This window comes from Amycolatopsis granulosa (genome assembly GCF_011758745.1).
In the GTDB taxonomy this organism is placed as follows: Bacteria; Actinomycetota; Actinomycetes; order Mycobacteriales; family Pseudonocardiaceae; genus Amycolatopsis_E; species Amycolatopsis_E granulosa.
Window position 1 is genome coordinate 5001130 of sequence record NZ_JAANOV010000001.1, and the last position, 55397, is coordinate 5056526.

56 protein-coding genes (2 of these 56 only partly in view) are annotated in these 55397 nt (G+C 72.9%); 44 read left to right on the forward strand and 12 right to left on the reverse strand.

The features are described from left to right. Together FHX45_RS24535 and FHX45_RS24540 are read right to left on the reverse strand one after the other, a co-directional pair. On the reverse strand, positions 1-408 hold the start of the coding sequence (locus FHX45_RS24535) for a prolyl oligopeptidase family serine peptidase (protein WP_167106504.1). The gene continues 1602 nt to the left of window position 1, outside the view; only the first 408 of its 2010 coding nucleotides appear in the window; the start codon lies at positions 406-408; the stop codon falls past the left edge of the window. Positions 409-437: 29 nt separating this feature from the next. Continuing rightward, positions 438-998, reverse strand: coding sequence for a TIGR03086 family metal-binding protein (locus tag FHX45_RS24540; RefSeq protein ID WP_167106507.1), 561 nt, complete (start codon positions 996-998; stop codon positions 438-440). Positions 999-1078: 80 nt separating this feature from the next. On the opposite strand from FHX45_RS24540, the gene pdxR reads away from it, so the two are divergent. Both pdxR and FHX45_RS24550 read left to right on the forward strand, forming a co-directional pair. Next, entirely contained in the window at positions 1079-2494 is a 1416-nt protein-coding gene (gene pdxR / locus FHX45_RS24545; protein ID WP_167106510.1) for a MocR-like pyridoxine biosynthesis transcription factor PdxR, read from the forward strand. Between the two features lie 35 nt (positions 2495-2529). Then, on the forward strand, positions 2530-2958 hold the full coding sequence (locus FHX45_RS24550; RefSeq protein ID WP_167106512.1) for a CBS domain-containing protein: 429 nt from the start codon (positions 2530-2532) through the stop codon (positions 2956-2958). On the opposite strand, the gene FHX45_RS24555 is transcribed toward FHX45_RS24550, so the two are convergent. Next, on the reverse strand, positions 2940-4001 hold the full coding sequence (locus tag FHX45_RS24555; protein ID WP_167106515.1) for a DUF2293 domain-containing protein: 1062 nt from the start codon (positions 3999-4001) through the stop codon (positions 2940-2942). The two genes, FHX45_RS24550 and FHX45_RS24555, sit on opposite strands and share 19 nt — an antisense overlap. A gap of 203 nt (positions 4002-4204) precedes the next feature. Here FHX45_RS24555 and FHX45_RS24560 point away from each other — a divergent pair, with 203 nt between their 5' ends. After that, the gene (locus FHX45_RS24560) at positions 4205-5284 is read left to right on the forward strand and encodes a DUF4192 domain-containing protein (protein ID WP_167106518.1); all 1080 of its coding nucleotides are present in this window, start codon (positions 4205-4207) and stop codon (positions 5282-5284) included. A gap of 459 nt (positions 5285-5743) precedes the next feature. Here the strand turns inward: FHX45_RS24560 and galE are convergent, their stop codons facing one another. From galE to FHX45_RS24575, 3 genes are all read right to left on the reverse strand, one after another. Continuing rightward, positions 5744-6733 carry a UDP-glucose 4-epimerase GalE gene (gene galE / locus FHX45_RS24565; RefSeq protein WP_167106521.1) on the reverse strand — a complete coding sequence of 330 codons (990 nt, stop codon included), beginning with the start codon at positions 6731-6733 and terminating at the stop codon, positions 5744-5746. 94 nt (positions 6734-6827) lie between these two features. Beyond that, positions 6828-8000: a galactokinase gene (gene galK / locus FHX45_RS24570; protein ID WP_167106524.1), complete on the reverse strand. Its 1173-nt coding sequence runs from the start codon at positions 7998-8000 to the stop codon at positions 6828-6830. Next, complete coding sequence (locus tag FHX45_RS24575) at positions 7997-8692, reverse strand: iron-dependent transcriptional repressor DtxR (protein ID WP_167106527.1); 696 nt, start codon at positions 8690-8692, stop codon at positions 7997-7999. Before FHX45_RS24575 ends, galK begins: the two co-directional genes overlap by 4 nt. A gap of 104 nt (positions 8693-8796) precedes the next feature. Between FHX45_RS24575 and FHX45_RS24580 the strand changes: the two genes are divergently transcribed. Both FHX45_RS24580 and FHX45_RS24585 read left to right on the forward strand, forming a co-directional pair. Next, positions 8797-9966: an acetoin utilization protein AcuC gene (locus FHX45_RS24580; protein WP_167106530.1), complete on the forward strand. Its 1170-nt coding sequence runs from the start codon at positions 8797-8799 to the stop codon at positions 9964-9966. Between the two features lie 28 nt (positions 9967-9994). Further along, positions 9995-13024, forward strand: a complete 3030-nt coding sequence (locus FHX45_RS24585; RefSeq protein ID WP_243869215.1) for a bifunctional acetate--CoA ligase family protein/GNAT family N-acetyltransferase — start codon at positions 9995-9997, stop codon at positions 13022-13024. A 9-nt stretch (positions 13025-13033) separates the two neighbouring features. On the opposite strand, the gene FHX45_RS24590 is transcribed toward FHX45_RS24585, so the two are convergent. Genes FHX45_RS24590 through FHX45_RS24600 form a run of 3 tightly spaced genes read right to left on the reverse strand, consistent with a single transcriptional unit; the run spans position 13034 to position 16803 of the window. Beyond that, the gene (locus tag FHX45_RS24590) at positions 13034-14563 is read right to left on the reverse strand and encodes a long-chain-fatty-acid--CoA ligase (RefSeq protein WP_167106533.1); all 1530 of its coding nucleotides are present in this window, start codon (positions 14561-14563) and stop codon (positions 13034-13036) included. Next, complete coding sequence (locus FHX45_RS24595) at positions 14560-15612, reverse strand: acyl-CoA dehydrogenase family protein (protein WP_167106536.1); 1053 nt, start codon at positions 15610-15612, stop codon at positions 14560-14562. Before FHX45_RS24595 ends, FHX45_RS24590 begins: the two co-directional genes overlap by 4 nt. Before the next feature lie 9 nt (positions 15613-15621). Next, a complete protein-coding gene (locus tag FHX45_RS24600) occupies positions 15622-16803 on the reverse strand; it encodes an acyl-CoA dehydrogenase family protein (RefSeq protein ID WP_167106539.1) in 1182 nt (393 codons plus the stop codon). Positions 16804-16909: 106 nt separating this feature from the next. Between FHX45_RS24600 and FHX45_RS24605 the strand changes: the two genes are divergently transcribed. From FHX45_RS24605 to FHX45_RS24670, 14 genes are all read left to right on the forward strand, one after another. Further along, positions 16910-17101, forward strand: coding sequence for a ferredoxin (locus FHX45_RS24605; RefSeq protein WP_167106542.1), 192 nt, complete (start codon positions 16910-16912; stop codon positions 17099-17101). Between the two features lie 53 nt (positions 17102-17154). Beyond that, positions 17155-18045: a 3-oxoacyl-ACP reductase gene (locus FHX45_RS24610; protein ID WP_167106545.1), complete on the forward strand. Its 891-nt coding sequence runs from the start codon at positions 17155-17157 to the stop codon at positions 18043-18045. Further along, positions 18042-19556, forward strand: a complete 1515-nt coding sequence (locus FHX45_RS24615; RefSeq protein WP_167106548.1) for an aldehyde dehydrogenase family protein — start codon at positions 18042-18044, stop codon at positions 19554-19556. The genes FHX45_RS24610 and FHX45_RS24615 overlap by 4 nt, the downstream gene beginning before the upstream one ends. Further along, positions 19556-20317, forward strand: a complete 762-nt coding sequence (locus tag FHX45_RS24620) for a glucose 1-dehydrogenase (RefSeq protein ID WP_167106551.1) — start codon at positions 19556-19558, stop codon at positions 20315-20317. The genes FHX45_RS24615 and FHX45_RS24620 overlap by 1 nt, the downstream gene beginning before the upstream one ends. A gap of 100 nt (positions 20318-20417) precedes the next feature. Further along, positions 20418-21212, forward strand: a complete 795-nt coding sequence (locus tag FHX45_RS24625; protein ID WP_167106554.1) for an MlaE family ABC transporter permease — start codon at positions 20418-20420, stop codon at positions 21210-21212. After that, the gene (locus FHX45_RS24630) at positions 21212-22075 is read left to right on the forward strand and encodes an MlaE family ABC transporter permease (RefSeq protein ID WP_167106558.1); all 864 of its coding nucleotides are present in this window, start codon (positions 21212-21214) and stop codon (positions 22073-22075) included. Before FHX45_RS24625 ends, FHX45_RS24630 begins: the two co-directional genes overlap by 1 nt. Continuing rightward, positions 22072-23394 carry an MCE family protein gene (locus FHX45_RS24635; RefSeq protein WP_167106561.1) on the forward strand — a complete coding sequence of 441 codons (1323 nt, stop codon included), beginning with the start codon at positions 22072-22074 and terminating at the stop codon, positions 23392-23394. The genes FHX45_RS24630 and FHX45_RS24635 overlap by 4 nt, the downstream gene beginning before the upstream one ends. Continuing rightward, the gene (locus FHX45_RS24640) at positions 23391-24428 is read left to right on the forward strand and encodes an MCE family protein (RefSeq protein ID WP_167106565.1); all 1038 of its coding nucleotides are present in this window, start codon (positions 23391-23393) and stop codon (positions 24426-24428) included. Before FHX45_RS24635 ends, FHX45_RS24640 begins: the two co-directional genes overlap by 4 nt. After that, the gene (locus FHX45_RS24645; RefSeq protein ID WP_167106568.1) at positions 24428-25459 is read left to right on the forward strand and encodes an MCE family protein; all 1032 of its coding nucleotides are present in this window, start codon (positions 24428-24430) and stop codon (positions 25457-25459) included. Before FHX45_RS24640 ends, FHX45_RS24645 begins: the two co-directional genes overlap by 1 nt. After that, complete coding sequence (locus FHX45_RS24650) at positions 25456-26643, forward strand: MCE family protein (protein WP_167106571.1); 1188 nt, start codon at positions 25456-25458, stop codon at positions 26641-26643. Before FHX45_RS24645 ends, FHX45_RS24650 begins: the two co-directional genes overlap by 4 nt. Then, on the forward strand, positions 26640-27827 hold the full coding sequence (locus FHX45_RS24655; RefSeq protein ID WP_167106574.1) for an MCE family protein: 1188 nt from the start codon (positions 26640-26642) through the stop codon (positions 27825-27827). Before FHX45_RS24650 ends, FHX45_RS24655 begins: the two co-directional genes overlap by 4 nt. Further along, a complete protein-coding gene (locus tag FHX45_RS24660) occupies positions 27824-29059 on the forward strand; it encodes an MCE family protein (RefSeq protein WP_167106577.1) in 1236 nt (411 codons plus the stop codon). Before FHX45_RS24655 ends, FHX45_RS24660 begins: the two co-directional genes overlap by 4 nt. Continuing rightward, the gene (locus tag FHX45_RS24665) at positions 29056-29550 is read left to right on the forward strand and encodes a hypothetical protein (RefSeq protein ID WP_167106580.1); all 495 of its coding nucleotides are present in this window, start codon (positions 29056-29058) and stop codon (positions 29548-29550) included. The genes FHX45_RS24660 and FHX45_RS24665 overlap by 4 nt, the downstream gene beginning before the upstream one ends. Further along, a complete protein-coding gene (locus tag FHX45_RS24670; protein WP_167106583.1) occupies positions 29547-30047 on the forward strand; it encodes a nuclear transport factor 2 family protein in 501 nt (166 codons plus the stop codon). The genes FHX45_RS24665 and FHX45_RS24670 overlap by 4 nt, the downstream gene beginning before the upstream one ends. Positions 30048-30055: 8 nt before the next feature. Here the strand turns inward: FHX45_RS24670 and FHX45_RS24675 are convergent, their stop codons facing one another. After that, a complete protein-coding gene (locus FHX45_RS24675; RefSeq protein ID WP_167106586.1) occupies positions 30056-31852 on the reverse strand; it encodes an AMP-binding protein in 1797 nt (598 codons plus the stop codon). 114 nt (positions 31853-31966) lie between these two features. Here FHX45_RS24675 and FHX45_RS24680 point away from each other — a divergent pair, with 114 nt between their 5' ends. From FHX45_RS24680 to FHX45_RS24720, 9 genes are all read left to right on the forward strand, one after another. Next, positions 31967-32377, forward strand: coding sequence for a polyketide cyclase / dehydrase and lipid transport (locus FHX45_RS24680; protein WP_167106589.1), 411 nt, complete (start codon positions 31967-31969; stop codon positions 32375-32377). An 11-nt stretch (positions 32378-32388) separates the two neighbouring features. Beyond that, a complete protein-coding gene (locus FHX45_RS24685) occupies positions 32389-33180 on the forward strand; it encodes a metallophosphoesterase family protein (protein WP_167106592.1) in 792 nt (263 codons plus the stop codon). Between the two features lie 39 nt (positions 33181-33219). Continuing rightward, the gene (locus FHX45_RS24690; RefSeq protein WP_167106595.1) at positions 33220-33663 is read left to right on the forward strand and encodes an SRPBCC family protein; all 444 of its coding nucleotides are present in this window, start codon (positions 33220-33222) and stop codon (positions 33661-33663) included. A 14-nt stretch (positions 33664-33677) separates the two neighbouring features. Then, complete coding sequence (locus FHX45_RS24695) at positions 33678-34820, forward strand: ArsA family ATPase (protein WP_167106597.1); 1143 nt, start codon at positions 33678-33680, stop codon at positions 34818-34820. Continuing rightward, positions 34817-35200 carry a hypothetical protein gene (locus FHX45_RS24700; RefSeq protein ID WP_167106600.1) on the forward strand — a complete coding sequence of 128 codons (384 nt, stop codon included), beginning with the start codon at positions 34817-34819 and terminating at the stop codon, positions 35198-35200. The genes FHX45_RS24695 and FHX45_RS24700 overlap by 4 nt, the downstream gene beginning before the upstream one ends. 14 nt (positions 35201-35214) lie before the next feature. Beyond that, positions 35215-36168 carry an ROK family protein gene (locus FHX45_RS24705; RefSeq protein WP_167109413.1) on the forward strand — a complete coding sequence of 318 codons (954 nt, stop codon included), beginning with the start codon at positions 35215-35217 and terminating at the stop codon, positions 36166-36168. A 22-nt stretch (positions 36169-36190) separates the two neighbouring features. Beyond that, on the forward strand, positions 36191-37060 hold the full coding sequence (locus FHX45_RS24710) for an NUDIX domain-containing protein (RefSeq protein WP_167106602.1): 870 nt from the start codon (positions 36191-36193) through the stop codon (positions 37058-37060). A gap of 82 nt (positions 37061-37142) precedes the next feature. Beyond that, on the forward strand, positions 37143-37784 hold the full coding sequence (locus tag FHX45_RS24715; RefSeq protein WP_208406090.1) for a TetR family transcriptional regulator C-terminal domain-containing protein: 642 nt from the start codon (positions 37143-37145) through the stop codon (positions 37782-37784). A gap of 3 nt (positions 37785-37787) precedes the next feature. Then, positions 37788-38171, forward strand: coding sequence for a hypothetical protein (locus FHX45_RS24720; protein WP_167106608.1), 384 nt, complete (start codon positions 37788-37790; stop codon positions 38169-38171). 13 nt (positions 38172-38184) lie between these two features. Here the strand turns inward: FHX45_RS24720 and mftR are convergent, their stop codons facing one another. Beyond that, complete coding sequence (gene mftR, locus FHX45_RS24725; RefSeq protein WP_167106610.1) at positions 38185-38781, reverse strand: mycofactocin system transcriptional regulator; 597 nt, start codon at positions 38779-38781, stop codon at positions 38185-38187. An 85-nt stretch (positions 38782-38866) separates the two neighbouring features. On the opposite strand from mftR, the gene mftA reads away from it, so the two are divergent. The 12 genes from mftA to FHX45_RS24785 all read left to right on the forward strand — a co-directional run bounded on the left by mftA (position 38867) and on the right by FHX45_RS24785 (position 52650). Then, a complete protein-coding gene (gene mftA, locus FHX45_RS24730; RefSeq protein ID WP_167106612.1) occupies positions 38867-38971 on the forward strand; it encodes a mycofactocin precursor MftA in 105 nt (34 codons plus the stop codon). Further along, the gene (gene mftB / locus FHX45_RS24735; RefSeq protein WP_167106614.1) at positions 38956-39240 is read left to right on the forward strand and encodes a mycofactocin biosynthesis chaperone MftB; all 285 of its coding nucleotides are present in this window, start codon (positions 38956-38958) and stop codon (positions 39238-39240) included. The genes mftA and mftB overlap by 16 nt, the downstream gene beginning before the upstream one ends. A 21-nt stretch (positions 39241-39261) precedes the next feature. After that, a complete protein-coding gene (mftC, locus tag FHX45_RS24740; RefSeq protein ID WP_167106616.1) occupies positions 39262-40473 on the forward strand; it encodes a mycofactocin radical SAM maturase in 1212 nt (403 codons plus the stop codon). Next, on the forward strand, positions 40470-42293 hold the full coding sequence (locus FHX45_RS24745; protein WP_167106618.1) for a mycofactocin system FadH/OYE family oxidoreductase 1: 1824 nt from the start codon (positions 40470-40472) through the stop codon (positions 42291-42293). The genes mftC and FHX45_RS24745 overlap by 4 nt, the downstream gene beginning before the upstream one ends. Further along, complete coding sequence (locus FHX45_RS24750; protein WP_167106620.1) at positions 42290-44221, forward strand: mycofactocin system FadH/OYE family oxidoreductase 2; 1932 nt, start codon at positions 42290-42292, stop codon at positions 44219-44221. Before FHX45_RS24745 ends, FHX45_RS24750 begins: the two co-directional genes overlap by 4 nt. After that, the gene (locus FHX45_RS24755; RefSeq protein ID WP_167106622.1) at positions 44218-45015 is read left to right on the forward strand and encodes a mycofactocin-coupled SDR family oxidoreductase; all 798 of its coding nucleotides are present in this window, start codon (positions 44218-44220) and stop codon (positions 45013-45015) included. The genes FHX45_RS24750 and FHX45_RS24755 overlap by 4 nt, the downstream gene beginning before the upstream one ends. Continuing rightward, positions 45012-46424, forward strand: a complete 1413-nt coding sequence (gene mftF / locus FHX45_RS24760) for a mycofactocin biosynthesis glycosyltransferase MftF (protein WP_167106625.1) — start codon at positions 45012-45014, stop codon at positions 46422-46424. Before FHX45_RS24755 ends, mftF begins: the two co-directional genes overlap by 4 nt. Further along, on the forward strand, positions 46421-47134 hold the full coding sequence (mftE, locus tag FHX45_RS24765) for a mycofactocin biosynthesis peptidyl-dipeptidase MftE (protein ID WP_167106627.1): 714 nt from the start codon (positions 46421-46423) through the stop codon (positions 47132-47134). The genes mftF and mftE overlap by 4 nt, the downstream gene beginning before the upstream one ends. A 5-nt stretch (positions 47135-47139) precedes the next feature. Next, a complete protein-coding gene (locus FHX45_RS24770; protein WP_167106629.1) occupies positions 47140-48255 on the forward strand; it encodes an NDMA-dependent alcohol dehydrogenase in 1116 nt (371 codons plus the stop codon). Between the two features lie 235 nt (positions 48256-48490). Beyond that, the gene (locus tag FHX45_RS24775) at positions 48491-50815 is read left to right on the forward strand and encodes a molybdopterin cofactor-binding domain-containing protein (protein ID WP_167106631.1); all 2325 of its coding nucleotides are present in this window, start codon (positions 48491-48493) and stop codon (positions 50813-50815) included. A 10-nt stretch (positions 50816-50825) separates the two neighbouring features. Further along, positions 50826-51305, forward strand: a complete 480-nt coding sequence (locus tag FHX45_RS24780) for a (2Fe-2S)-binding protein (protein ID WP_167106633.1) — start codon at positions 50826-50828, stop codon at positions 51303-51305. 133 nt (positions 51306-51438) lie between these two features. Beyond that, complete coding sequence (locus FHX45_RS24785) at positions 51439-52650, forward strand: PucR family transcriptional regulator (RefSeq protein WP_167106635.1); 1212 nt, start codon at positions 51439-51441, stop codon at positions 52648-52650. Here the strand turns inward: FHX45_RS24785 and FHX45_RS24790 are convergent. Further along, positions 52647-52904, reverse strand: a complete 258-nt coding sequence (locus tag FHX45_RS24790) for a DUF4235 domain-containing protein (protein ID WP_167106637.1) — start codon at positions 52902-52904, stop codon at positions 52647-52649. The genes FHX45_RS24785 and FHX45_RS24790 overlap by 4 nt on opposite strands. Before the next feature lie 138 nt (positions 52905-53042). Here FHX45_RS24790 and FHX45_RS24795 point away from each other — a divergent pair, with 138 nt between their 5' ends. The 4 genes from FHX45_RS24795 to FHX45_RS24810 form a co-directional block, all read left to right on the forward strand. Further along, entirely contained in the window at positions 53043-53405 is a 363-nt protein-coding gene (locus FHX45_RS24795) for a cold shock domain-containing protein (RefSeq protein ID WP_167106639.1), read from the forward strand. A 37-nt stretch (positions 53406-53442) separates the two neighbouring features. Continuing rightward, positions 53443-54633 (forward strand): zinc-dependent alcohol dehydrogenase, encoded by a 1191-nt coding sequence (locus FHX45_RS24800; protein ID WP_167106641.1) that lies wholly within the window; start codon positions 53443-53445, stop codon positions 54631-54633. Between the two features lie 126 nt (positions 54634-54759). Continuing rightward, on the forward strand, positions 54760-55224 hold the full coding sequence (locus tag FHX45_RS24805) for an SRPBCC family protein (RefSeq protein WP_167106644.1): 465 nt from the start codon (positions 54760-54762) through the stop codon (positions 55222-55224). Beyond that, positions 55224-55397: the beginning of a UdgX family uracil-DNA binding protein gene (locus tag FHX45_RS24810; protein WP_167106647.1), read on the forward strand. It continues 468 nt past the right edge of the window; only the first 174 of its 642 coding nucleotides appear in the window; its start codon is at positions 55224-55226; its stop codon lies beyond the right edge, outside the window. Before FHX45_RS24805 ends, FHX45_RS24810 begins: the two co-directional genes overlap by 1 nt.

Consider the following 55397-nt stretch of genomic DNA (forward strand, 5'->3'; position numbering starts at 1 on the left):
CGCGCCACCGCGGGACAGCTCGGCCAGACCGCGGCGGTACGACGGCCGCAGCACCGCCGCGCCCTGCCACACCCAGTTCTCGCCCTCGGCCTCGGCGAGCGCGTCCACGTCGAGCAGGACCTCCCACTCGGGACGATCGCTGCGGTAGGAGCCGAGCGTGGTCCGCCGCCACAAACCGCGCGGGTGCGCCGCGTCCTGCCAGAAGTTGTAGAAGTACTCACCGCGCCGGCGGATGTAGGGGATCCGGTCGTCGGCGTCGAGCACCTCGCGGGCCTCGGCGCGCAGCTGCCCGAACCGCGTGCCCGGCGTGAGCTCGGCGACCGATTCGGCGTTGCGCTGCCGAACCCAGTCGAGCGCCTGCTCCCCGGTCACGTCCTCGAGCCAGAGGTACGGGTCTTCGTCAGCCATGTCCCCATCCTGCCAGGTGGGGACGGTTTTCAACGCCAGGCGGGGTCCCGGCCGGTCAGCGCGAGGAAGCGGTCGAGCTCGCCCGCGCCGGGGCCGACCTCCACCACGGGCGCGAAGACGTCGTCGTCCGGGCGCGGCCGGGCGCGCATCCGCTCGGCGAACAGCAGCGCGACGTGCACGGCCTCGGCGTCCGGCTCATAGGGGACGTCGAAGGTCCGGGCGAGGTCCCAGCCGTGGGCGACGGAGTCGACCAGGTGCATGGTGAGCGCCACGGAGCCGGGGAAGGTGCCGAACTCGCGCACGGTCACCTCGCGGGTGAGCACGGCGTCGTCCGCCGCGGCGTCGAGGAAGGCGTCCACGGACTCGCGGTAGTCGTGGTAGGGGTCGGTGCCGAGCGAACCGATGTGCCAGTCCGGTGCCGCGCCCTCGCGCAGCGCCACGGCGAAACCCCGGTTCTCCTGGATCTGGTGGGTGAGCAGGTCGCCCAGCGTCCAGCCGGCACACGGGGTGCGCAGGCCGAGATCGCGGACGCCGGAGACGATCTTGTCCATCGTCGCGAGAACCCGGCGGTCGAGGTCACGGATGTCCATGCACCGAACCTACGAGCATCAGTGGCCCCGCCGAAGGGCCAAAACCAGGTGTTTCGAAGTGGGCCAATTAGGCTCGGGGGATGGACATCCAGATCGAGCTCGGGCCCGGCCGGGGCCGGCGGGATGCCATCTACCGCCAGATCCGCGACGCGATCCTCGACGGGCGGCTGCGTGCCGGGGACACGCTCCCGCCGACCCGTGAGCTGGCTCAGCGCCTCGCGGTCTCGCGCACCACGGTCAGCGCCGCCTACGACCGGCTGATCGCGGAAGGGTTCCTGGAGTCCCGGGCGGGATCGGGCACCTTCGTCGGCGCGGGCGCGCGGCGGGACGTGCGCCCGACCGGTGGTGCCCCGGCGTCCCTGACCCCGGTCGCGGTGTGGGACGACGTGCCCGGGCCGCCGCACCGGTTCCGCGAACAGCCGGAGTTCGACTTCCGCACCGGCGCCCCCGACGTGGCCTTGTTCCCGTTCGACACCTGGCGCCGGCTGGTGAGCCAGCAGTTGCGCCGGTCGCGCCGCGACGTGCTGACCTACGGTGATCCGGAGGGGCATCCCGGGCTGCGGGAGGCGATCGCCCGGCACATCGGCGTGTCCAGGGCGGTGCGGGTCACCCCCGACGACGTCCTGGTCACCAACGGCTCGCAGCAGGCGGTGGACCTCGCGGCGCGCGTGCTGATCGAGCCCGGCGCGCGGGTCGCGGTCGAGGACCCCGGCTACCCGCCGCCGCGGCAGCTGTTCACCACCCTCGGTGCCCGGCCGGTCGGCGTGCCGGTCGACGAGGAGGGCATCGTGGTCGACGACATCCCGGCCGACTGCCGGCTGGTGTACGTGACGCCGTCGCACCAGTACCCGCTCGGCGTGCCGATGTCGATGGCGCGGCGCGTGGCGCTGATCGAGTGGGCGCGCCGGCACGACGCCGCGATCCTGGAGGACGATTACGACACCGAGTTCCGCTACACCGGCCGGCCGCTGGAGCCGTTGCGCAACCTCGATCCCAGTGGCCGCGTGCTCTACATCGGATCGTTTTCGAAGGTCCTGCTGCCCGGTCTGCGCCTGGGTTTTCTCGTCGCCCCGCCGGGGCTGCGTCCCGCGCTGGGGAAGGCGAAGTACCTGACCGACTGGCATTCCGCGAGCGTCACGCAGGCGGCGCTGGCGGAGTTCATGGACAGCGGTGAGTTCGCGCGGCACCTCCGCCGCACCCGGCGCGAGTACGCCGCCCGGCGGGAGGTGGTGTGCCGGGTCGTCGAGCGGGACTTTCCGTGGCTGCGGCTGATCCCGTCGTCGGCCGGCTTGCACGTGAGTGCGGTCAGCTCCAAGCCCGTACGTCCGGTGGTGCGAGCCGCACGGCAAGCCGGGGTGCGGATCTCCACGCTGGGCGACTTCACGACGGTGCCGGATGCCCTGGACGGGCTGGTGTTCGGCTTCGGCGCCATTCCGCGGGAGCGGATCGAGCCCGGATTGCGGGCTTTCGCGGAGAGCGACCGGGCTCTAACCTGATGTGAGCCGGGTCACGTCCAGCTGGGAGGCTGCCGATGCGGATCGCCGACGTACTGCGGAGCAAGGGGGACTGGGTGGCCACGGTACGGCCCGAGTCGTCCATCACCGATCTGCTCGCCGGGCTGTCCGAGCACAACGTGGGCGCGATGGTCGTGGTGGGCGACGACGGCATCGCCGGCATCGTGTCGGAACGGGACGTGGTGCGCAAGCTGCACGAACGCGGCCCGGCCCTGCTGGAGCGGCCGGTGTCGGAGATCATGACGACGCTCGTCGCCACCTGCACCCCGCGCGATTCGGTGGACGACCTCAGCGTGCTGATGACCACGCGGCGAGTGCGCCACGTGCCGGTCATCGAGGACGGCAGGCTCGCCGGCATCGTCAGCATCGGCGATGTGGTCAAAACGCGGATGGAACAGCTGGAGGCGACGCAGCAGCAGCTCGCCGCCTACATCGCGCAAGGCTGAGCGCGCTCCTCCCAGCTCCGGAGGACCCGGTCGAGGGCGGGACGGATGCGTTCGCGGGCTTCCGCGCGGGGCACGCCGTCCATGAGCAACCGGTCGTAGTCGGTGTTCAGGTGCCGGATCGAGGCGATCACCGCGAGCCGCACCGCCTCCTCGCCGAGCGCCCGCCCGGCGGCCGACCGTCCCACCCGTCCGCTGCCGCGGGTTCCGGCGTGCCCGGCGATCGCCTGTGCCCGGTCCGGCGGGCAGCCCGGGTAGAGCCGGCGGATGGTGTCCGCGAACGCCGCCTGGAAGTCCACGTCCTGGGCGGCGCGCCGCTGCGCGTCGCGGTCCCGCCTTCGGGCGCGGGCGTCCTCGTCGGCGAGACACCGCTGTTCGGCCCGGTCGAGGGCGGCTTCCTCGACGAGGATCCCCTGGCGCTCGTAGCGTTTGCGCCGCCGGTTGAAGTGCTGGACCAGCACGCAGAGAGTGCTTTCCTGCCTGGCGCGGCGCGACAGGGCGGCGTTCCCGGCGGGCAGCAGGACCAGGTGGTCGAAGTCGGCGCAGGTGAGGCAGAGCGGGCCCTCGGCGAGCAGGAGGTCGCCCGCCCGGCCCGCCGCACCGCACCCGGCGCACGTCCACGCCTTGTCGGCGGGGTTCACCGCCAGGTCGGGCGCCTTGTTCTGCCGCTCGGTCAGGCGGGCCCGCTGCTTCTCGGAGAGGTCCGGCGCCAGCCAGTGCGTGCGGCAGAGCCGGTCCAGCGCGTCGTCACCGGTGAAACGCAGGTCGCCCCGCTCCCGGGTGGCCGCGGTGTACGCGGTGTCGGCCGGGGTCAGCCCGTTCTCGCGCGCCCACGCACGGAGGCAGCGGAGAGCCTCGCCGATGCGCGCCGCGTCGCCGGGGAGCGCCTCGGTGAGCGGGCTGAACCGGCCCCGGCGCCACTCCTCGATCCGTGCCGCGCGCACCCAGCCGAGCCCGGCGAACACGTCGACCGGAGCAACGTACTTGCGCTGTGCGAGCACCGAAGCCGCCACCGCGGCGACGCGGCTGTTCAGTTTCCCGGCCATCAGGCGCAGAGTCTAACCGCCCCTCCGCACACCGCGACGAGCATCCACTGTGGACGCCCGGGCGGGGCGGGACCCTACCGCGCACCACCGACAGAAAGGCGTAGTCCGTCGGCCGAGGCATCGAGTTGTCCACATCGTCCTCAGGCATCCACAGAATTTCGTTCTGTTCTTCGGCTGCTTGTTTCCTGCCGCATAGTGGCTTCATGACTTCCACGACAACCACCACCGGCACGGACGGCCGCATCGTCGTCCGCATCTCTGACCCGGGTGAGCTCGTCGCGGCGGTGCCGCACCTGCTGTCGTTCCGGCCCGGTCCCTCCGTGATCCTCCTCAACCACAGCCGCGGCCGGGAACGCAGGATCATCCCGGTGATCCGCGCCGACCTGCCCGACGAACCCCACGAGCGCGACGTGGTTCGCGGGCTCGTGGACAGGCTGCTGCGACATCCCGGGGCGGGGGTGACCGTCGTCATCGTCGGCTCGCGCCCGGGGCACCGGGCACCGCCCGGCCAGTTGCCGCACCAGAGCCTGACCCAGCGGCTGATCAGTGCGCTGGACGAGGCCGGCCGGCCGGTCGACCACGCGTTGTGGGTGCCGGAGATCCGCGGCGGGGTGCCCTGGACGTGTTACCACGAAGGCTGCGGTGCGGGTGTGCTGCCGGACGACCGCGAGACCGTCATGGCGGCGACGATGGCGACGCGCGGCTGGGTGACCCACGACAGCCGGGAGCAGCTGGTGCGGCAGCTCGATCCGGACGACCCGGCCGCGATCGACCGGAGACAACGGCTGCTGGACGAGGCGGTGGAGGCACTGGCCGGTACGGGCCGGTCCGCCGAGGAGGAGCGTGCCGGGCACCTCGCCGTGGTGCGCGCTGCCCTGGGGCGGGCCGTCCGGGGAGACTTCGACCTGAGCGACGAGGACGTGGTGTCGCTGGCGATGGCCCTGTCGGACCTGAAGGTGCGTGACCGGTGCCTCACCACGGCCGAGCCGCCGGGCGAGGCACCGGCGATCGCCGCCGAGCGCCTGTGGCTGGAACTGGTGCGCCGCACGCCGCCCCCGGAACGCGCGGAGGCGGCCCTCCTGCTCGGCTACGCCGCCTACCGCCGCGGCGACTGCGTCCTGGCGGGCCTGGCGTTCGGCAACGCCCTCGCCGCCCACCCGGGTCACCGGCTCGCGGAGCTGCTCCAGATCTGCCTGAACCGCCAGCTCCCACCGGACGCGCTCGGCAGACTGAGCCGAGCCCAGGAAGGCAACCTCATGCCGACGGACCCCCGGTGCGGGTGACCGGCCCGCCTCGTACCACGGCTCGCCGCCCCGGTACAGCGGCCGCGGCACCACCGTTGGGGCGTCGTCCGACTGCCCCTGCCCGGCCCGCCCGCCGGGACTGGGCACCTCCGGCACCAGCGGCCACCTCGGCCGTGGCTTCCCGCACCGGGCACCGGCGTCGATCGCCTCGGCCGCGCCGGGTCGATGGTCGTCCGGGCTGCCGGGGCCGTGCGGCGGCCGCTGGGGGTTTGCCCGGGGTACTCGGGTCCTGCGCCGGTTGCCGGTGGCCCCGACGCCGTGGACGAGCGAGGCGGGCCGCCGGCCCGCACTGGTCACCGCCGGTCACGACGGCTACCGGGTCACCACGGCTACCGCCGGTCATCTGGCGGCCGTCCACCAACCTCGTGCCCAAGCCCGGGCTACCGCCCCAGGCACGAGTCACCGGCGGGCGGTCAGCCGGGTACGGCGCCGGAGGGGTCAGCCCTCGAGGCCCCGCCGTTCCTGGGTGAAGCGCCACGCGTCGCTGACGATGGCGTGCAGGTCGGCGCGTTCGGGCTTCCACCCGAGCTCCTCGCGGGCCCGGTCGCTGGCGGCCACGAGGATCGCGGGGTCGCCGGCGCGGCGGGGGGCCACCTCGGCGGGGATGGGGTGACCGGTGACGGCGCGGCACGCGTCGATGACTTGACGGACCGAGAACCCGGTGCCGTTGCCCAGGTTGTAGATGCGGTGCTCGCCCGCCCGCGCGTGGGTCAGGGCGAGCAGGTGGGCGTCGGCGAGGTCGGCGACGTGGATGTAGTCCCGGACGGCCGTACCGTCCTCGGTGGGGTAGTCCTCGCCGAAGATGCCGACCTGCTCGCGCTGCCCGGTCGCGACCTGCAACACCAGCGGGATGAGGTGCGTTTCGGTGGTGTGCCGCTCCCCGTAGCGGCCGTAGGCGCCGGCCACGTTGAAGTACCGCAGGCTCACGGCCGCCAGCCCGTGCGCCCGCGCGTAGCTGGTGATCGCATGGTCGATCGCGAGCTTGGACGCACCGTAGGTGTTGGTCGGCATCGTCGGCGCGGTCTCCGGGATCGGGCTGCGCTCCGGCTCGCCGTAGGTCGCCGCGGTCGAGGAGAACACCAGCCGGGGCGTGCCGTGCGCGCGCATCGCATCGAGCAGCCGGATGGAGGTGATCACGTTCCCGTGCCAGTACTTGGCCGGGTCCTGCATCGACTCGCCGACGAGGGATTTCGCCGCGAAGTGCAGCACGCCGTCGAAGCCCTCGCCCAGCAGGGACGCGGTCGCGTCGGCCGCGTCGCCCTCGACGAAGCGTGCCCCGTCGGGGACGGCGTCGGCGTGGCCGGTGGACAGGTCGTCCACCACCACGACCTCGTGCCCCGCTTCCAGCAGACGGGCGGTGCAGACACTGCCGACGTAACCGGCACCGCCCGTGACGATCAGCTTGAGGCGCGAGGAGTCGGAAGCCATGGTCTCGTCGAAAACCTTTCTCGAGGACGAAAAGGAGGTGTCACCAGTGTGGACCAGCCACCGGTGAACCACGCACCGGTCCCGCCCCACCGGATCACAGCTCGTCGCGCCGGGCGCCGGCGGAGGGGACCGCCACGAACGCACGCGGTCCGCGGTAGCCCGCACGGTCGAACGCCGCCATGACCGCCGCCTCGACCGTGTCCACAAGGGACTCCGGCACGAGCGCGATCGCGGTGCCCCCGAACCCGCCGCCGGTCATCCGCGCGCCGAGGGCGCCGGACTCGACGGCCACGTCCACCGCGAGATCCAGCTCGGGGCAGGAGATGCGGTAGTCGTCGCGCATGCTCGCGTGCGAGGCGGACAGCAGGGGGCCGATGTCGCCGATCCGGCCGTCGCGGAGCAGGGCGACGACGTCGAGCACGCGCTGGTTCTCGGTGACGACGTGGCGGACGAGGGGGGCCAGGTCACCGGGCAACCGGGCGAGCGCGCCGGCCAGGTCGTCCGGTCCGACGTCCCGCAGCGCCTTCACGCCGAGCAGGTCCGCGGCGCGCTCGGTGCCCTTGCGGCGCTCGCCGTAGCCGCCTTCGCTGTGGGCGTGTTTGACGCGCGTGTCGATGGCCAGGATGCGCAGGCCCGCGGCGGCGGCGTCGAAGGGGACCTGCTCCATCTCACCGGACCGGACGTCGAGGAACAGGACGTGACCGTCGATGCAGCACAGCGAGGCCGTCTGGTCGAGCACACCGGTGGGGGCACCGACGAAGTCGTTCTCGGCGCGCTGAGCCCAGCGGGCGATCTGGGAGCGGCGGTCCAGGTCAGGGTCCTCCTCGCCGGCCAGCCCCAGCAGGGCCAGCGCCACGGCGCACTCCAGCGCGGCGGACGAGGACAGCCCGGCGCCGGTGGGGACGTCACCGGCCAGCACCAGGTCGGCGCCGCGATCGGCACCGTGCTCGCGGAGCACCCAGGCGACGCCGGCCGGATAGGCGCCCCAGCCCGGCACGCCGCCGGGACGCAGCTCGGGGATCATCACCGGCTCGGTGTGCTGGATCAGGCCGTCGGAGCCCAGGGAGGCGACGGTGAGCACCTGGTCGGACCGCGGGGACGCGGCGGCTGCCAGGCGGTGCGGCAGGGCGAACGGCAGCACGAAGCCGTCGTTGTAGTCGGTGTGCTCGCCGATCAGGTTGACCCGGCCCGGCGCCGACCACACCCCGGCCGGGGACCGGCCGTGCACGGACTCGAACGCCGCCGCGGCCGCGCGCGCGGAGCTCACTTGGCCTGGGCCAGGACGGCGTGGAGCACCGACATCGGCACCTGGACCGCGCCGAGCTCACCGGTGACCTCGGCGGTGCCGCCGCCGTCCGCGCGGCGGACCGACACGACGCTGCCCGGGGCGATGCCCGCGTTCTTCAGGTCGACCATCAGCTTCTCGTCGAGCTGGATGTGCTCGGCAAGCCGGCGGATCTCCGCCTTGCCGCCGCCGGAGCGCGCGAAGTCGTCCAGCCGCACGAGGTCCGCCTCGGCGGGCGGCGCGGGCAGCCCGCCCTCGCCGAGCTTGTCGAGCCCGGGGATGGGGTTGCCGTAGGGCGAGGTGGTCGGGTGGTCCAGCAGCCGGACGAGCTTGCGCTCCACCGCCTCGCTCATCACGTGCTCCCAGTGGCACGCCTCGGTGTGCACGTGCTCCCACTCCAGGCCGATCACGTCCAGCAGCAGCCGCTCCGCGAGGCGGTGCTTGCGCATGACGGCGGTCGCGGGCTCCCGCCCGTGTTCGGTGAGCTGCAGGTGACGGTCGTCGGCGACGCGCACCAGCCCGTCGCGTTCCATGCGGGCCACGGTCTGGCTGACCGTCGGACCGCTCTGCTGCAGCCGCTCGGCGATGCGGGCGCGCAGCGGTACGACACCTTCCTCTTCGAGCTCGAAGATGGTCTTCAAGTACATCTCTGTGGTGTCGATGAGATCGTTCACGATGTCCCCTTCGTCCGCGACAATCCATGGTAGTCGCTCCGGGCGACCGTCACCCCAGGTGACCAGGAGGATAATCACGCTCCGCGCGGCTACCATCGGACGTCATGCAGCCCGCCGTTGTCTGGGATCCCGCACTGCTCGGTTACGACCTCGGCGGTGAGCACCCGTTCAACCCGGTCCGGCTCGACCTGACCGTGCGGCTCGCCACCGAACTGGGTGTCCTCGACGGGGTGGAGCTGCTCGTGCCCGAGCCCGCCGACGACACCGAGTTGCACCGCATCCACTCCGCGGAATACCTGGCGGCGGTCAAGCTCGCCCCGGCCGTGGGCTGGGAGGTCGGCCACGGCCTCGGCACCGCCGACAACCCGGTGTTCAGCGACATGCACGACGCCTCCGCGCTGGTGGTGGGCTCCACACTGCTGGGCGCCCGCAAGATCGCCGACGGCGACGCGCGCCGCGCCGTGAACATCGCGGGCGGGCTCCACCACGCGATGCGCGACCACGCCGCCGGGTTCTGCGTCTACAACGACTGCGCGGTCGCCATCTCCTGGCTGCTCGACCACGGCTTCGACCGCATCGCCTACATCGACACCGACGTCCATCACGGCGACGGTGTGCAGGCCGCGTTCTACGACGACCCCCGCGTGCTGACCGTCTCGCTGCACCAGCACCCGTTCACCCTGTGGCCCGGTACCGGGTACAGCGGCGAGACCGGTTCCGGCGAGGCCGAGGGGACGGCGGTGAACGTCCCGCTGCCGCCCGGCACCCGTGACGCGGGCTGGCTGCGGGCCTTCCACGCGGTCGTGCCGTCGCTGCTGGCCGTGTTCCGCCCGCAGATCCTGGTCACGCAGTGCGGCGTCGATTCGCACGAGGAGGACCCGCTGGCCGACCTGGCGTTGTCGGTCGACGGGCACCGCACGATTTACGCCACTCTGCGTGACCTCGCCGAGCGGCACGCGGACGGCCGCTGGCTCGCCGTGGGCGGCGGCGGATACCAGTTGATCCGGGTCGTGCCGCGGTCGTGGACCCACCTGATGGCCACGGTGCTCGACCGCGACGTCAAGCCCGAGACGCCACTGCCGCCGAACTGGGTCAGCACGGTCCTGCGGGCCGCGCCGAGCGCCGAGCTGCCGCCGGAGATGACCGACGGCCGCGACACGACGTTCCGGTCCTGGGGCGACGGGGTGGACGACCCCGTGGACGTGGCGATCCGGGACACCCGGCGCGCACTGTTCCCGCTGCACGGCCTGGACCCGGACGATCCGAGGGACTGACCGCGATGATCCGAGGAATCGACGCGAGATGAGCACCAGCGACACGCCCGGTGGCGCCCAGCAGGACGAGCCCGCCGGCCAGGGCCGGGCCCGGCGTGCCACCCCGGCCGACGGTGCCGGACCGGGGATCCGCGCGGGGAGTGGTGCCGGCGCGGGCGTCACTGCGGGTCCGGACAGCGGCGCGGGCCGGGTGAGCGGCGCGGGCCAGAACCCCGCTGCCGGCTCCGGCAGTGGTGCCGGCACACGACCCGGCGCCGACGCGAACGACGATGCGGCTCCGGCGGGTGGTGCCGGTGCTGGTCCGGAGCGCGGTGCGGGCCCGGAGGGCAGCGCGGGCCCGGGGGGCGGTGCTGAGGAGGCGCCGGGGCAGGGCGACCAGCACGGCCCCCGCGGTCCGTACGACTACCCGCGCCACTGGGAGGCCGACGTGCTGCTCAGTGACGGCGGCACCGTCCACCTGCGCCCCATCGTGCCGAGCGACGCGGACGCCCTGGTTGCCTTCCACTCCAGGCTGTCCGAGCGCACCCGGTACCTGCGGTACTTCGGCGCCTACCCGCGCATCCCGCAGCGGGATCTGGAGCGGTTCTCCGTGGTCGACCACCACGACCGCGTGGCGTTCGTCGTCCTGCTCGGGGACGACATCATCGCCGTGGGGCGGTACGAGCGGCTCGGTGACCGGCCCTCGGCCGAGGTGGCGTTCGTCGTCGACGACGCGCACCAGGGGCGTGGCATCGGGTCGATCCTGCTGGAGCACCTCGCCGCCGCGGCGTCGGAGAGCGGTCTGCGGCGGTTCGTCGCCGAGGTGCTCGCCGAGAACGCTTCGATGGTGCGGGTGTTCCGCGACGCCGGTTACCAGGTCAGCCGCGCCATCGAGGAGGGCGTGCTGCACCTGGAGTTCGACATCGACCCCACCGAGGAATCCCTCGCCGTCGCCCGTGCGCGCGAGCAGGCCGCCGAGGCCCGCAGCGTCTACAACCTCCTCCACCCGGGCTCGGTCGCGGTGATCGGCGCCTCCGCCGATCCCACCAAGGTCGGCTACTCGGTCCTGTCCAACCTGCTCGCCGCCGACTTCGCCGGCACCGTCTACCCGGTCAACCCCGAGCACCGCTCGGTGCGCGGGGTGCGCGCGTATCCGTCCGTGGTGGACATCCCGGATCCGGTGGACCTGGCGGTGGTCGCGGTCCCGGCCGACCAGGTCGAGTCGGTTTTGGACGGTGCGCTGGCCAAGGGGGTCAAGACCCTGCTCATCGTCACCGCCGGGTTCGCCGAGGCCGGTCCGCACGGCCTGCACGCCGAGCTGCGGCTGGTCGGCGAGGCGCGGGCGCACGGCATGCGGGTGGTCGGCCCGAACGCGCTCGGCGTGCTCAACACCGACCCGGCGGTGCGGCTCAACGCGACGCTCGCGCCCCGGCTGCCCCAACGCGGCCGGGCGGGCTTCTTCTGCCAGTCCGGCGCCCTGGGTACCGCGATCCTCGCCGACGCCGAGGCGCGCGGGCTCGGCCTGTCCACGTTCGTCTCGGCCGGCAACCGCGCTGACGTCTCCGGCAACGACCTGCTCCAGTACTGGGAGACCGACCCGAACACCGATCTCGTGCTGCTCTACCTCGAGTCGTTCGGCAACCCGCGCAAGTTCGCCCGTCTCGCACGGCGGCTGGGCCGCAGCAAACCGATCGTCGCGGTGAAGTCCGGGCGGCACGCCGTCCGGCCGCAACTGGCCGCGACCTCCGCGGAGGTCGACGAGTCGAGCGTGCAGGCGCTGTTCGAGCAGGCCGGCGTGGTGCGGGTGGAGACGCTGGCGCAGCTGTTCGACACCGCGCTGGTGTTCGCGCACCAGCCGTTGCCCGCCGGTCCGCGGATCGGGATCGTGGGCAACTCCAGCGCGATCGGGCTGCTCGCCGCCGACACGGCCCGCGCGCAGGGGCTGCGGCTCGCCTTCGACCCGGTCGACGTCGGACCGCAGGCCGGCCCGGAGGACTTCGCCGCCGCGGTGCGCGAGGCGCTGAACAACCCGGAGACCGACGCGCTGGTGGCGGTGTTCGTGCCGCCGGTGTCGATCCCGGGCAGCACCTACGCGCGCGCCTTGCGCGAGGCGGCGCAGGAGCTGGACCAGGGCAAACCGATCGTTTCGACGTTCCTGGCCGCGGAGGGCGTGCCCGCCGAGCTGGCCGTCCCCGGTCCCGACGGCGCCCCCGGTCCCGGGTCGATCCCGTCGTTCCCCAGCCCGGAACGGGCGGTGAACGCGCTGGCGAAGGTCGTGCGGTACGCGGCGTGGCGGCAGCGGCCGCAGGGCACCCTCATCCGCCCGGACGGGATCCACCTGGAGCAGGCCGAGCAGGTGGTGCGGGAGATCCTGGCCGGCGGGGACAAGAACGTCGTGCTCGAGGACCACGACGTCGTGCGGCTGCTCGGGTGCTACGGCATCGACGTGGTGCCCTTCCGGATGGTGTCCAGCGCGGACGCCGCCGTCGAGGCGGCCGGGGAGCTCGGCTACCCGGTGACGGTCAAGGCCGTGGACGAGCGGTTGCGCGGCAGGCCGGATCTCGCGGGCGTGCGACTGGATCTGGCGTCGCCGGACGCGGTGCGGCGCGGGTACGCGGACCTGAGCGAGGTGTCCGGGGAGCGGGACGTCTACGTGCAGAAGATGGCGCCGAAGGGCATCTCCTGCCTCATCGGGCTGCAGGACGACCCGTCGTTCGGCAGTCTGGTGTCCTTCGGGTTGTCGGGGCTGGTGAGCACGCTGCTGGGGGACCGGGCCTACCGGGCGGTGCCGCTGACCGACGTGGACGCCGCGACACTCGTCCGCGAGCCGAAGAGCGCGCCGCTGCTGACCGGTTACCGCGGTGACGAACCGGCGGACCTGGCGGCGCTGCAGGACATGGTGCTGCGGGTGGCGGCGCTGGCGGAGGACCACCCGGAGGTGCGGGCGCTGACGCTGGACCCGGTGGTCGCCTCCCCGGAGGGTGCGTTCGTGGCCAACGCGCGCATCGTGCTCGGCCCGCCGCCCGCTCGCCCGGACACCGGTCCGCGGCGGCTGCGACCGATCGACGCACGGTTCTGACACCCGGCGCTATGCGGTGCCGGGCTGGTGGACCTGGTAGGCACAGTCCTGGTGCGGGCGGAACCAGATCGGGCCGGTGCAGCGCACCCCCTCCGCCGCCAGGCGCCGTTTCACCACCTTGTACGTCGAGGTGCGGGGGAGTTCCGGGACGATCCGCACGAACCGCGGCAGCTGCTTGGGGCCCAGGTCCGGTTGCGCCGCGAGGAACGCGCCGAACGCGGCGGGGTCCAGCGGATCCGACAGCACCAGCGCGGCCATCACCTGATCGCCCACCGCGGAATCGGGGACGGCGTACACCGCGGCCTCCGCTATCGCCGTGTGGCGGAGCAGGATCCGCTCGATCGGCGCGGTGCCCAGGTTCTCGCCGTCCACACGCAACCAGTCGCCCAGCCGGCCCGCGAAGTAGCAGAACCCGTTCTCGTCGAGGTAGGCGAGGTCGCCGGTGTGGTAGCGGCCGTCGCGCATCCGCTCGGCGTCGGCGCCTGGGTTGCGGTAGTACCCGGCGAACGCGCCGGGCCCGCTGGTGTTCACCAGCTCGCCCACCACCCCCGGCGGGCACACCGCGCCCGTGTCCGGGTGCAGGATCGCGACCCCCTCCGGCAGCCGTCCCAGCGAGCCGGCTGGCGTGTCCGCGGTGCGGGCGAAACCGATGCCGCCCTCGGTCGATCCGAACGCGTCCACCACCTGGCAGCCGAACCGGCGCGCGAACGCGGCCAGATCCGCCTCCGCACCCTCGTTGCCGTACACGATCCGCAGCGGGTTGTCCGCGTCGCCGGGCAGCGGGGGTGTCGCCAGCACGTACGACAACGGCTTGCCCACGTAGTTCGCGTAGGTGGCGCCGAACCGCCGCACGTCGGGCAGGAACCCGGACGCCGAGAACCGGCGCCGCAGGGCCGGCGCCGCCCCGGCGGCCAGGGCCACCGACCAGCCGGCCATGATCGCGTTCGAGTGGAACATCGGCATCGAGACGTACACGCGGTCCGATGAGGACAGTCCGAACCGGGCGGCGAGCATCCGCCCGGGGACGGCGATCTTGTCGTGCGTGCACCGCACGGCCTTCGGATCACCGCTCGTGCCGGACGTGAAGATCAGCATCAGCAGGTCGTCGCCGGAGGCGGGCGCCGGGTTGCTGGCCGCGCCCGCGTGTGCGGCCAGCAACCCGGCCCATTCCGGACCGTCGAGGTCCAGCACCGGCACGTCCAGCCCGTCCAGCAGCCGGGCGTGCCGTCCCTCGGTGAGCACCAGCTCGCAGTCCGCGAGCCGGATGTCCCGCTCCAGGGCCGCGCCCCGGCGCCCCGGGTTCAGCCCCACCAGCACCGCACCCGCGAACGCGCAGCCGCCGAGCAGGAACGAGAACGACGGCACGTTGTCCGCCAGGATTCCCACGTGCTTCCGCGGCCCGGTGAGCAGCGCACGCAACACCGCGGCGTGCTCCGCGCACTGCTGCACGTGCTCGCGCCAGGTCCACGACGAGCCCTCGAACAGCAGGCCGGGCCGGTCGTCGGCGGCGCGCGCCAGCAGCAGTTCGGTGACGGTCATGACGGTGACGCCGCGAGCGCGTCGCCCAGCGCACGCAGCTGCGCCGTGGCCCCACCGAGCGTGAACTCCAGCCGTTTGGCCGCCACGAAGTACCGGTGCAGGGCGTGGCCGGTGTCGATGCCGACCCCGCCGTGCACGTGGACCGCGGTGTGCGCGACGCGGTGGCCGGCCTCGGCGGCCCAGTACTTCGCGGTCGCGACCGCCGCGGCGGCCGGCAGCTCCTCGGACAGGCGCCAGGCGGCCTGCCACAACGTCAGCCGTACCGCCTCCACGTCGATGTAGGCGTCCGCGAGGCGTTGCCGCACCGCCTGGAACGCCCCGATGGCGTGCCCGAATTGCTCACGCGTACGTGCGTACTCCGCGGTGCGGTGCAACGCGCTGTCCAGCACCCCGAGCTGCTGCGCGCACAGGCCGACCGTCGCGTGCTCGCGCAGCCGGACCGCGGAGACGGGCAGCCGTGCGTCGGCCCGGACGCCGCTGAGCGAAACCAGCCCGGCGTCGGCGTGGTCCACCACGCTCTGCGGCTCGGCCCGCGCGGGCACCACGAACACCGCCGTGCCGTCCGGGGTGCGCGCGGGCACGACCAGCGCGTCGGCGACCGCGGCGAACGGCACCGCGGTCTGCGTGCCGGACAGGCGCCAGCCGGAGCCGTCCGGTTCCGCCATGAACCCGCACGGCGCCGCGGCGTCGGGCAGCGCGAGCGCCAGGACCGCCTGCCCGCGCACGGCCGGCACCACCCACCGCTCGATCAGCCGCCCGTCCCCCGACCCGGCGATGGCGGTCGCGGCGACCACGGTCGGCAGGTAGGGCACCTCCGCGACCGCCCGGCCGATCTCGGTCAGCACCGCGCACTGCCCGAGCAGCCCCAGGCCACCGCCACCGGCCGCGGCGGGAAGTGCCGCGTCGATCGCGCCCACGCGGGCCAGCTCGGCCCAGGCGGCCCGGTCGAAGCCGCCCTCGCCGTGCGGGCTGGGTGCGGCCTTGTCCGCCAGCACCCGCGCGGCCAGCGCGGCCAGCTCGGTGACGTCCTCGCTCAGCGCGAAGTCCACGGTTCCTCCTCAGCGGGTGACGGGCAGGGACAGGGCGGACGCGGCGATCAGGTCACGCTGGATCTCGTTCGTGCCGCCGCCGAAGGTGAGGATCAGCGCGGACCGGTGGGCTCGTTCCAGCCGGCCGCGCAGCACCGCGCCGGGGGAACCGGCGCGCACCACCGCGCCGGGGCCGACCACCTCCATCAGCAGCCGGTAGGCCTCGATCGCCAGCTCGGTGCCGAACACCTTCGTCGCCGACGCCTCCGCCGGGCCCAGCTCGCCGGCGCCGGCCGCCCAGGCGATCCGCCAGTTGCGCAGCTTCAGGTACTCCGCGTGCGCGTGCACGCGAGCCAGGTGCATCCGGACCCATTCGGCGTCGATGACCCGGCTGCCGTCCGGCTGCCCGGTCTCCCGCGCCCAGCGGCGCACCTCGTCCAGCGCGGAGAGGATCGGCGCGGCCGAGGTCAGCGCGACGCGCTCGTGGTTGAGCTGGTTGGTGATCAGCGGCCAGCCGGCGTTCTCCTCGGCGATCCGGGCGGTCACCGGGACCCGCACGTCGTCGTAGTAGGTCGCGCTCGTGCCCGGCCCGGCGACGGTGTGCACCTTCGTCCAGGAGAACCCGGACGCGCCGGTCGGCACGACGAGGATGCTCAGGCCCCGGTGCCGGTCCGCGTCCGGGTCGGTGCGCGCGGCCAGCCACACGTAGTCGGCGTACTCGATCAGGCTGGTCCACATCTTCTGGCCGTTGATCACGTAGGAGTCGCCGTCGCGGACCGCCCGGGTCCGCAGCGACGCCAGGTCGGTCCCGGCGTCCGGCTCGGAGTAGCCGATCGAGAAGTGCAGCTCGCCGGCTGCGATGCGCGGCAGGTAGAACGCCTTCTGCTCGGGTGTGCCGAACCGCATGATCGTCGGGCCGATCGTGTTGACGGTCAGGAACGGCACCGGCACGCCGGCCACCGCCGCCTCGTCGGTGAAGATGAGCTGGTCGAGCATCGGCCGGGCCTGCCCGCCGTGCTCGGCCGGCCAGCCGATCGCGAGCCAGCCGTCCCGGCCCAGCTCGCGCACGATCTCCCGGTATGCCTTGCCATCCCCGTACTCACCGCCGTCACCGGCCAGCGCCTCGCGGCGCTCCGGGGTCATCAGCCGGGCGAAGTAGTCGCGCAGTTCCGCGCGCAGCCGTTCCTGCCCGGGCGTGTCGCTGATCCGCATGCCGTCACCTCCGGCCCGCCCGGTCGTTGCTGGAAGCAGACCGGTCCGTGGCGCTAGTCTAGAACACGTTCTATTTCTATCAGCTGTGCCGCCGAGGAGGAAAGCCATGCAGGTCGCGGTCGACCGGACGCTGTGCGAGGCGAACGAGGTGTGCATCGGGTTCGCGCCCGCTGTGTTCGAGCTGGACGAGGGCGAGGAGTTGCGGATCATCACCCCGTCGGTGCCCGAATCGGAAGTAGAACGTGTTACGCGTGCTGTGGCCGCGTGTCCGAAGAATGCGCTGTTCATCCCGGAGTAATCGAGGCAAACGAGGGCTTGTCTCGAACGAGAACAGATTCTAGTCTGACCCTCGTGGAAGGTGCTGTGGAACCGCGGGTGGCCGTCGTGACGGGCGCCGGGGCGGGACTGGGCCGGGCGGAGGCGCTCGCCCTGGCCCGCACGGGCGCGTCGGTGGTGGTGAACGACGTCTCCGACACCGCACGGGGCGTCGTGGACGAGATCGAGTCCGCGGGGGGCAAGGCGCTCCTCGTCACCGGCGACGTGGGCGAGCGCGCCACCGCCGATGCCCTGGTCGAGGCCGCCGTGGAGCACTTCGGCGGGCTGCACGTCGTCGTCAACAACGCCGGCGTGCTGCGCGACCGGATGATCTTCTCCATGTCCGACGAGGAGTGGGACACCGTGATCCGCGTGCACCTGCGCGGGCACTTCCTGTTGTCCCGCAACGCCACCGCATACTGGCGCACCTGGTCGAAGGCGACGGGCCGGCCGGTGCCCGCGCGCCTGATCAGCACCGCGTCCGAGGCGTTCCTGGTGGGTTCCGCCGGCCAGCCGAACTACGCGGCGGCCAAGGCGGGCATCGTCGGCCTCACCGTCGCCATCGCCCGCGGAGCCGCCCGCTACGGCGTGCGTGCCAACGCCATCTGCCCCCGCGCCCGCACCGCGATGACCGCCGAGGTCTTCGGCGACGCCCCGGACCAGGGGGTGGACCCGCTCTCGGTCGAGCACGTCGCACCGCTCGTCGCCTACCTGGCCGCGGAGCGGGCGGACCGGATCAACGGTCAGGTGTTCGTGGTGCACGGCGGGATGGTGGCGCTGCTGCGGCCGCCCGCCGTCGAGCGGCGCTTCGACACCGCTGGTCCACTGTGGACGGATAAGGAACTGGACTCCACGGTGGGCGCCTACTTCGACGAGCGAGACCCCGAGGCGATGTTCGCCGCCACCGAGATCCTGGAGCTCCCATGACGCTCACCGTGCTGCCGCACCGCGACGCCGCCGGCCTCGGGCCCGGCCGGCTCTACCTCGACGGCCAGTGGGGACCGGGCACCGGCGGTGGCTCCTGGGTCCACCGGCACCCGGCCACCGGTGAGGAGATCGGCGAGTTCGCCGTCGCCACCGAGGCCGACGTCGACGCCGCCGTGGCCGCGGCCCGGGCGGCCTTCGAGTCCGGAGCCTGGTCGCACTCCCGGGCCGGAACCCGGATCGCGGTGCTGCACCGGTACGCCGGCCTGCTGCGGGAGCACGCCGCGGAGCTGCGGGCGTTGCAGGCGCTGGACAACTCGGTGCCGCTGTCGTTCAGCAGCACGATCTACGCGACTTCCGTCGGCGCCGCGGCGGACGTGTTCGACCACCACGCCGGCTGGGTCGACAAGCTCGGCGGCGAGACCCTGACCCCGTACCAGGGCGGCGACCACCTGGCGATGACCTTCCGCGAACCGATCGGCGTGGTCGCGGCGATCCTGCCGTGGAACGCGCCGTTCCTGCTCTTCGCGCAGAAGGTCGCCCCGGCGCTCGCCGCCGGGTGCACCCTCGTGCTCAAACCTTCGGAGTACTGCACGTTCACCGTGCTGCGCATGGTGGAGCTGCTCGCCGAAGCGGGACTGCCGGCCGGGACGCTCAACGTCGTCACCGGCCCGGGTGACCCGGTCGGCGAAGCGCTGATCAACCACCCCGGGGTGGACAAGGTCAGCTTCACCGGCAGCCGCGCGGTGGGCAAGCGCATCGTGGCGGCCTCCGCCGGCACCCTCAAGCGGGTCTCGCTCGAGCTCGGCGGCAAGAGCCCCGCGCTGGTGTTCGCCGACGCACCCGACGTCGCCCTGGCCGCGGCCACCGTCGTCGGCGCGGTCACGATGGGCCTGTCCGGTCAGGCGTGCGTGGCGAACACGCGGGCGCTGGTGCACCGGGACGTCTACGACGAGTTCCTCGGTGCCGCCGCGGGCATGGCCCGGGCGATGACCTACGGCGACCCGTTCGACCCGGCCGTGCTGGCCAGCCCGCTGATCAACGACAAGCAGCTGGACCGGGTGCTCGGCTACATCGAGAAGGGCAGGTCCGAGGGTGCCCGGCTGGTGACCGGCGGCGAGCGGCTCGGCGGTGACCTGGCGTGCGGCAACTTCGTCGCCCCGACCATCTTCGCCGACGTGGACAACCACGCCACCATCGCGCAGGAGGAGATCTTCGGCCCGGTCCTCGCGGTGGTCCCGTTCACCGGCGAGGAGGAGGCGGTGCAGCTGGCCGGCGACACCGAATACGGCCTGGGCGCGGGCGTGTTCACCGCCGACGTCCAGCGCGCGTTCCGGGTGGCGCGGACGCTGCGGGCCGGCACGATCGGCATCAACGGCTTCCAGATCGAGCCGCACCTGCCCTTCGGCGGGTTCAAGCAGTCCGGGCTCGGCCGTGAGGGCGGGAAGTCCTCCATCGAGGCCTACACCGAGCTCAAGTCCGTGTACCTGCCGCTGACCGGCGAGATGATGTGATGGGACGCCTCGACGGCAAAGTCGCGCTGATCACCGGCGCGGCCCGCGGACAGGGCGCGGCCGCGGCCCGGCGGTTCGCGGAGGAGGGCGCCCGCGTCCTGGTCGCCGACGTCGCCGACGACGACGGCGCGGCGCTCGCCGCGGAGATCGGCGCGGTCTACCAGCACCTCGACGTCTCCCGCGAGGACGACTGGGATGTCGCGGTGCGGCGCGCCGAGGACGAGTTCGGCGGGCTGACCGTGCTGATGAACAACGCCGGGATCCTGCACTTCTCCGAGCTGGCGGAGACGTCACTGGCCGATTACCAGCGGGTCGTCGGGGTCAACCAGGTCGGCGCGTTTCTCGGGATGCGCTCGGTCGTTGAACCGATGACACGGGCCGGTGGCGGCTCCGTCATCAACGTGTCCTCTGTGGAGGGTCTGGCCGGCATGCCGTTCCTGATCGCCTACACCGCCAGCAAGTTCGCGATCCGCGGCATGACCAAGGTGGCCGCGCTCGAACTGGGTGGCCGGGGGATCCGGGTCAATTCGCTCCATCCCGGCATGATCGACACCAAGATGGTGTCCGACGCCGCGGGCGGCGCCGACGTCGACACGTCCTGGGTGGGCCGGAAGGTCGCGCTGGGACGCGTCGGGCAGCCGGCGGAAATCGCGCAGCTCGCGGTGTTCCTGGCCAGCGACGAGAGTTCCTACTGCACCGGCGCGGAGTTCGTGGCCGACGGCGGTGCGACGGCCACCCATGCGCTCAACCTTCAGGGGTGATCGACTTCACGGGAATACGAAGTGAACACCGCTAACGCAAAACGCTTTCCCCCCGAGGAGTAAGACTCAGAGCAACGAGGGCTGGGGTCGCGGAGGTGTGATGGGGTCACGCACGGGAACGCCGACGGTACCGGGCACCGCCGCGCTCAGTCAGGTCGGCCGCCTGTCCACACTGGCCTGGGAGGTGCTGCGCGCCATCCCGCGCCGGCCGTTCCAGTTCCGCGAGTGGATCCTGCAGTGCTGGTTCTTCGCCAGCGTCACCATCCTGCCGACCGCGCTCGTCGCGATCCCGTTCGGCGCGGTGATCGCGCTGCAGCTCGGATCGCTGACCCAGCAGATCGGCGCCCAGTCGTTCACCGGCGCGGCCAGCGCACTCGCCATCGTGCAGCAGGCCGCGCCGCTGATCACCGCCCTGCTCGTCGCCGGCGCCGGCGGAAGCGCCGTCTGCGCGGATATCGGGGCGCGCAAGATCCGCGAGGAGATCGACGCGATGGAGGTGCTCGGGGTCAACCCGGTCCAGCGCCTGATCGTGCCGCGCGTGCTCGCCGCGATCGTCGTGTCGGTGCTGCTCAACGGCCTGGTCAGCGTGGTGGGCGTGCTCGGCGGCTACTTCTTCAACGTCGTCCTGCAGGGCGGCACCCCGGGTGCGTACCTGGCGAGCTTCAACGCGCTGGCGCAGCTGCCCGACCTCTACGTCAGCGAGATCAAGGCCGTGCTGTACGGGTTCGTCGCCGGGGTCGTGGCCGCTTACCGGGGGCTCAACCCGGCCGGCGGGCCGAAGGGTGTCGGCGACGCGGTGAACCAGGCCGTGGTCATCACGTTCCTGCTGCTGTTCCTCATCAACGTCGTGCTGACCGCCATCTACCTGCGGATCGTTCCGCCGAAGGCGCTGTGATGACCGCGGAGACACTGGAACCCCGGCCGGGGGTGCCCGACCGGACGCTCGAGATGATCGCGCGGCCCGGCGCGATCCTGGAGGGACTGGGCAGCCAGCTCTCCTTCTACGTCCGCGCGCTGGCATGGGCGCCGCGCACGCTTCGCCGCTACCGCAGGGAAACGCTGCGCCTGCTGACCGAGGTCTGCTTCGGCACCGGCGGCCTCGCGGTGATCGGCGGGACACTCGGCGTGATGATCGGCATGACGCTGTTCACCGGTCTCATCGTCGGCCTGCAGGGGTACGCGGCGCTCAACCAGCTCGGCACGGCCGCGCTCACCGGGTTCATCTCGGCCTACTTCAACACGCGGGAGGTGGCGCCGCTGGCCGCCGGGCTCGCGCTGTCGGCGACCGTGGGCTGCGGCTTCACCGCGCAGCTCGGCGCGATGCGGATCTCCGAGGAGATCGACGCGCTCGAGGTGATGGCGGTGCCCAGCCTGCCCTACCTGGTCACCACCCGGGTGCTGGCCGGGCTGGGCGCGGTGATCCCGCTGTACGCGGTCGGCCTGCTCTCGTCCTACCTCGCCTCCCGGCAGGTCACGGTGTGGCTCTACGGCCAGTCCGCGGGCACCTACGACCACTACTTCGGGCTGTTCCTGCCGCCCGAGGACGTGCTGTGGTCGTTCGGCAAGGTGATCGTGTTCAGCGTGCTGGTGATCCTGTCGCACTGCTACTACGGCTTCACCGCGAGCGGCGGCCCGGCCGGTGTCGGCGTGGCCGTGGGCCGCGCGGTGCGGACGTCGATCGTGCTGATCTCGGTGCTCGACTTCTTCCTCAGCCTGGCCGTGTGGGGCGCGACCACGACGGTGAGGATCGCCGGATGAGACGGGCGGTGCTGCTACGGCGGCTGGGGTACCAGGTGCTCGGCCTGGTGTTCCTCGTCGTGTGCGGGCTGTTCTTCGCCACCACCATCGCCGCCTACCACCAGGAGTTCACGCCGGTCGCCCTGGTGCGGCTGGAGACCGACCACATCGGCAACCAGCTGCGGAAGGGTTCCGACGTCAAGATCCGCGGCGTCGTGGTGGGCGAGGTGCGCGCCGTCGAGGCGTTCGGCGACCACGCGGCGCTCCAGCTCGCGCTCGACCCGGCCCAGCTGGACGTGATCCCGGCCAACGTGTCGGCGCGGCTGCTGCCCAAGACCCTGTTCGGTGAGCGTTACGTGGCCCTGCAGATCCCGCCCGGCCCGGTGCCGCGGCACCTCGCGGCCGGTGACGTCATCCCGCAGGACCGCAGCAGCTCCGCCATCGAGCTGGAACAGGTGCTGGACAACGTCATGCCGCTGCTGCAGGCCGTCCAGCCGCAGAAGCTGGCGAGCACCCTCGGCGCGGTCTCCACCGCGCTCGACGGCCGGGGCGGGCAGCTCGGCGCCACGCTGGTGCACCTGTCCGAGTACCTGGGCGGGCTGAACCCGTCGCTGCCGGACATCAAGGCCGACATCACCGGGCTGGCCAACGTGGCCGACACCTACAACCGGGCCGCGCCGGACCTCCTGCAGGCGCTGGCCGACCTGACCACGACCACGAAGACCCTGGTGGACGAACAGCAGACGCTGGCCCAGGTGTGGGCGACGGTGACCACCGCGAGCGACGACCTGGACGGCTTCCTGCGCGTCAACCAGGCAAACCTGATCCGTCTCACCGTCACCTCACAGTCCACTCTGGACGTTCTGGCCAAGTACGCGCCGGAGTACCCGTGCCTGCTCCAGCAGCTCGCCGACGCGGTGCCGCGCGCGTACCAGGCGTTCGGGTACGGCACCGACCGGATGAACCACGTGACCATCCGGTTCGTCGCCGACCGCACCAAGTACGAGCCGGGCCGGGACGAGCCGGCCTACCTCGACAAGCGCGGCCCGCGCTGTTACCCGATGGTGCTGCCGCCCGGCCGGTGGCCGCAGTACCCGCCCGGCGGCCCGGTCCAGGACGGGTCCACCCACCCGCCGGCCGGTCCCGGCGCGAGCGTGCCCTTGCCCAGCAACGGGATCATCGCGAGCGGCTCGTCCACCACCTCCTCGATCGCCAACTCGGCGGCCGAGCAGGACCTGATCGCGGCGCTCGTGTCCCCGGCCGCGCCGCAGGACGTGCCGGGCTGGGCGAGCCTGCTCGCCGGACCGCTCTACCGCGGGGCGGAGGTGGAGGTCCGGTGAGGGGGTTCCTTCCGGCGCTGATCAAGATCAGCGTGTTCGCGGCCGTGACGGTCCTGCTCACCGGGATCCTCGGCGCGACCATCGCGAACACGAACTTCGGCGTCACCGACACCTACACCGCCCGGTTCACCGACGCCTCCGGGCTGCACGAGGGTGACGACGTGCGGATCGCCGGCGTCAAGGTCGGGCAGGTCGACGGCATCACGGTCACCCAGGACGGCGACACCAGCTACGCCGACGCGCACTTCACCGTGCAGTCGGCCTACCGGCTGCCCGGCGCGGTGACCGCCACGGTGAAGTACCGCAACCTGGTCGGCCAGCGGTACCTGTCGCTGGGCACCACCGTCCCGGGCGAGGACCAGCTGCCCGCCGGCGGCATGATCCCGCCCGAGCGCACCCAGCCCGCGCTGAACCTCACCGTGCTGTTCAACGGGTTCAAACCGCTGTTCGCCGCGCTGGACCCGCAGCAGGTCAACCAGCTCTCCTACGAGATCATCCAGGTGTTCCAGGGTGAGGGCGGCACCATCGAAAGCCTGCTGTCGCACACCGCCTCGCTCACCCGCACCATCGCCGGGCGCGACCAGGTGATCGGCCAGGTCATCGGGAACCTCAACACCGTGCTCACCACGGTCAACGACCACGGCCCGCAGCTGTCCGAGCTGATCAGCCAGACCCAGCAGCTGGTGTCCGGCCTGGCCGCGCAGCGCGACCCGATCGGGGACGCGGTGGCGGCGCTGGGCGAGCTCACCGACGCCACCGCCGGCCTGCTCGCCGACGCGCGCCCACCGGTGCAGCAGGACATCGCCGCGCTCGGCACGCTGTCCGGCACGCTCGCCGATTCCGGGCAGCTGATCGACGAGCTGCTCAAGAAGCTGCCCGGCAACCTGGAGAAGTTCACCCGGACCCTGAGCTACGGCGGCTGGTACAACTACTACCTCTGCAACTTGACCGGGACCATCGGCATCACCTCGCTGAACATCACGCTGCCGATGCTCCCCCTCCCGGCGACCGAGCTTCCGGGCAGGTGCCGGTGATGAAGCCGCTCAAGGACCGCAACCAGGCCGCCGTCGGCGCGGTGACGCTGGTGCTCGTCGTCCTGGTGACACTGGTGTCCTACTTCTCCGACCAGCTGCCGCTGCTCGGCACCGGGACCACCTACCAGGCGTACTTCGCCGAGTCCGCGGGGCTCGCCCCGGACAACGAGGTCCAGGTGGCCGGGGTGAAGGTCGGCAAGGTCACCGGTGTGTCGCTGGCCGGGAAGCAGGTGCTGGTCAGGTTCACGGTGGAGCGCACCAGGGTCGGCGACGCGTCCACCGCCTCCATCGAGATCAAGACGTTGCTGGGGGAGAAGTACCTGGCGCTGAAACCCCGGGGCCGCGGCGCGCAGGACCCGGCCGAGCCGATCCCGGTCGAGCGGACCACCACGCCGTTCCAGCTGCAGGACGCGTTCCAGCAGCTGACCGCCACCGTGGGCGAGATCGACACCACACAGCTCGCGCGCAGCTTCGAGGCGGTCGCCGATGCGCTCAAGGACACCCCCCAACCGCTGCGGGACACGCTGTCCGGCCTGTCCGCGCTGTCGCGCACGGTGTCCGCACGCGACCAGGAGCTCGCGAACCTGCTCGCCGGCACCCGCCAGGTGTCGCAGACACTCGCCGGCCGCAACGCGCAGCTCACCGCGATCATCACCGACGGCAACCTGCTGCTCGGCGAGCTCCAGCGGCGCCGCGACGCGATCAAGGCGCTGCTCACCGGCACGCAGCAGCTCGCGGCCCAGCTGTCCGGCCTGGTCGCCGACAACCGGGCGCGGCTGCGGCCGACGCTGGACCGGCTCGGCGAGGTCACCACGATCCTGCAGAACAACCAGGACAACCTGAACCGCAGCCTGGCGCTGCTCGCGCCGTTCACCCGCGTCGGCGCGAACGCGACCGGCAACGGGCGCTGGTTCGAGGGCTACATCTGCGGCCTGCTGCCACCGGTGATCAAGGCCGGCGGGCTGTCGGTCAACCCGGAGGGCTGCACGCCGCCGCTGTCGGCGCCGGACCAGGGAGTGGGGGGCCGATGACGCTGGACAGCCACGCCGCACGTGGTGCCTACCGCTGGGTCGCGGCCGGGTGCGTGGCCGCGCTGCTGGTGACCGCCGGGCTGTACCTGGCGCTGCGGGACACCGGCGGCACCCGCATCTCCGCGTTGTTCGACAAGACCGTCGGGCTCTACGCCGGATCGTCGGTGCGCGTGCTCGGCGTGCCGGTCGGTGAGATCACCGGGGTCACGCCGGAAGGCGCAGTCGTGCGGGTCGACATGCGGATCGACGGGGACGTGCGGATCCCGGCCGGTGCGGGTGCCGTCGTCGTCGCGCCCAGCCTGGTCAGCGACCGGTACGTGCAGCTCACCCCGGCCTACGACAGCGGAGCGGTGATGGCGCCGGGCACCGTGATCCCGCAGGACCACACCGCGACGCCGATGGAGCTGGACGACCTCTACGGCACCCTGGACAAGCTGTCCACCGGCCTCGGCCCGGACGGAGCCAACGCGCACGGCGCGCTGGCCAACCTGCTGAACACCGCGGCCGCCAACCTCGACGGCAACGGCCTGAACCTGAACAGCACCGTCACCGAGCTGGCGAACCTCTCGCGCACGCTGGACGACTCCAAGGACGACCTGTTCGCCACCGTGCGCAACCTCCAGTCGTTCACCACCACGCTCGCCGGCAGCGACGCGCAGCTCGACGAGTTCTACCGGCGGCTCGGCGACGTCACCGGTTTCCTCGCCGCCGACTCCGGCGACGTCAGCGCCGCGCTCGCCGCGCTCGGCTCCTCGCTGGGGGACGTGCAGAGCTTCGTCGCCGAGAACAAGGACCTGCTGACGTCCAATGTGGACAAGCTGGCGAGCATCACGCAGGTGCTGGTGGACCAGCGGGCGGCACTGGCCGAAGTGCTCGACGTCGGCCCGACCGGCATGACCAACTTCATCAACTCCTACGACGCGGCCTCCGGCAGCATCGCCATCCGCTACAACGCCAACGAGTTCACCAATCCGCTGATCACCACGCTGTGCCGGCTGATCAAGGCATCCACCCCGGTCGGGCTGCCGACCACGGTGAGCGACGTGTGCCAGGCGATCGCGCCGGTGGTGGAGGGCATCGCGAAGGTGCCGTCGATCCCGCAGCTGCTCGCCGACATCGGCAGCGGCAAGCTGCCGCCGCTGCCTCTGCTGCCGCTGGTCGACATCCCGGAGGCCGGCCGATGAAACGGCTCACCGGGCTGCTCGCCGGGGTGCTGCTGCTCGTGGCCGGCTGCGGGCCGGCCGGGTTCTCCGGGCTGTACCACACGCCGCTGCCGGGCGGCGCGGACCTCGGCGACCACCCGTACCGGATCACCGCCCGGTTCACCGACGTGCTCGACCTGGTGCCGCAGGCCGCGGTGAAGGTCAACGACGTACCGATCGGCCGGGTCGACGTGATCGAGCTGGCGCCGGACACCAGGTCGGCGGTCGTCACCATGAGCCTCAACGGCGACGTGCGGATGCCGGAGAACTCCTTCGCCCAGCTGCGCCAGTCCAGCCTGCTGGGCGAGAAGTTCGTCGAGCTCGCCGAACCGGCCGGGCAGCCGGCCGCCGGGCCGCTGCGCGAGGGCTCGGTGATCCCGCTGGACCGCACCAACCGCAACCCGGAGGTCGAAGAGGTCCTCGGCGCGTTGTCGCTGCTGCTCAACGGTGGCGGGATCAACCAGCTGGCGGACATCACGCGGGAGCTCAACCACGCGCTCACCGGCAACGAGGCGGAGATCCGGGCGCTGCTGGCACGGGTGGACGAGATCGCGACCGAGCTGGACGGGCAGAAGTCGGAGATCATCCGCGCCATCGACGGGCTCAACCGGCTGTCCGGCACGCTCGTCGCGCAGACCGCGAACCTCACCACGGCGCTGACCGATCTGGCGCCCGGCATGGCCGTGGTGACCCGGCAGCGGGACCAGCTCGTCGGAATGCTGCAGTCGCTCGACCGGCTGTCCGGGGTGGCGGTGGACACGATCAACGCCAGCCGCGAGTCGCTCGTGGCGGACCTGCGAGCGCTCGCGCCCACACTGTCCAAACTGGCCGAAGCGGGCACGAACCTGCCGGAGGCCCTGAAGATCCTGCCGACCTACCCGCTGCCGGACGTCGCCGGGGACGTGGTCAAGGGTGACTACGCGAACGTCTCCGCGCGCCTGGACCTCAACCTGGACGCGATCTTCGAAAACATCGCGAACTCCGGGCACCTCCCGGTCATCCAGCTGCCCAAGAACACCGGGAGCATCCCGTCGTCATCGGCCGCGGCGCCGCCACTGCCGATCCCGCCGCCGGCCGCGCAGGCGGCCCCGTCCGAGCAGCAGCAGGCCGGCCTGCTGACCGGGCTCGGCGGCCTGCTCGGCACCCTGCTGGGAGGCACGCCGTGATCACCCGCAAGCACCGGATCCAGCTGATGGCGTTCCTGCTGATCGCGCTCGCCTCGGTCGGCTACGCCGGCGGCCAGTACGCGGGCCTGGACCGGCTGTTCGGCACCAGCGGCTACCGGGTGACCGCGAACCTGACCGAGTCCGGCGGCATCTTCGCCGGCGCCGAGGTCACCTACCGCGGTGTCGCGGTCGGCCGGGTGAGCACGCTGCACCTGACCGACGAGGGGGTCGCCGTCGACCTGGACATCACCTCCGGTGACAAGATCCCGTCGGACACCCGGGCCGTGGTCGCGACGCGGTCGGCGGTGGGGGAGCAGTACGTCGACCTGCGTCCCCAGCACCAGGACGGGCCGTACCTCGCGGACGGGTCGGTGATCACCAGCGACCGCACCGCGATCCCGGTGTCGCCGGACACCGTGCTGGCCGACCTGGACCGCCTGGTGTCCAGTGTGGACACGCGGTCGCTGCGGACGGTGGTGGACGAGACCTACGACGCGTTCGCCGGCAGCGGCCCCGACCTGCAGCAGCTGCTCGACACCGCGAACTCCGTCACCGCCGCCGCGACGGAGAACCTGCCGCAGACCACGAGGCTGCTCGCCGACGGGCGGGTCGTCCTGGACACGCAGCAGCGGCAGGCCGGCACCATCACCGCGATGGCGGCCGGGCTGCGCACCATCGCCGACCGGCTCAAGGGCGCCGACCCCGACCTGCGCAAGGTCATCGAGACCACGCCCGGGCTCGCGCGGGACCTGGACACGATCCTCGCGACCTCCGGTACCGACCTCGGGGTCCTGGTCGCCAACCTGCTCACCACCGCGCAGATCACCTCGGTGCGCACCGACGCGATCGAGGAGCTGCTGGTCGCCTACCCGGTGATCTCCGCGTTCACGAGGTCGGTGTGGTCCAACGGTGAGGGCCACCTCGGGCTCGTGCTGAACTTCTTCGACCCGCACTCGTGCACCAAGGGCTACGAGACCACCCGGGAACGCCCGGCCAGCGACACCACCGACGTCCCGGCCAACACGCAGGCGTACTGCGCCGAGCCGCCGGGCAGCCCGACCGGGGTGCGCGGCGCGCAGAACGCGCCGTACGCGGGCAGGCCGGTGAACCCGGCCACGGCGTCGCACCCGGCGCCGGCGGCGCCCGCGCAGGGGACGCGGCTGCCCGGCGTGCTGGGGCTGGCCGCGGGGACCGCGAGCACGCTCGGGCAACTGCTGGGGCTGCCGGGATGAGCCGGATCCCGCGCGTGCTGGGCGCACTGGCGGTGGTCGCGGTGCTGGCGGTGCTGGCCGCGGCGTGGTCCGGGTGGAGCTGGTGGCGCGCCGCATCCGACGACGGAGCGGTGCGGGCACGCGACCGGGACACGGTGGCCGCCGCCGCGGGTGACGCGCTGGTGGCGCTCAACACGATCGACTACCGGGACGCCGACGCCGCGTTCGACCGGTGGATCGCGGTGACGAGCGGTCAGCTGGGCACCTCGCTCAGCGGTGACCGGCAGGCGCAGGTGGCGCGGGCGACGGCGGCGAAACTGGTCGCGACCGCGTCGCTGCGGCAGATCGCGGTGACGCAGCTGGCCGGCGATTCGGCACGGGTGATCGCGGTGCTGGACGTCTCGATCGCCGCGAACGGCGCCGCGCCGCAGCCGGGCCGCAGCCGTCTGACGGCGGACGTGGCGCGAGCCGGCGGGACGTGGCGCATCACCTCGGTGCAGGCGGCCGGATGAGGCCACGGGTCGCGACCTGGGTGTCGGTGCTCACCGCGGTGATCGTGCTGGCCGGCGGGTTCGCCGGGTGGGCCGCCGTGCAGGCCGGCCGGTGGCACCCGGCGAACCAGGCGCTGGCGGATACCACCGCCACCGGTGAGGTGGCGGAGCAGATCAGCGCCGCGCTGAAGGCGGTGTTCTCCTACGACTACGGCAACCTGGCCCGCACGGAGCGCGCCGCGGCCGCGGTCCTGGTGGACGGGGCGGTGGCCCAGTACCGGGACACGTTCGCCGCCGCCGGGCAGCAGGCGTCCGCGCAGAAGCTCATCCGCACCACCACGGTGTCCGCGCTGGGGGTGCAGGACCTGCGCGGGGACACCGCCCGGGTGCTGGCGTTCCTGGACCAGCAGACCCTGGCCACGACGACCGGGCAGCAGACGTCCTCCTCGGCCGCGGTGTCGGTGACGGCCCGGAGGGTGGACGGCGCGTGGAAGATCGCCGCGCTCGACCCGCAGTAACGGCGCGGCTACTTCTGGTACAGGCCCTCGATGAACCCGGCGTAGTTCTTCGTCACCACGTTGCGCTTGAGCTTCAGGCTCGGCGTGATCTCGCCGCCCGCCTCGCTGAAGTCCTTGTCCAGGATGACGAACTTCTTGATCGCCTCGGCGTGTGAGACCTGCTTGTTCGCCTCGTCCACCGCGCCCTGCACGGCGGCGAGCAGGTCCGGGTCCTGCGCCAGGTCCGCGACCGTGGCGCCGGCCGGCTTGCCGTTCTGCTGCTTCCAGGACGGGAAGAACTCCTCGTCGATCGTCACCAGCGCGGCGATGAACGGGCGCTGGTCGCCGACCACCATGGCCTGGCTGATCAGCGGGTGGGCGCGCATGGTGTCCTCGAGGCCGGACGGCGCGACGTTCTTGCCGCCCGCCGTCACGATGATCTCCTTCTTGCGCCCGGTGATCCGCAGGAACCCGTCGCGGTCGAGCTCGCCGAGGTCGCCGGTGTGGAACCAGCCGTCCTCCAGCGCCTCCTTCGTCGCGGTCTCGTTGTTGAAGTAGGCGCCGAACACCACGTCACCCTTGAGCAGCACCTCGCCGTCGTCGGCGATGCGCACCGAGGTGCCGGCCACCGGGCGGCCCACCGTGCCGACCCGGAACGCGTCCTGGGTGTTGACGTTGGCCGCCGCGGAGGTTTCGGTCAGCCCGTACCCCTCGAACACCGGCACGCCGATGCCGCGGAAGAAGTGCGCCAGCCGCGCGCCCAGCGGCGCCCCGCCGGACACCGCGGCGATGCACCGGCCGCCCAGCGCGGCCCGCAGCTTGCCGTAGACCAGCTTGTCGAACAGGAAGTGCTGCGCCTTCAGCGCCAGGCCCGTACCGCCGGAATCCTGCGCCTCGCTGTAGGACACGGCGACCTGCTCGGCCGCGTCGAAGATCTTGCCCTTGCCCTCGGAGTGCGCTTTCTGCTTCGCGCCGTTGTAGACCTTCTCGAACACGCGCGGCACGGCCACCACGAACGTCGGCCGGAACGTGCCGAGGTCGGCGACCAGGTTCTTCACGTCCGGGGTGTGCCCGAGCGTGACGCGCGCGGTGAACGCGGTGACCGCGATCGCCCTGGCCAGCACGTGCGCCAGCGGCAGGAAGCACAGCAGCGAGTTGCCCTGCTCCATCAGCTGCGGGAACGCGTTGATGTCGGCGCGGATCTCGGCGAGCAGGTTGCGGTGGGTCAGCTCGACGCCCTTGGGGCGGCCGGTGGTGCCGGAGGTGTACACGATGGTGGCCAGATCGCCGGCCCGCACCGCGCGGCGCCGGTCGTGCACGGTGTCGTCGGCCACCTCGGCGCCCAGCGTGGTCAGCTCGTCCACGGCGGGACGGCCGGCCTCGATCTGCCAGGTGTAGCGCAGCTCCGGCAGCCGGTCGCGGACCTCGTCGACGGCGGCCAGGTGCTCGCCGGTTTCCACGAACACACCCTTGGCGCCGGAGTCGGACAGGATCCAGGCGACCTGCTCCGGCGAGGACGTGTCGTAGATCGGCACGGTCACCGCGCCCGCCGCCCAGATCGCGAAGTCGATCAGCGTCCACTCGTAGCGGGTCTTGGACATCAGCCCGACCCGGTCACCGCGCTCGATCCCAGCCTCGACCAGGCCCTTCGCCACCCCGATGACCTGCGCGGCGAACTCGCGGGCGGTGATGTCCAGCCACGAGCCGTCCACCTGACGCCGGAAGCTGATCACGTCGGGGAAGCGCTCGGCGTTCGCCCACACGATGTCGGCGAGGTTCTCGTCGTCGGCAACCGGCTGCACTGCCGGGGCGCTGTACTCGCGCACGGTGGACCTCCGTGGTTCAAGGGTGTTACTCGCCAGTCACAACTTAGCGTCGGTGACACCTTACGACCAAGGGGGCGGGCCACCGGCACCTCGGGGCGTGACATCCTGCTGGGCGTGAGCACGCTCAACGGTGCGCCGCCTGGCATCGACGTCGTCGACGAGACCTTCCTCGCGGTACCGCCCGGCACGGTGGCCGCGGTGTTCGCCGACCCCAGGGCGTGGCGGCGGTACTGGCCGGACCTGGTGCTGGAGGTCTACACCGACCGCGGCGACGAGGGCCTGCGCTGGACCGTGCGGGGTGCCCTGGTCGGCACCATGGAGGTCTGGCTCGAGGGCGCGCTCGACGGCACCCTGCTGCACTACTTCCTCCGGGCCAGTCCGCAGGTGCCGATGAACCCGCGGCAGCTGCGCCGCGAGTTCGACCGGCGTGCCCGCGCGGCGAAGGCCGTGGCGCTGGGACTGAAGGAGATCCTGGAGGACGGCCGGGAGCCCGGTGTCCCCCCGGCGGGTTCTCCGCGTCGCTAAACTGGGGGATCATGCGGGTTCACGTCGTGTCGGACGTCCACGGCAACACCGAGGCCCTGGCACGGGCCGGGGAGGGCGCCGACGCGCTGATCGTCCTCGGCGACCTGCTGGATTTCGTCGACTACCACCAGCACGACCAGGGGATCCTCGGCACGCTGTTCGGCGCGGAGAAGGTCGCCACGTTCGCCCGCCTGCGGCGCGAGGGCACCCGCGAGGAGTCGATCGCCTTCTCCCGCTCGTTGTGGTCCAGCCTGGACGACCCGGCCGCGGCGGTCGCGGAGGCCGTCCGCGAGCAGTACGCCGAGCTGTTCGCGGCGATGACCACGCCGACGTACGCGATCGCCGGCAACGTGGACACGCCCGACCTGTGGCCGGAGTTCGCCGGGGACGAGGTGCGGCTGGTGGACGGCGAGGTCGTCGAGATCGGCGGCCTGCGGTTCGGCTTCACCGGCGGCGTGGTGCTGCCGCCGGGCGCGACGATCCGCCGGTCCAACCCGGTGTGGCGGCCCTACCTGCGCACACAGGAGGAGTTCGACGAGGCCGTCGGCAAGCTCGCCGACATCGACGTGCTCTGCACCCACCAGCCGCCGGCGCTGCCGGAGCTGACCTACGACGTGGTGGCCCGGCGGCACGAGCTGGGCTCGTCGGCGCTGCGCGGGTTGATCTACGCCGAACAGCCGCGGTGGTCGCTGTTCGGGCACGTGCACCAGCCGCTGTCGGCGCGGCTGCGGGTGGGCCGCACCGAGTGCCGCAACGTCGGCCACTTCAAGGTCACCGGACGGCCCTGGGTGCTGCGGTGGTGACTGCGGTGCGAACCGGGCGCAGGCGGTAACCTCTCCGCCATGGCCGAGCAGTCCACGCAGTCCATCGAGGTCGAGGCGCCGCCGGAGAAGGTCATGGCGGTGATCGCGGACTTCGGGTCCTACCCGGAATGGGCCAAGCAGGTGCGGGAGACCGAGGTGCTCGCCACCGACGACGCCGGCCGCGCCAAGCAGGTCAAGCTGACGCTGGACGCCGGCCCGATCAAGGACGTCTACACCCTGGAATACGACTGGGCCGCCGACGGTAGCTCGGTGAGCTGGCACCTGGTGCGCGGGCAGATGCAAAAGGCGCAGGACGGCCGCTACGAGCTGGTGCCGGCCGGGGAGGGCCGCACCCGGGTCACCTACACGCTGTCGGTGGAGCTGGTGCTGCCGATGATCGGGCTGCTGCGCCGCAAGGCGGAGAAGATGGTGATGGACACCGCGCTCAAGGAGCTCAAGCGCCGGGTGGAGGACCTCGCCTGAGGGCGGGGCGGCGCATGACGCGGCTGCTGCTGTTCACCGGCAAGGGAGGCGTCGGCAAGACGACGCTCGCCGCGGCGACCGCCGCGGGTCTCGCCGCACGCGGGTACAAGACCCTGGTGGTGTCCACCGACCCGGCGCATTCGCTCGGTGACGCGTTCGGTGTCCCGCTCGGCGCGGAACCGTCCGAGGTGGACACCCGGTTGCACGGCGCGCAGGTGGATTCGCGCGGGCTGGCCGACGACATCTGGCAGGACCTGCGCGGCCGGCTCAAGGGCGCGCTCGCCGGGGCCGGGGTGGACGCGCTGGACGCCGAGGAGCTGAGCGTGCTGCCCGGCGTGGACGAGCTGCTCGCGCTGACCGAGGTGCAGCGGCTGGCCGAGGCCGGCCGCTGGGACGTGGTGGTGGTCGACTGCGGCCCGACCGCGGAGACCCTGCGGCTGCTCGCGCTTCCCGAAGCGGTTTCCGGGTACCTGGACAAGGTGTTCGGCTGGCAGCTCACGCTCAGCGGGTCGCGCGGGCTCGCCCGGTCGGTGCGTGACCTCGCCGCGCACGTGGCCTCGCTGCGGGATCTGCTGACCGATCCCGCCGTCACGACCGTGCGGCTGGTGCTGACGCCGGAGCGGGTCGTGGTGGCCGAGGCGCGGCGCACCCTCAGTTCGCTGGCGCTGCGCGGCATCCGGGTCGACGGGCTGATCGTGAACCGGCTGGTGCCGGCGCCCGGGGTGTGGCGCGGCCCGGCGGCGTCCTGGATGCGCACCCGCCGCCGCCAGCAGGACCAGGTGCTCGCCGAGCTGAGCGGGGAGCCGGCGTGCGTGGAGCACCGCGCGGCCGAACCGGTCGGGTTGCCCGCGCTGCGCGAGATCGCCGGTGAGCTCTACGGCGAGCGGGACCCGTTGGCGGGCCGGGGTGAAGAGACCGCGCCGCTGCTGCAGGTGACCGAAGTGGACGGTGGGTACCGGTTGCGGCTGGCGCTGCCGCTGAACCGTGACGCGCGGCTCGACCTGGCCCGGGTGGACGACGACCTGGCCGTCACGGTGGACGGGTTCCGCCGCCTGGTGGCGCTGCCGGAGGCGTTGCGCCCGTGCCGGATCACCGGGGCGGAGTCGGGCGCGGACGGGCTCGTCGTCTGGCTGGCCGCGCCTGGGGAGGACGCATGACGACCGGTGAGGGGGCGGCCGCGGCGAGCCTGGCGGAGGAGATCCGGCTGCTCGTCGAGATGGTCGTCGAGCGCGCGGCGCCCTGGCTGGACGGGGTGGTCGCCGCCGGGCACGGCGAGCCGGGGACGCCGGTGGAGGGCACCGACTGCGGCTGGTGCCCGCTGTGCGCCGTGGTCGCCGTCGTGCGCGGGGAGAAGCCCGAGTTCGCGGCCCGCGTGCTGGAGCAGGCGGCGCAGCTGATCGCGCTGCTGCGCGCCGTGCTGGCCGACCGGTGGGAGCCGCAGGAGGGCGTGCACATGCCCGGGTTCCAGCCTCCCCCGCGGCCCCGGCCGGAGTCCGGCCGGGTGCAGCGCATCCCGGTGCAGTGGCGGGAGAGCTAGTGCTTTCGATCGGTCTGGATGTCGGCGGCACGAGCGTGCGGGCCGGGGTGGTGGACGAGCACGGCTCGCTCCTGGATACCGCGCGGACTGGCACGCCGGGCACGGAGCCCGCGCTGGAGGACGCGATCGCCGCGGTGATCGAAGAGCTGCGCAACCGGCACGACGGTGCCGGTGGAGCCGGTGAGGTCGGCGCCGTGGGGCTCGCGGTCGCCGGGTTCGTCGCCGACGACCGCCGCACGGTGATGTTCGCGCCGCACCTGGCGTGGCGGCACGCCCCGGTGGCGGACCGGATCGCCAAGCGCGTCGGTTTGCCGGTCACGCTCGAGCACGACGCCAATGCCGCCGCCGTGGGGGAGCACCGGTTCGGCGCCGCCCGCGGTGCGCACGTGGCTGTGCTGGTGGCGATCGGCACCGGTATCGGCGCGGGCCTGCTGCTGGAGGGCCGGCTGTACCGCGGCGCGCACGGGGTCGCGCCCGAACTGGGGCACCTCACCGTGGTGCCGGACGGACGGGCCTGCCCGTGCGGCAAGTACGGCTGCTGGGAGCGTTATTGCAGCGGGACGGCGCTGGCGGCGACGGCGATCGAGCTGCTCGCCCGCTACCCGGGGAGCTCGACGATCCTGGCCCGGGACATCGCCGCGGACCCCGGTGCGCTCACCGGGCGGCGGGTGGCCGGCGCGGCGCGCGACGGCGACCCGATCGCGCAGCGCGCGGTGGCCGAGCTGGCGAAGTGGCTCGGCGAGGGCCTCGCGCTGGTGGCGGACGTGTTCGACCCGGAGATCGTGGTGATCGGGGGCGGGGTGTCGGAGTCGGCACCGTTGTTCCTCGACGAGGCGCGCGAGCACTACGCGGCCGCGATCACCGGCGGCAGGCACCGGCCGCTCGCGCGGATCCGCACCGCGCAGCTGGGCGACGATGCCGCCCTGGTCGGGGCCGCCGCACTCGCGCTCGAGGCGCGGGCGGTGTGATGAGGTGTGCCAAGCTGGACAGATGACCCCGGATGACGGCGACGGCTTCGTGTACTGCGAACTCGGCCATCGGCATTGGGGCATCCACGGCGCCGCCGGTTTGCTGCTGACCGACCCCGAGCGGGGAGTGCTGTTGCAGCACCGGGCGTGGTGGACGCACCACGGCGAGACGTGGGCGCTGCCCGGCGGCGCGCGGCGCGGCCACGAGACGGCGCGCGAGGCGGCGACGCGGGAGGCCGGGGAGGAGGCCGCGGTGCCGGCTGCCGCGGTGCGGCCCACGGCCGAGTCGGTGGTGGACCACGGCGGCTGGAGCTACACGACGGTGCTCGCGTGCACCCGGCACCCGGTGCGGGAGCGGGTGGTCAGCGAGGAGAGCGCCGAGCTGCGGTGGGTGCCGCCGGAGGAGGTCGGTTCCTACCCGTTGCACGCGGACTTCGCGACCGCGTGGCCGGCGCTGCACGCGCAGCTGGGCCGCGAGCTGGTGCTGGTCGTGGACGCGGCGAACGTGGTCGGGTCGCGGCCGGACGGGTGGTGGCGGGACCGGGCCGGTGCCGCGGAACGGTTGCGGGACCGGTTGTCCGGGCTGGTGCACGACGGTGTGCGCAGCACCGACGTCGGCCTGGGCGGCGCGGAGTGGTCGTGGTGGCCACGGGTGCAGATGGTCGTCGAGGGGCAGGCGCGGGACGTGCCGCCGGCCGATGACGTCGAGGTGATCGCGGCGGTGCGTGACGGTGACGCGCAGATCGTGGAGAGCGTGCGCAAGGCGCGGGACGCCCGCCCGCGCGATCACGTCGTGGTGGTCACCGCGGACCGGGAGCTGCGGGCGCGGGTCGAGGCCGAGGGTGCCGGCGTGCTGGGCCCGGCGGCGCTGCTGAACCTGGTCGCGGACTAGGACCGGTTCCGGCCGGCCCGGGCGGGCGAACCGGCGGCAGAAAAAAGACCGACCGGTCGCTTTTATGTGTATGCTGGCCGTCGTGGTGGAGAAGCGGCGGGACGCCCGGCTCGAACGGGGGCGGCGGACCCGGGAGACGGTGCTCGACGCGGCGGTCGCGCTGGCGTCGGTGTACGGCCTGGAAGGGCTGACGTTCGGCCGGCTCGCCGAGCACCTGGGCACGAGCAAGTCCGGGCTGTTCGCGCACTGGAAGGACAAGGAGCACCTGCAGCTCGACGCGATCGACCGGGCGCGTGCGCAGTGGACGGACCGCGTGATGGCGCCCGCGCTGCGCGCTCCGGCCGGGGTGCGCCGCGTCCTCGCGCTGCACGAGGCGCGCATGGCCTTCTACGCCGAGGGCGTGCTCCCCGGCGGCTGCTTCTTCCTGGCCGCGCAGACCGACTTCGACGACCGGCCCGGGGTGGTCCGGGAGAAGACGGCGCAGTCGTTGCACGACTGGCTGGGCTTCGTCCGGTCCGTGGTCGAGGAGGCGATCGCGCTCGGTGAACTGCCCGGCGGCACCGACGCGGGCCAGCTCGCCTACGAGATCGACGCGCTGGGCGAGTCCGCGGTGATCCATTCGCGGTTCGTCGGCCCGGACACCACTTTTCCGCGCGCCCGCCGCGCCGTCCTGGACCGGCTGCGTGCCCTGGCCGTCCAGCCCGATCTGCTACCGGAGGAATGAACAGTGCTGAGAACTTCGTGGGTCGCCGGACCGGCCGAGGCCACCGGGCCGGTGCTCGTCAGCGTCACCGACTACACCTCGGACCGGCTGTGGGACATGCCGGGGATCTACCGCGCGGGCCGCCGGCTGGCCCGGCACTGGCCCGGCCTGGACGGTGCCGTCGGGCACTGGCTGTGGGCCGAGCCGCTGCAACGCCGGTCCGGGTCGGTCTCGGTGTGGCGGAGCAAGCAGGCCATGCGGGGGTTCGTCGGCCTGCCCGAGCACGTGCGGATCATGCGCACCTACCGCGACCGCGGCAGCATCCGGACCGCCACCTGGACCGCCGAGGACCCGGACCTGCGGACGGTGTGGGCGCAGGCCGCCGAGTTCCTCCGGCAGCCCGCCTGACCGGATTGCGCGCTCAGCCCAGGGCCGCGGTCAGCTGGTCCACCCCGGCGGCCATCAGGACGGCGAGATCCGCCCGGGGATCGCGCAGCCACTGCTCGTACGCGGCCAGTGCGATCCCGAGCGCGGTGTAGGCGACGGTCTGCGGGGCGAGCGCCGAGGCGGGCACGCCGAGCCGTCCCGCGACGAACTCCGCGATCACCTGCCGCCAGTCGGCGTAGCGCAGGGTCGAGTGCGCCTGGAGCGCCGGGGTGGTGAGGATCAGCTCCATCCGCTGCCGGTGCCACACCGCTTCGGCGGGGTCGACGCGGTTGAAGCGGACCAGCGCGTCCCGCAGCACGTCGGGCAGCGGGAGGTCCGGCGGGTAGGCGGCGAGCCGTCGGCGCATCCTGTCCAGCTGGCCGTCGAAGTCGCCCCACGCGATGTCGTTCTTCGACGGGAAGTAGCGGAAGAACGTGCGCCGCCCGATGCCGGCGGCCTTCGCGATGTCGTCGATCGTGGTGCGGTCGAAGCCGCGGCTGGCGAACAACGCGAACGCCGCGTGCTCGACCTCCGCCCGCGAGGTGATCGGCTTGCGCCCCGCGCGGGGCGCCGGATCCGCCTTTTCGGTCATCCCTCTTCCATTCGGCACTCGGTGCCATTATTGTCCGGGAAGCGCGGCCGCACCGCAGCGGCCGGATCGCCGAAGGGAGCATCGCATGTCCGACGCCGAGAACGCCGCCCCCGCCGTGGAGGACACGCTCGTCGAGGAGGACCTGCTGGTCGAAGAGGTCTCCATCGACGGCATGTGCGGCGTCTACTGACCGGCGTGTTCGATCCGGACCGCGCCTACCGGTGCTCCCCGCGGGTCGCCTTGCGGCCGGAACCCTTCGGGGCGCTCGCCTACGACTTCGGCACCCGGAGGCTGTCGTTCCTGAAGACGAAGATCCTGGTCGAGGTGGTGCGCACGCTCGGGGACCAGCCCGACGTGCACACCACGCTCGACGCCGCCGGCGTCCCCGCCGACCAGCGCCCGGCCTACCTCGCGGCGCTGGCGGGACTGGCCGACAACGGCACGATCGAACCGCGCTGAACCCACCACGAAGGGCGTGCGATGAAGCTCGTCGAACACTTCAAGCAGGGGCTCACCTCGCCCATCTGCCTGACCTGGGAACTGACCTACGCCTGCAACCTCTCGTGCGTGCACTGCCTGTCCTCGTCGGGCCGCCGTGACCCGCGGGAGCTGAGCACGGCGGAGTGCAAGGCCGTCATCGACGAGCTGCAGCGCATGCAGGTCTTCTACGTCAACATCGGCGGTGGCGAGCCGACCGTGCGCGCCGACTTCTGGGAGCTCGTCGAGTACGCGGTGGACCACCAGGTGGGCGTCAAGTTCTCCACCAACGGCGTGAAGCTCACCCCCGAGCGGGCCCGCTGGCTGGCCGCCAGCGACTACGTGGACGTGCAGATCTCCCTCGACGGCGCCACCGCCGAGGTCAACGACCACGTGCGGGGGCCCGGTTCCTACGACACCGCGATCCGGGCGATGCGGAACCTGAGCGACGCCGGTTTCCGCGACTTCAAGCTGTCGGTGGTGATGACCCGCCACAACGTCGGGCAGCTCGACGAGTTCAAGGCCATCGCCGACCGCTACGGCGCCCAGTTGCGCATCACGCGGCTGCGCCCGTCCGGCCGCGGCGCCGACACCTGGGACGAGCTCCACCCGACCGCCGGGCAGCAGCGGCAGCTCTACGACTGGCTGGTCGCGCACGGCGAGCAGGTCCTCACCGGCGACTCGTTCTTCCACCTCAACGCGCTCGGCTCGGACCCGCTGCCCGGTCTCAACCTGTGCGGCGCGGGCCGCGTGGTGTGCCTGATCGACCCGGTCGGCGACGTCTACGCCTGCCCGTTCGCGATCCACGAGGAGTTCCTGGCCGGCAACGTCCGCGACGCGGGCGGGTTCGCCGGCGTGTGGCGCACCTCGGAGCTGTTCGAGCGCCTGCGTGGTCCGCAGACCGGCGGTGCGTGCACGTCGTGTTCCGCCTACGACTCCTGCCAGGGCGGGTGCATGGCGGCGAAGTTCTTCACCGGCCTGCCGCTGGACGGGCCGGACCCCGAATGCGTCAAGGGCCGGGGTGAACTGGCGCTGGCCACCGTGGGCACGCCCGCCCCGCGCTCGCACATCGACCACTCGCACTCCACGACCCGCAAGAGCCGCCGGAGCAGCAAGGTGTCGGTCAGCATCGGGTTCGGGCCGCCCGAGGGCGGCACGCGGCCGGACCGGGCCTGCGACACCAGCCCGCTCGCGGGGTTCCAGCCGGCGCGATGACCGGGCTGACCGGCCCCGTCCGGGTCGGCGGCCGCACCGCCCCGAGCCGGGTCCTCTTCGGCCCGCACGAAACCAACCTGGCCCGCGGCCGGGCGCTCGCGGACCGGCACGTCGCCTATTACCGGCGGCGCGCCGAGGGTGGCGCCGGGATCGTGGTCACCGAGACCGCCGGCGTGCACGACTCGGACTGGCCCTGCGAACGCGCACCGCTGGCCGCGGCGTGCGGGCCGGGCTGGCGGTCCGTTGTGGACGCTTGCCGTCCGCACGGGACGTTGGTGGTGGCCTCGCTGGGGCACGCCGGTGGGCAGGGGAGTTCGGCCTACCACCAGTCGGCGCTGTGGGCGCCGTCGCGGGTGCCGGACCCGGTGAGCCGTGAACTGCCGATGGAGATGGAGGAGCCGGAGATCACCACGCTGATCGCAGGGTTCCGCGACTCCGCGGCGCTGGCCGCCGAATCCGGAGTGGACGGTGTGGAGATCGACGCCGGGCAGTACTCGCTGGTGCGGCAGTTCTGTTCCGGCCTGACCAACCACCGGCGCGACGCCTACGGCGACCGCGGACGGCTGCTGCGGGAGGTGCTGGCCGCGGTCCGGGCGGCCATCGGTGACCGGATCCTCGGGCTGCGCCTGGCGTGCGACGAAGGCGCCCCGTGGGCGGGGATCACCCCGGAACAGGCGGCCGCGCTCGTGCACGACGTGGCCGGTCTGCTGGACTACCTGGTGCCGGTGCGGGGTTCGGCGTTCGCGGACTCCCGCCCGGATCTGCGGACCGAGCCGGGCTTCAACGCCGGGCTGTGCCGGAGTCTGGCCGGGTCGGTGACGACGGTGCTGCAGGGCAGTGTGGTCGACCCGGCCCGCGCGGAGCAGGCCCTGGAGTACGCCGGGCTGGTCGAGATGACCCGCGCGCTGATCGCCGATCCGGACCTGGTCCGGCAGGTCCGGATCGGCCGCACGCCCCGGCCGTGCGTGCTGTGCAACCAGATGTGCCGGGTGCGGGATCCGCGCAACCCGGTCGTCAGCTGCATCGGCGAGCCGCGCAGCGGGCACGAGACGGAGGATCCCCTGGGCGGGCCGGGATCCGGTGCCGTGCTGGTGGCCGGCGGGGGGCCGGCCGGGCTGGAGGCCGCACGCGTGCTCGCGCTGCGCGGGTTCGATGTGGAGCTGACCGAGCGGGACGACCGGCTCGGCGGCATGGTCCGGATCGCCGCGCGGGTCGCCGGACGGGAGCGGCTCGGGCGGCTGGTGGACTGGCTGGAGGCCGAGGTCCGGCGGCTGGGCGTGCGGGTCTCGACCGGGGTGGAGACCCGCGAGCCGGACGGGCGGCCGGTGATCGTCGCGACCGGCAGTACCGCCGGTCCCCGGGACTACGCCGTCGAGGGCGGTGCGGTGCTCGACGTGGTGACCGTGCTGGCCGGTGCGGCCCTGCCGGACGGGCCGGTCGTGGTGCACGACCCGGTCGGCGACTGGGTCGGCGCCGGGGTCGCGGAGCTGCTGGCGGGCCGCCGTGCGGTGGCGATCGTCAGCCCGGACCCGGTGATCGCTGCCCGGACGGGCGACCTCGCCGGCGTCAACACCCGGCTGCAGCGGGCCGGGGTGACGCTGGTGAAGCGGTCCCGCCCGCGGGTGGTGCGGCGGGACCACGTGGTGGCGGAGGACGTGCACACCGGGGCGGTGCGGGAGCTGCCGTGCGCGGTGCTGGTCCACTGTGGACACCGGTGGCCGGATCCGGCGTTGCCCGGTGTCGCGGTCGGGGACGCGGTGGCGCCGCGGACGATCCACGAGGCCGTCCTGGAGGGCAGGCGCGCGGCGGTGGCGCTGTGAGCCTGCTGTTCGAACCGCTGCGGCTGGGGCCGGTCGAGGTGCGCAACCGGATCGTGTTCGCCGCGCACCTGACCAACTACGCGGCCGGCAACCTGCCCACCGAGCAGCACGCCGCGTACTACGCCGCCCGGGCCGCCGGCGGTGCCGGCCTGATCATCTCCGAGGAGCACGTCGTGCACCCCTCGGACTGGCCCTACGAGAAGGTGATCCACGGCTACCGGCCCGAGGTCGTGCCCGGCTACCGGCGGATCACCGGCGCGGTGCACGCGCACGGCGTGCCGATCTTCGCGCAGCTCAACCACAACGGCGGTCAGGCGTGGTCGCGGTACTCGCGCCGCGTGGTGTGGGCGCCCTCGCCGGTGCCGGATCCGCTGTTCCGGGAGGTGCCCAAGGCGATGTCGCGCGCGGAGATCGCCGAGGTCGTCGCCGGGTACGGCCGGGTCGCGCGGCACTGCGCCGAGGGTGGGTTCGACGGGGTGGAGATCCAGTGCTCGCAGTCCTCGCTCGTGCGCGGGTTCCTGGCGCCCGCGACCAACCTGCGGACCGACGACTACGGCGGGCCGCTCGTGAACCGCGCCCGGATCCTGCGGGAGATCATCGGCACCGTGCGCGCGGCGATCGGGCCGTCGCGGGCGCTGGGCGTGCGGCTCTCCGGTGACGACCTGGTCGAGGGCGGTGTCACGCTCGGCGAGGCGGTCGAGGTGGCGCGGATGATCGCGCCCGGCGTGGACTACCTGAACACCTCCATCGGCGTCGCGACCGCGACGTTGTACCTGGTCGAACCGTCGATGGCGGTGCCGCGCGGGTATGCGCTGCCGGTGGCCGGGGCGTTCCGGCGGGCGGTGTCGCTGCCGGTGGTCGGCATCGGGCGGATCAAGGACCCGGCGGAGGCCGAACACGCACTCGCGGAGGGCCTGTGCGACCTGGTCGGGGTGGTGCGCGGGCAGATCGCGGACCCGGCGTTCGCCGCCAGGGCCCGCGCGGGCCAGGCGGTGCGGACCTGCCTGTCGTGCAACCAGGAGTGCGCGGGCCGGGTGGGGCTGAACCGGTGGCTGGGCTGCGTGGCGAACCCGCGCGCCGGGCGGGAGGCGGTGCCGTTGCCCGCGCCGGGACCGCGGCCGAAGCGGGTGCTGGTCGTGGGCGGCGGCCCGGCGGGCCTGCGGGCGGCGGCCACGGCCGCGCAGCGGGGGCACCAGGTCACGCTGTACGAACGGGCGGCGTCGGCCGGCGGGCAGATCGCGCTGGCGGCCACGGCGCCCGGCCGGGCCGAGCTGGGGGACCTGGTGCGCGACCTGACGCGGGAGTGCCGGGCGGAGGGTGCGGACCTGCGGACCGGGGTGGCGGTGACCGCGTCCCGGCTGCTGGCGGAGGCGCCGGACGCGGTCGTGCTGGCGACCGGCGCCCGCCCGGTGGTGCCGGAGTGGGCGGCGGGGCTGCCGCGGGTGGTGCACGCGCGGGACGTGCTGGGCGGGGTGTCGCCCTCGGGCTCGGTGGTGGTGATCGACGAGACCGGTTTCCACCCCGCGACCTCGGTGGCGGAGCTGCTGGCGCGGCGCGGGTGCCGGGTGACGCTGTCGACGCCGGGGATGGTCGTGGGACAGGATCTGGGGATCACACTGGACCGGGAGCTGTTCGCGCGGCGGGCGCACGCGCTCGGGGTGACCGAGTCGACGGACGAAATGGTGCTCGGTGCCGCGGCGGCGGAGGATGGGGGCGTGGTGTTGCGGGTGCTCAGGCACACGACCGGCGAGGTCCGGCAGGTCCACCGCGACTGGGTGGTGTGCGCGACGCACCAGGCACCGGAGGATTCGCTGTGGCACGCGCTGCGCGACGCGCCCTTCCCGGTCCTGCGGGCGGGTGATTGCCTGGCCCCGCGGCGCGCGCACGCCGCGGTGGTGGAGGGACACCGGGCGGGGGTGTCGTTGTGAGCGATCAGGTTGCCGGGCGGGTGGCCGTGGTGACCGGGGCGGCCCGGGGCATCGGCGCGGCCGTCGTGCACCGGCTCGCGGACGAGGGCTGGCGGGTGGTCGCCGTGGACATCGCGGCGGACCTGCCGGGCCTGGACTACCCGCTCGGGCGACGCGAGCAGCTCGCCGGGATCGCCGCGAAGTGGCCCGGACAGGTGATCGACGTCGTCGCCGACGTGCGCGACCAGGGGGCGCTCGACGAGGCCGTCCGCGTCGCCGAGCGCGAGTTCGGCGGGCTGGACGCGGCCGTCGCCGCCGCCGCGGTGATGGCCGGCGGGCGGCCGCTGTGGGAAACGACCGATGCCGAATGGGAATCGCTGTTCGGTGCCGGGGTGGACGGCGTCTTCCACCTCGCCCGCGCGGCCGTGCCGGCCCTGCTGCGCCGCCCCCAGCCGCGCAGCGGGCGCTTCGTCGCGCTGGCCTCCGCCGCGGCCCACACCGGGTTGTGGCGGCTGGCCGGCTACAACGCGGCCAAGCACGCCGTCACCGGGCTGGTCCGCGGTCTCGCCACGGACCTGCGCGGCACCGGCGTCACCGCGACGGCGGTGTCGCCCGGATCGACCCGCACCCCGATGCTCGCGGCCACCGCCGCGTTGTACGAGCTGGACGACGTCGAGGAGTTCGCCCGGCACCAGCTCGCCGAGCGGCTGCTCGAACCCGGGGAGGTGGCGGCCGCGGTGTGCTGGCTGTGCGGGCCCGACGCGAGCGCGATCACCGGCACGGTGGTGCACGCGGACGGGGGGTTCACCGCATGACGGTGCTGCGCGTGGATCCCTCGACGAAGGTGGTCGCCGGGGGCCGGGTGCTCGTCGGCGGTGCGCCGCTGCGGGTCATCACCCTGTCCGCCACGGGCGCCCGGCTGTACGCCGCGTGGGCGGCCGGCGCCGAGGTCGGCGACAAGCCCCACCACCGGCGGCTCGCCGGGAAACTCGTCCTCGCCGGCCTGGTCCACCCCGGCTACCCCGAGGCCACGCTGACCCCGCGGGACGTCACCGCCGTCGTGCCCGTGCGCGACCACGCCGACCGGCTCGCCGCGCTCCTGCCGTGCCTGGCCGGGCTCCGCGAGACCCTGGTGATCGACGACGGGTCGGCCGTGCCGGTCCCGCACGCCGTCGACCGCCACCCGGTGCCGCGCGGCCCCGCCGCGGCCCGCAACACCGGCTGGCGCAAGGTCACCACCGAGCTGGTCGCCTTCCTCGACGCCGACACCCGGCCCCGGCCGGGCTGGCTCCCGCCGTTGCTCGCGCAGTTCGAGGACCCCGCGGTGGTGGCCGTCGCGCCGCGGGTGCGCAGCACGCCGGGCGACGGGGCGCTGGCCCGCTACGAACGCGACGGGTCCGCTTTGGACATGGGTCCCGTCCCGGCGCAGGTGCGCCCGCGCGGGCGCATCACCTACCTGCCCACGGCCGCGCTCGTCGTCCGCACCTCGGCGTTGCGGGCGATCCACGGGTTCGACGAGGACCTGCGCTTCGGCGAGGACGTCGACCTGATCTGGCGGCTGGTGGACGCGGGCGGATCGGTGCGGTACGAACCGCGGTCGGAGGTGGCGCACGAGCCCCGCACCACCTGGCGGGCCTGGCTGGGGCAGCGCTACAGCTACGGCACCTCGGCCGCTCCGCTGGCGCGCCGGCACGGCCGGCGAGCGCTCGCCCCGGTCCGGGTGTCCGGCTGGACGGCCCTGGCCTGGCTCGCGCTCGCCACCGGCCGCCCGACGGCCGCGGTGGCGATCGCACTCGGCACCGCGGCCCTGTTGCCGCGCAAGCTGGCACCCCTCGGCGTGCCGGCGCGCGAGGCGCTGGGCATCGCCCTGCGCGGGCACCTCGCGGCCGGGCGCTTCCTCGGCGGTGCGCTCACCGGCGCGTGGGGTCCCGCGGCGGTCCCGCTGCTCGCGTTGTCCCGCCGCGGCCGCCGCGTCCTCGCGCTGGCCTACGCGCGGCATCTGCTGGACTGGGTGCGCACCCGGCCGGACCTCGACCCGCCCCGCTGGCTGCTGGCGCGCGCCGCCGCCGACCTCGCCTACGGCGCCGGGGTGTGGCGCGGGTGCCTGCGCGAGGGCGAACCGGGCCCGCTCGTCCCCGACCTGTCGAACTGGCCGGCCCGCCGGCCGCAGCGTTCCGCCGCGGTTCCGCCGCGCGGTGCCGCGCCGAACGGGATCCAACCGTGAACCTGGCCGACCTCGCCTGGCCCGAACTGGGGGAGCGCCGTCTCCTGGTGGTACCGCTGGGCGCCACCGAGCAGCACGGCCCGCACCTGCCGTACACGGTGGACACCGAGATCGCGGTCGAGCTGTGCCGGCGCCTCGGCCGGGTGCGGCCGGAGATCGTCGTGGCACCCGCGCTGCCGTTCGGATCCAGCGGGGAACACGCGGGTTTTGCGGGCACGCTGTCGATCGGCCAGGAAGCCACCGAACTCGTCCTGGTCGAGCTGGTGCGCTCCGCGGACGCCTTCGCCGGGGTGCTCCTGGTGTCCGCGCACGGCGGCAACGCGATGCCGGTGCGCCGCGCGGTGCGGACACTGCGGGCCGAGGGGCGGAACGTGCGCGCCTGGTCGCCGGACGGCCCCGCCGGTGACACCCACGCCGGGCGGCTGGAGACGTCGGTGATGCTGGCGGTGCGGCCGGAAGCCGTGCGCATAAACCGTTTCCAGGCCGGGGTGACGCGTCCGCTGTCCGAGCTGATCGGGCGGTTGCGCGGCGAAGGCGTGCGCGGGGTGAGTCCGAACGGGGTGCTCGGCGACCCCGCCGGGGCGAGCGCGGAAGCGGGGCGCGCCACCCTCGACCGATGGACGGACGGTCTACTTGACGCTGCCGCGGCGCTGGCCGGAGATGGCATGATAGAGCCGTCGGTGGATGAGACCCCTGTCACAAAGAGGTGATCGGTGTGAAGACCAAAGCCGCAGTCCTGCACTCCGCGGGCAAGCCGTTCGAGATCGAGGAACTCGAGCTCGACGGGCCGCGTGCGGGCGAGGTTCTGATCAAGTACACGGCCGCCGGGCTGTGCCACTCGGACCTGCACCTGATCGACAACGACCTCGTGCCGCGGTTCCCGATCGTGGGCGGGCACGAGGGCGCCGGCATCATCGAGGACGTCGGCCCGGGCGTGACCAAGGTCCAGCCGGGCGACCACGTCGTGTGCTCGTTCATCCCGAACTGCGGCCACTGCCGCTACTGCGCCACCGGCCGGTCCAACCTGTGCGACATGGGAGCCACCATCCTCAACGGGAACCTGCCCGACGGCTCGTTCCGCTTCCACCGCGGCGGCACCGACTACGGCGGCATGTGCATGCTGGGCACGTTCAGCGAGCGCGCGACGATCTCGCAGCACTCCGTGGTCAAGGTGGACGACTGGCTGCCGCTGGAGACCGCGGTGCTGGTGGGCTGCGGGGTGCCGACCGGCTGGGCGTCGGCGAACTACGCCGGCGGTGTCCGGGCCGGGGACACGTGTGTGGTCTACGGCATCGGCGGGATCGGCATCAACGCGGTGCAGGGCGCGGCGCACGCCGGCGCCGCCAACGTGATCGCGGTGGACCCGGTGGAGTTCAAGCGCGAGAAGGCGCTCGAACTCGGCGCCACGCACGCCTTCGCCGATGCCGCCGAGGCCGCCGAGAAGGTGACGGAGCTGACCTGGGGCCAGATGGCCGACCAGGCGCTGATCACCGTCGGGACGGTGGACGAGCAGGTCGTCACCGACGCGTTCAACGTGATCGGCAAGGGCGGCACGGTCGTGATCACCGGCCTGGCCAACCCGGAGAAGCTGACGGTGCACCTGTCCGGCGGCGTGATGACGTTGTTCGAGAAGACGGTCAAGGGCACGCTGTTCGGGTCGGCCAACCCGCAGTACGACATCCTGCGGCTGCTGCGCCTGTACCAGGCGGGGCACCTGAAGCTGGACGAGCTGGTGACGAAGCGCTACACCCTGGACGAGGTCAACGAGGGCTACCAGGACCTGCGCGACGGGAAGAACATCCGCGGCGTGATCATGCACGCGGCGGACTGAGGACGCGACAGCGGTGCGGGCGGAGGCCGGCGGTCTCCGCCCGCACCGCTGTCCCGGGATGGGCCGTTCGGCCGAGCGCTGATACGACGTTCGGCTGTGTCCACGTCACAGTTGTGTGGCACCCGGCTGTCATCCCGTCACAGAGATGCGCGGGCACGGCTACTCATCGTTGACCCTGCCGGACCCCGATTCCTATCGTGACCGCGATCAACGTGGATCTCGGAAGGACTTCTCGATGGCGCATCAACGGCGATCGCCCGCGCCCGGTGACGGGGCCCCGGCCCTGGAACGGCGCCGGTTCCTCGGTTATCTCCTCGCCGCGCCCACCCTGGCGGTCGCGGCGAAGCTCGGCGGTGATCTCGCCGCCCCCGCACCGGCCGGCGCCGCGATCCCCACCCTCCCCGGCCCGGCCGACGTCCTGGACCTCGGTGACGCCCTCACGCTCGCCGCGATGCCGACCTCCGGCCTCATCGCGATCCAGGTCAACCGCGACGACACCGTCTCGTTCGCCGTGCCGCGCGCGGAGGTCGGCCAGGGCATCACCACCACGGTCGCCATGCTCATCGCCGAGGAGATGGACCTGCCGCTGAGCAAGGTCGGCGTCAACCTCGCCGACGCCCGCCCGGAGCTGGTGTTCAACCAGCTCACCGGCGGGTCGAACTCGGTGCGCTCGCTGTACCAGCCGGTGCGCACCGCGGCGGCGATCGCCCGCGCCCGCCTGCTGGCCACCGCGGCCGCGCAGTGGAAGGTCGACGCCGCCACGCTCACCGCCCGCGACGGCGTCATCCGCTCCGCCTCCGGGCGGACCGCCACGTACGGGTCCCTGGCCGAGGCCGCCGCCGCCGCGCGCACCGAGGAGGTCTCCGCCACGCTCAAGAAGACCTCCGAGTTCCGCATCATCGGCACACCCACCACCCGCATCGACGCGCTCGACGCGGTCACCGGGCGCAAGCGCTTCACGATGGACCTCCAGGTCCCGGGCGCGAAGCCGACCATGGTCTGCCGGCCGCCGACGATCAACGGCACCGTGCGCTCGGTCGCCAACCTCGCCGAGGTCAAGGCGATGCCCGGCGTCACCGACGTCGTCACCGTCTCCAGCGGCGTCGCCGTGCGGGCGGACACGTTCGGCCAGTGCATCGACGCGGTCCGCGCGCTGAAGGTGGACTGGGGACCGGGCACAGTGGACGGTGAGTCGGACGCGACCGTCGAGGCGAAGCTGCGTGCCGCCGCGCTGCCGCTGGCCGTGCCGCCGGTGCTGACGCAGTCGATCGACGCCGAGTTCGTGTTCGCCTTCGCCAGCAACAGCGCGCTGGAGACCAACTGCGCGATCGCCGACGTGCGGGCCGACCGGGCCGAGATCTGGTCCGGCCTCAAGTCGCCGATCGTGACGCAGGAGAAGGTCGCCGCGATGCTCGGCCTGCCGATCCCGGCGGTCAAGGTGCACGTCGTCACCGGCGGCGGTTCGTTCGGGCGCAAGCTGTTCGGCGACGCGGCGCTGGAGGCCGCGGAGATCTCGAAGAAGATGGGCAAGCCGGTCAAGCTCATGTGGCACCGCGCCGACGACGCCCGCCACGGGCGCACCCACCCGATGTGCCTGTCCCGCGTGCGGGTCAACCACGCGCTGGGCAACGTGGTCAGCTACGAGCAGCGGCACACCAGCGTCACCACCGACTTCGGCCACGGCCTCGGCGAGATCCTCACCGCCGTCGCGGCGAAGCTGCCCGTCGGTGACATCGGGTTCTCCCAGACGGTGTTCATGCTGTCCACCTCGATGCCCTACAACTTCGGCGCCACCACGCAGTTGCTCAACGAGGTGCCGCTGAAGTTCCACACCGCCAGCATGCGCAACGTGTACTCGCCGAACGTGGTGTGCGCGCGTGAGCTGATCGTCGACCAGCTCGCCGCGAAGATGGGCCAGGACCCGTTGACGTTCCGGCGGAACTTCCTCAAGGACGACCGCATCCGCAAGGTCCTCGACAAGGTCGCCGAGGTCGGCAACTGGGGCCGGAAGATGCCCGCCGGCACCGCCCAGGGCATCGCGCTGCACCACGAGTACAAGAGCGTCAGCGCGGTCCTGATGGAGATCGACTGCCGGCCGGAGACGGTCAACCGCAAGGTCCGCAACGGCGTCGCCGGGCCGCGCGTCACCAAGGCGGTCGCGGTCGTGGACGCCGGCCTGCCGATCAACCCGAAGGGCCTGGAGGCGCAGACGATCGGCTGCGTCAACGACGGCATCGCGCTCGCGCTCACCTCGAGCCTGCACATCGACAAGGGCCTGCCGCTGGAAGCGAGCTGGGACAACTACTTCTACACCCGGCAGTGGAACACGCCGCCGGAGATCGAGGTCGTGGTCCTGCCCGCCACCACCGGTGAGCCCGGCGGCGCGGGTGAGCTCGCGGTCGCCAGCTCGTTCGCCGCGGCGGCCTGCGCCTACGGCCGGGCGGTGGGGAAGATGCCGACGCGCTTCCCGATCAACCACGGCACGCTGAGCTTCGAGCCGAAGCCGAAGGTGCCGCCGGTGCCCGAATCGCCGGTCGACGGCCTGGCCCACACCTTCTGAGGAGACTTCGTTGTCCCAACACACTTTCACGGTCAACGGCAAGCGGGTCACGGTCGACGCCGACGACAAGGTCCGGTTGCTGTGGGTGCTGCGTGACCTGCTCGGCATCACCGGTCCGAAGTACGGCTGCGGTATCAACGTGTGCAAGGCGTGCACGAGCCACATCAACGGCAAGGCGTTCAACCCGTGCTCGGTGCCGGTGTCGGCGATCGGGCCGGACGACGAGATCACCACCATCGAAGGGCTGGCCGACCCGGAGACCGGCGAACTGCACCCCATGCAGCAGGCGTGGCTCGACCGGGACGTCGCGCAGTGCGGCTACTGCCAGCCCGGTCAGATCATGGCGGCCATCGCGAAGGTCAAGCAGGCCCGCGCGGAGGGGCGCGAGATCAGCGACGCCGACTTCGACGAGATCCGCAACATCTGCCGTTGCGGCACCTACTCGCGCATCCGGGAGGCGGTGCGGACCGCAGCGGCCGAGATGAGGTGACCGTCCGCGATTGCGACGACAAAGCCCCGCATTTTTCCGCAGATGCGGGGCTTTGCGCTGCGGTTACGCACAGTTGGACACTTTCGTGTTAGATGTCCACTCGCGAGCCCTCGACGAGGAGGACGGACATCTCATGAGGTACACGGGCGCCGACCCCGCGGTGGCCGGCCTGGCCGGCCGCGCCCTGACGCGGTTGCCGGAGATGACCAAGGCGACCTACGAGCAGATCCTCGCGGAGATGACGGTCTACCGCGAGCAGCGGTTCGTCTCCCACGACGAGTTGTTCGCCTCCTGCCGCGACAACCTCCAGTTCCTGGTCCGCGCCCTGTCCGAGTCCGGCGCACCCGATCTGTCCCAGGCGCGCGCGACCGGCCGCGACCGGGCGCTGGCGGGCGCCCCGCTGCCGGAGTTGCTGCGGGCGTTCCGGATCGGGTTCACCGAGGTGTGGCAGTGCTTCGTCGAGCTGACCACGCCCGCGCAGGACGTCGCCACGCTGGTTACGGCGACCACCGCCATCTGGGACCTGATGGACGACTACACCGAGGACCTGACCTCGACCTACCGGGCGACCATGGCCGAGATCAGCCGGACCCGGCAGAACCGCAGGCTGGCGCTGGTGGAGGCGCTGTTCGCCGGGGGCAGCGCCACCGAGGGCACGCTGTGGGACATCGCGCGGATGCTCGACCTGCCCCTGGAGGGCACGTTCGTCGTGGTCGCGGCGGAGGCCCCCGGGCTGGGCCAGGAGGCGTTGCCCCTGATCGAGGCCCGGTTGCGGGAACGGCACCACGCCTCGGCCTGGCGGCTCACGCCCGAGCTGCAGATCGGGGTGGTGTCGGTGCGTGACGCGGACGGGGTGCTGGAACTGCTGCGGGACAACCCGCGTGCGCGGGTCGGGGTCAGCCCGGTGTTCGCCGGCCTCGGCGACACGGCCAGGGCGCTGCACCTGGCGCGCGTGGCGATGAACAGCCTGCCGCCCGGGACGAAGGGCGTCGCGCGGTTCCAGGAGTCACCACTGGCCGGGCTCGTCGCGAGCGATCCGGAGGCGTCCGCGCAACTGGCCGGTCAGGTGCTGCGGCCGATCCTGGAGCTGCCCGGCGAGGAGGGCAACGTGCTGCTGCTGACGCTGCGCGCCTGGTTCGACTGCGGCGGCTCCACGAAGCAGATCGCCGAGCGCGTCTACTGCCACCCGAACACGGTGCGGCACCGGGTGAAACGGATCAGCGACGTGCTCGGCCGGTCGCTGACCGACCCGGCGGACATCGCGGAGCTGGGCGCGGCGCTGCGGGCGTTGTCCATGTACGGTGACCGCGCCCGCAGAGCCGTGCGTACCGGGCACCGGACCTAGTCGAGCTTCTTGCCGGTGGCCTTGGTGAAAGCGCGTGCACCGGCGCGGTCGACCGCCGCCTTGACGCCGCCGAAGATCGCACCCTGCAGCACCGCCGCGGTGATCACCTCGCGGGTGGAGTAGTCCGACGACGTGGCCTCCGGTGCCTCGTCCTCCCCGGTCGCGGCCCGCCACGCCTGCTTGAACAGCCTGCCGGCCAGGATCCCGCCCAGCGCGCTCACGGCCAGGCTCAGCGGCTTGTACAGCAGTTTCATCCCGTCACCTCTCCACAGTGGACCCCGCTCCACCGGCCCGGGTACCCACGGTCGCCGCCGGTGACACCCCGGCCCGTTGTGCGGGGTCGTGGCAAGGGCGTACCTTGGCGCGATACTTCGCCGGGAGGGTGGGGGCTCGTGGTCAGGGGCAAGGTCGTCCGGTTCGACGAGATGCGCGGGTACGGGTTCGTGTCGCCGGAAGGAGGTGGTGAGGACGTCTTCATGCACGTCAACGATCTCGACGTGGACAAGCGGCTGATCACGCCCGGAGTGGTCGTGGAGTTCACGGTTTCCGACGGCGAGCGCGGCCGCAAGGCGTCCGACATCCGGCTGGTCGGCCGGCCCGGCGGGGGCGAGCACCCGCCCCCGGCGCACGACTTCCGCGAGGAGCTGACCGAAGCGCTGCTCGCCGGCGTGCCGACGCTCACCGCCGAGCAGGTGCTGCGGGTCCGCCGGGTCGTCCTCGACCTCGTCCGTGACCACGGCCGGCTCGGCGGGTAGATGTTTCACCCCCCGGGCCGCGGGCACACGGACGGGCATGAAGGCTGTTACCTGGCACGGCAAGCGTGACGTCCGCGTGGACGACGTCCCGGACCCGCGGATCGAGGAGCCCACGGACGCGATCGTCCGCGTCACCTCGACCGGTATCTGCGGCTCCGACCTGCACCTGTACGAGGTGCTCGGCCCGTTCCTGGAGGCCGGGGACATCCTCGGTCACGAGCCGATGGGCGTCGTGGAGGAGGTCGGCTCCGGCGTGCCGAACCTCCGGCCCGGCGACCGGGTCGTGGTGCCGTTCAACATCTCCTGCGGCCACTGCTTCATGTGCGATCAGGGACTCCAGTCGCAGTGCGAGACCACCCAGGTGACCGACAAGGGCAAGGGAGCCGCCCTGTTCGGCTACACCAAGCTCTACGGGCAGGTGCCCGGCGGGCAGGCCGAGTACCTGCGGGTCCCGCAGGCCCAGTACGGCCCGGTCAAGGTGCCCGAGGGCCCGCCGGACGACCGGTTCGTCTACCTCTCCGACGTCGTGCCCACCGCGTGGCAGGCCGTCGAGTACGCCGGTGTCCCCGAGGGCGGCAGCGTCACGGTGTTCGGGCTCGGCCCCATCGGTCAGATGTGCTGCCGCATCGCCGCGCACCGCGGCGCCGGCACGGTGATCGGCGTCGACCTCGTGCCCGAGCGGCTGGCGCTGGCCGAACGCCACGGTGTCACCACCATCGACGCACGCGCGGAGAAGGACGTGCCGGGCGCGGTGCGGGAGATGACCGCGGGCCGCGGCTCCGACTCGGTGATCGACGCGGTCGGCATGGAGGCCCACGGCGCACCACTGGGCAAGCTCGCCCACCAGATGGTCGGGCTGCTGCCGGACCAGGTCGCCGCGCCGCTGATGGAGAAGGGCGGCGTGGACCGGCTCGCGGTGCTGCACCAGGCCATCGCCACGGTGCGCCGCGGCGGCACGATCTCATTGTCCGGCGTCTACGGCGGCATGCTCGACCCGCTGCCGATGATGGACATGTTCGACAAGCAGATCCAGTTGCGGATGGGCCAGGCCAACGTGCGGCGCTGGATGGACGACGTGCTGCCGCTGGTGTCCGGCGACGGGGACCCGCTGGGCGTCGAGGGCTTCGCGACGCACCGGCTGCCCCTGTCGGACGCGCCGCACGCCTACCGGATGTTCCAGCAGAAGCAGGACGGCGCGATCAAGATCCTCCTGGAGCCGTCCGCGTGATCGGCCGGGTCCGGGGCGGCCGGCCATCCTGCCCCGGTTCCGGAACGGTTGCCGGTACCGGCGGACGTGTAACCGGCGAGCCGCGAGGTACCCGGACAGCGACCCGGTGAAAGGAGAAATGCCGACATGAGCACGATCACCGAATCCGTCGACGTGGACGTCGACGTGCACACCGCCTACAACCAGTGGACCCAGTTCGAGTCCTTCCCGGAGTTCATGGAGGGTGTCGAGCAGATCCGGCAGATCGACGACACGCACACGCACTGGGTGACCAAGATCGGTGGGGTGACGCGCGAGTTCGACGCCACCATCACCGAGCAGCACCCGGACGAGCGGGTGGCGTGGCGGGCCGACTCCGGCCCGAGCCACGCCGGGGTCATCACCTTCCACCGCCTGGGGGACAACCAGACCCGCGTGACCGCGCAAATGGACATCGACCCGGACGGGTTCGTCGAGAAGGCGGCCGACAAGCTGGGCATCCTGGACCGCCGGGTGCACGGGGACATGGAGCGGTTCAAGGCGTTCATCGAAAAGCGTGGCGGTCAGGAGACCGGCGCGTGGCGGGGTGACGTGGACCGCCCGGGCAGCTGATGGCCACGAGTACCCGGCGCGACGCCGCCGAGTTCGTGCCGGACAGCCGCTCGCTGGACCGGCTCCGCTCGGCGGCGCTGCGGTGCCAGGGTTGCGACCTCCACCGGGACGCGACGCAGACCGTGTTCGGGGACGGCCCGGCGCCGGCGAAGGTGCTGATGCTCGGGGAACAG

What these genes read in the sequence shown, in the direction of transcription:
- FHX45_RS24670 (WP_167106583.1), top strand. Translation starts at nt 29,547, where the DNA reads ATGAGGCCACGGGTCGCGACCTGGGTGTCGGTGCTCACCGCGGTGATC.
- mftF (WP_167106625.1), top strand. Translation starts at nt 45,012, where the DNA reads ATGACGGTGCTGCGCGTGGATCCCTCGACGAAGGTGGTCGCCGGGGGC.
- galE (WP_167106521.1), bottom strand. Translation starts at nt 6,733, where the DNA reads ATGGCTTCCGACTCCTCGCGCCTCAAGCTGATCGTCACGGGCGGTGCC.
- FHX45_RS24630 (WP_167106558.1), top strand. Translation starts at nt 21,212, where the DNA reads ATGACCGCGGAGACACTGGAACCCCGGCCGGGGGTGCCCGACCGGACG.
- FHX45_RS24550 (WP_167106512.1), top strand. Translation starts at nt 2,530, where the DNA reads ATGCGGATCGCCGACGTACTGCGGAGCAAGGGGGACTGGGTGGCCACG.
- FHX45_RS24695 (WP_167106597.1), top strand. Translation starts at nt 33,678, where the DNA reads ATGACGCGGCTGCTGCTGTTCACCGGCAAGGGAGGCGTCGGCAAGACG.
- FHX45_RS24585 (WP_243869215.1), top strand. Translation starts at nt 9,995, where the DNA reads ATGAGCACCAGCGACACGCCCGGTGGCGCCCAGCAGGACGAGCCCGCC.
- FHX45_RS24555 (WP_167106515.1), bottom strand. Translation starts at nt 4,001, where the DNA reads ATGGCCGGGAAACTGAACAGCCGCGTCGCCGCGGTGGCGGCTTCGGTG.
- FHX45_RS24540 (WP_167106507.1), bottom strand. Translation starts at nt 998, where the DNA reads ATGGACATCCGTGACCTCGACCGCCGGGTTCTCGCGACGATGGACAAG.
- mftA (WP_167106612.1), top strand. Translation starts at nt 38,867, where the DNA reads ATGTCCGACGCCGAGAACGCCGCCCCCGCCGTGGAGGACACGCTCGTC.
- FHX45_RS24690 (WP_167106595.1), top strand. Translation starts at nt 33,220, where the DNA reads ATGGCCGAGCAGTCCACGCAGTCCATCGAGGTCGAGGCGCCGCCGGAG.
- FHX45_RS24710 (WP_167106602.1), top strand. Translation starts at nt 36,191, where the DNA reads ATGACCCCGGATGACGGCGACGGCTTCGTGTACTGCGAACTCGGCCAT.
- FHX45_RS24560 (WP_167106518.1), top strand. Translation starts at nt 4,205, where the DNA reads ATGACTTCCACGACAACCACCACCGGCACGGACGGCCGCATCGTCGTC.
- FHX45_RS24775 (WP_167106631.1), top strand. Translation starts at nt 48,491, where the DNA reads ATGGCGCATCAACGGCGATCGCCCGCGCCCGGTGACGGGGCCCCGGCC.
- FHX45_RS24785 (WP_167106635.1), top strand. Translation starts at nt 51,439, where the DNA reads ATGAGGTACACGGGCGCCGACCCCGCGGTGGCCGGCCTGGCCGGCCGC.
- FHX45_RS24620 (WP_167106551.1), top strand. Translation starts at nt 19,556, where the DNA reads ATGGGACGCCTCGACGGCAAAGTCGCGCTGATCACCGGCGCGGCCCGC.
- FHX45_RS24650 (WP_167106571.1), top strand. Translation starts at nt 25,456, where the DNA reads ATGACGCTGGACAGCCACGCCGCACGTGGTGCCTACCGCTGGGTCGCG.
- FHX45_RS24635 (WP_167106561.1), top strand. Translation starts at nt 22,072, where the DNA reads ATGAGACGGGCGGTGCTGCTACGGCGGCTGGGGTACCAGGTGCTCGGC.
- FHX45_RS24645 (WP_167106568.1), top strand. Translation starts at nt 24,428, where the DNA reads ATGAAGCCGCTCAAGGACCGCAACCAGGCCGCCGTCGGCGCGGTGACG.
- FHX45_RS24625 (WP_167106554.1), top strand. Translation starts at nt 20,418, where the DNA reads ATGGGGTCACGCACGGGAACGCCGACGGTACCGGGCACCGCCGCGCTC.
- FHX45_RS24665 (WP_167106580.1), top strand. Translation starts at nt 29,056, where the DNA reads ATGAGCCGGATCCCGCGCGTGCTGGGCGCACTGGCGGTGGTCGCGGTG.
- FHX45_RS24700 (WP_167106600.1), top strand. Translation starts at nt 34,817, where the DNA reads ATGACGACCGGTGAGGGGGCGGCCGCGGCGAGCCTGGCGGAGGAGATC.
- mftC (WP_167106616.1), top strand. Translation starts at nt 39,262, where the DNA reads ATGAAGCTCGTCGAACACTTCAAGCAGGGGCTCACCTCGCCCATCTGC.
- FHX45_RS24685 (WP_167106592.1), top strand. Translation starts at nt 32,389, where the DNA reads ATGCGGGTTCACGTCGTGTCGGACGTCCACGGCAACACCGAGGCCCTG.
- FHX45_RS24805 (WP_167106644.1), top strand. Translation starts at nt 54,760, where the DNA reads ATGAGCACGATCACCGAATCCGTCGACGTGGACGTCGACGTGCACACC.
- FHX45_RS24790 (WP_167106637.1), bottom strand. Translation starts at nt 52,904, where the DNA reads ATGAAACTGCTGTACAAGCCGCTGAGCCTGGCCGTGAGCGCGCTGGGC.
- pdxR (WP_167106510.1), top strand. Translation starts at nt 1,079, where the DNA reads ATGGACATCCAGATCGAGCTCGGGCCCGGCCGGGGCCGGCGGGATGCC.
- FHX45_RS24580 (WP_167106530.1), top strand. Translation starts at nt 8,797, where the DNA reads ATGCAGCCCGCCGTTGTCTGGGATCCCGCACTGCTCGGTTACGACCTC.
- FHX45_RS24605 (WP_167106542.1), top strand. Translation starts at nt 16,910, where the DNA reads ATGCAGGTCGCGGTCGACCGGACGCTGTGCGAGGCGAACGAGGTGTGC.
- FHX45_RS24600 (WP_167106539.1), bottom strand. Translation starts at nt 16,803, where the DNA reads ATGCGGATCAGCGACACGCCCGGGCAGGAACGGCTGCGCGCGGAACTG.
- FHX45_RS24590 (WP_167106533.1), bottom strand. Translation starts at nt 14,563, where the DNA reads ATGACCGTCACCGAACTGCTGCTGGCGCGCGCCGCCGACGACCGGCCC.
- mftR (WP_167106610.1), bottom strand. Translation starts at nt 38,781, where the DNA reads ATGACCGAAAAGGCGGATCCGGCGCCCCGCGCGGGGCGCAAGCCGATC.
- FHX45_RS24615 (WP_167106548.1), top strand. Translation starts at nt 18,042, where the DNA reads ATGACGCTCACCGTGCTGCCGCACCGCGACGCCGCCGGCCTCGGGCCC.
- FHX45_RS24655 (WP_167106574.1), top strand. Translation starts at nt 26,640, where the DNA reads ATGAAACGGCTCACCGGGCTGCTCGCCGGGGTGCTGCTGCTCGTGGCC.
- FHX45_RS24800 (WP_167106641.1), top strand. Translation starts at nt 53,443, where the DNA reads ATGAAGGCTGTTACCTGGCACGGCAAGCGTGACGTCCGCGTGGACGAC.
- FHX45_RS24745 (WP_167106618.1), top strand. Translation starts at nt 40,470, where the DNA reads ATGACCGGGCTGACCGGCCCCGTCCGGGTCGGCGGCCGCACCGCCCCG.